The sequence below is a fragment of the Achromobacter sp. genome, assembly GCF_032113835.1.
GTDB lineage: Bacteria > Pseudomonadota > Gammaproteobacteria > Burkholderiales > Burkholderiaceae_B > Achromobacter.
The window spans coordinates 48731-91047 of sequence record NZ_DAMCTG010000012.1; the positions used below are offsets into that span (position 1 = coordinate 48731).

A 42317-nucleotide genomic window follows, 5' to 3' on the forward strand; every position below is an offset into this window, starting at 1 on the left:
TTGTGGCTGGCCAGCGACATCACCAGCACCACCACGGCGACGCTGGAGTGCGCCGCCCAGGTGAACGCCGCGGACAGCAGCACCGCGGCGACGGGCTGGGTCGCCAGCGCGTCCAGGATCATGCCCAGCATGGGCGCGGTCTGGAATGGGGCGAAGAGCTCGACGAGCTGATGCAACGACAGCAGCAACAGGCCCAGCCCGATGAAGACCCGGCCCAGGTCGCGCGTGCGGCCCGGCGGGTAGCGCCGGAACATCCAGACGCCGGCGAGGATAAGGATGGGCGCCAGCTCGGTCAGGTCGAAGGACAGCAGCTGGACGATCAGCGTCGTGCCGACGTTGGCGCCCAGCATGGCCGCCAACGCGGGCACCAGACCGACGACGCCGCCCGCGGCAAAGCCGGTGATCATCAGGCCGGTGGCGGTGCTGCTCTGCAACGCGGCCGTGATGCCCAGCCCGGCAAAGAAGGCCCGCAGCCGCGTGCCGAGGGCGCGTCCCAGTGCCGCGCCCAGTGCCGCGCCGAACGCGCGTTGCACGCCCGTCTGCACCATATGCACGCCCCAGAGGAGCAGCGCCACGTAGCCGGCGAAGTCAAGCAGGGTAATGAGTCCAGACATCCAGGCGTTTTTCCGTTCTTTTTATGACAAGTAATAATTCTGTAATGATCGCATGCCCCGGCGGGCTTTGACACCCGGCGCGAAGATACAGGATACGCCCGGCGGGGCTTTGCTGCGTGCGCCCGGGGCTACGCGTATCATTGCCTGATCATTTGTGGATGTCTTGGAGTTTGGCGTGGCCGTTTCCGTTTTCGATCTGTTCAAGGTGGGTATCGGCCCGTCAAGTTCCCACACCGTGGGTCCGATGCGGGCGGCGCTGCTGTTCGCCCAGGGCCTGGAGCGCGACGGCCTGATTCCGCGCGTCGCCAGCGTGCGGGCCGAGCTGTACGGATCGCTGGGCGCCACCGGCAAGGGTCACGGCACCGACAAGGGCGTGCTGCTGGGGCTGATGGGCGAGGCGCCCGACACGGTCGATCCGGCCGCCATCGCCGGCATGGTCGCGTCCGTGCGCGCCAGCCGCCAGTTGCCGCTCCTGGGCAAATACCCGCTGCCCTTCGTGGAAAAGGAACATCTGATGTTCTACCGCCGCGAAGCCATGGCCGAGCACCCCAACGGCATGAAGTTCCACGCTTTCGACGCCGACGGCCAGAGCCTGCGCGAGGCGCGCTACCTGTCGGTGGGCGGCGGCTTCGTCGTCACCGCGGGTGCGTCCAACAGCCAGGTCATCGCCGCGCACAACCAGTTGCCGTATCCGTTCCGCATGGGGCGCGAGCTCTTGGCCATGTGCCAGGAAAACGGATTGACCGTCGCGCAGATCATGATGCAGAACGAGCTGACCTGGCGCGAAGCCTCGGAAGTCAACGCCGGCCTGGACCGGATCTGGCAGGTGATGCAGGACTGCGTGGCGCGCGGCTGCGGCATCAACTATCCCGAGGCGGACGGCGAACTGCCCGGTCCGTTGCGCGTGCGCCGCCGCGCCCCGGAGCTGTATCGCAATCTCACGCAGCGCGCCGAGCGCACGCTGTCCGACCCGCTGTCCGTCATGGATTGGGTGAATCTGTACGCGATGGCCGTCAACGAAGAGAACGCCGCGGGCGGGCGCGTGGTCACGGCGCCCACCAACGGCGCAGCGGGCATCATCCCGGCGGTGCTGCACTATTACGATCGCTTCGTGCCGGGCGCCAACCGCGAGGGCGTGCGCGATTTCCTGCTGACCGCCGCGGCGATCGGGCTGCTGTACAAGTACAACGCGTCGCTGTCCGGCGCGGAAGTGGGCTGCCAGGGCGAGGTCGGCGTGGCCTGTTCCATGGCGGCCGGCGGACTGGCGGCGGCGCTGGGCGGGTCGGTCGAGCAGGTGGAAAACGCGGCCGAAATCGGCATGGAGCACAACCTCGGCCTGACCTGTGATCCGGTCGGCGGTCTGGTGCAGATTCCCTGTATCGAGCGCAACGCCATGGCGTCGGTCAAGGCCGTCAACGCCGCCCGCATGGCGCTGCGCGGCGACGGCCAGCACTACGTGTCGCTGGACTCGGTCATCAAGACCATGCGCGAAACCGGCGCCGACATGAAGACGAAGTACAAGGAAACGGCGCGGGGTGGCTTGGCGGTGAATATCGTCGAGTGCTGAGCATGTGATGCCGTGACAAGGTGTCTGACACCCTGGGGAGATGATCTCGGGCTTGTCGCAACGTCTCAGAGGGTGTCAGACACCCAACCAGTTGCACACGTCAGATGCGGGCAAGGTGTCTGACACCCTGGGCGGGCAAGGTGTCTGACACCCTGGGGAGACGATCTCGGGCTTGTCGCAACATTTCAGAGGGTGTCAGACACCCATCCACGCACATGCGCCAGATCCGCACGCAAAAAAGCCCGCCGAAGCGGGCTTTTTTGCGGCTGGTGACCGATCAGATCACGCGAGCATTCTGCAGCGCGGCGATGCGGGCCGGGATCGGCGGGTGCGAGGCGAACATGGCTGCCAGGCCGCCCTTGCCGGTGATGCCGGACGCTTCGAAGGACTTGGGCAGTTCGCCCGGTTCCAGGCCACCCAAGCGGGCCAGCGCACGGATCATCGGTTCGCGGGCGCCCATCAGGTGGGCCGAACCGGCGTCGGCGCGGTATTCGCGCTGGCGCGAGAACCAGGCCACGATGATCGAAGCCAGGACGCCGAAGATGATTTCACAGACCAGCACCGTGACGAAGTAGCCCGGGCCGATGCCGCGTTCGTTCTTGAACACGACGCGGTCGATGAAGTAGCCGACCACGCGCGCCAGGAAGATGACGAAGGTGTTCACCACGCCCTGGATCAGGGTAAGCGTGACCATGTCGCCGTTGGCGATGTGCGCGACTTCGTGCGCCAGCACGGCCGCGACTTCCTCTTCGGACATGCTTTCCAGGAGGCCCGTCGACACGGCAACCAGCGAGTCGTTCTTGAATGCGCCGGTGGCGAACGCGTTGGGGGCGCCTTCGTAGATGGCGACTTCGGGGCGGCCGATGCCGGCGCGGTCGGCCAGTTGGTGGACCGTGTCGACCAGCCAGGCTTCGCGCTGGTTGCGGGGCGCGTTGGGATCCAGCACCTGCGCGCCGGTGCTCCATTTGGCCATCGGCTTGCTCATGAGGAGCGAGATGATGGCGCCGGTGAAGCCGACCACGACCGAGAAGATCAGGAGGGCGTTGAAGTTGATCCCGTTGGCCGTGATGACACGGTCCACGCCCAGGATGCGCAGCGTGGCCGACAGCACGAGCATGACGGCCAGGTTGGTAATGACGAACAGAACAATGCGTTTCATGTTTTTTTATTCCTCTGCGAGCGGCAAATACCCGGATTTCGACATCGCGGGGCCTCGCCAGTTCCCCGACTCGCCGGCTCCGCTCCGAGTGACGGAGAGTATAGTATCGCTTTCCCTTATTCCTTCCCCCCTTTTCCCTTAGCGTAGACCCGCATGCAGGCACTTTGGATGTTGGTGGCGTCCGCCATGTTCGCCATCATGGGGTCGTTCGTGAAGCTCGGCACCGAACACGGCGCGTCGCTACCGCAGGTCGTGCTCTTTCGCGGCCTGCCGTCGGTGATCCTGTTGCTGATCTGGGCGCGCGCCGGCCGCCAATCCATCATTCCCACGAGTTGGAAGCTGCACATCTGGCGCAATCTGTCCGGCGTCACATCGATGTGGCTGGGCTTTTTCGCCATTTCCCATCTGCCTTTGGCCACGGCCACCAGCCTGAACTACACGGCGCCGCTGTTCATCGCCTGTTGGATGCTGGGGTGGGGCGGCGCGCAGCGCGACCCGGTGCGGATCCTGGCTGTGGCGCTGGGGTTCATGGGCGTCATTGCCGTGCTGCGGCCCAGCATCAACGATGACCAGTGGCTTGCCGCCCTGCTAGGCATGGGGGCGGGCGCCATGTCCGCCATCGCGATGATGCAGATCCGCCAACTGGGCCGCATCGGCGAACCCGAGTGGCGCACCGTCCTGTTCTTCTCGGTCGCCGTGTGTGCGTCCAGCGGCGCCGGACTGGCTTTCGAGGGCTGGGGCTATGCGGACTGGACCGGTTACCTTTCGCTGCTGGGCGTGGGCGTGGCGGGGCTTTTTGGCCAGTTGGCCATGACCCGGGCGTTCGGCATGGGGTCGGCGCTGCTGACCGCCGCCTTGCAGTACAGCACCATCATCTTCGCGGCGCTGATCGGCATGGGCTTCTGGGGCGACCATCTGGACGCCGTGGCCTGGGCCGGCATGGGCCTCATCATCTTCGCGGGCCTGCTGTCGGTGTGGCGCACCATGCGCGATCCGAAGCCGGCCTGAACTTCGCATCCGCCGAATTCCACAGGAGCCCCCTCGCATGACGACGACCCTGATCTCTGCCGCCGATCTGGCCGCGCGTTTGGATACGCCCGACGTGCGCGTGTTCGACGTGCGCCATGACCTGACCAACCATGCTGCTGGCCGCCAGGCCTACGACGCCGGCCACATTCCCGGCGCCCGCTACCTGGATCACGAAACCGAGCTGGCCGCCGCGAAGACGGGCAAGAACGGCCGCCATCCGCTGCCGGACCGCGCCCAGTTCGGCGCCCTGATGGCCGCGCACGGCGTGACCCCCAGCACGCTGGTAGTGGCGTACGACGCCAGCGGCGGCATGTACGCGGCGCATCTGTGGTGGATGCTGCGGTGGCTGGGCCATGACCAGGTTGCCGTGCTGGACGGCGGGTGGCAGGCCTGGACAGCCGCTGGCCTGCCCGTCAGCCATGACGCGGCGCCCGCCGTGCAGCCCGGTAAGCCGGTCGAGCCGGGTGCGCCGCTGACCGGCACGGTGGACGCCCAGACGGTGCTGGCCAACATCGCTAAGCCGGCCTTCACCGTGATCGACGCACGCGCCGCCAACCGCTACCGCGGCGAGGTCGAGCCCATGGACCCGGTGGCCGGCCATATCCCCGGCGCGCTGAACCGGCCCAACGGCGAAAACCTGCAGCCGGACGGCCGCTTCAAGTCAGCCGACGCGTTGCGCGCGGAATTCGGCTCCCTCCTGGCGGGGCGCGATCCGGCGTCCATCGTCCACCAGTGCGGCTCGGGCATCACCGCCTGCCACAACCTGCTGTCGATGGAAATCGCCGGCCTGTCCGGATCGCGGTTGTATTCGGGATCCTGGAGCGAATGGTGCAGCGATCCTGCCCGGCCGGTGGCCAAGGGCGAATGAACGAAAAAAGCCAGGGCATTCACCCTGGCTTTTTTCATGGACGCGGGCAGACAGTTACCAGACCGCGGCCAGCTTGACGCGTCCCGACACGCTTTCGGCGATTTCCAGGAAGTGGTCGAGCGGCGGCGTCGCCAGTCCCGGCACCTTGGCCATGTCGTCCCAGCGCCGCAGGCGAATGGCGTCGGGCGCGCCGGGCATGCTGGCAAAGTCCACCGCCTGGCCGGCGTCGAAACTGCCGCCCTGGAGCGCCAGGCTGCGGCGGGAATCCTCGGACAGCCTCGCTTCGTACTGCGGCTCGACATAGCAGAGGTAACGCTTGGCCTCGACGTGCAGGCGGATGGGATCCAGCACGGCGGCGCTGAACAGCCCGCGCAGGAAGGGCAGCACGAAATACTGGTGCTTGTCGTCGATGCCGCGCAGCGTCGGCGTGCCGGGACGGTCGGCGATCAGATGGCCCAGGTCATGCAGCAGGCACGCCGTGATGAGATGGGCGTTGGCGCCGTTCTGTTCGGCCAGCGTCGCCGTCTGCAGCGCGTGCCGCAGGTGGCTGACGGATTCGCCATGATAGGAGCGGTGCCCGCGTTCCAGGAAAAGCTGTTCGATATCCTGCAGGGTCAAGGCCATGGTTGTCTCCTGAGTGGCCGCAAGGGGAAGAGGCGGGCAGTGACCGCAACGGTCAGCCGGCTGCCGGCGCCATCTCCAGAAAGCGCGCGATAAGCTGCACCGGTTGGCGCTCGCGCAGGCAGTACAGGTACTCATTCATCACGATGCCGGCGTCTTCGATGTCGAGGGCGGCCAGATCGGGGTGGGACGGAATTTCGCGCGACGGGATCAGGCTGATGCCCAGCTCGCACAGAATGGCTTGGCGGATCGATTCGCGGCTGCCGATTTCCAGCGTGCGGCGCACGGTGACGCCGGCGGCCTGCAGCGCATCTTCGGTCAGTTGGCGCGTCATGGAACCCGGCTCGCGCAGGAGCAATGCATATTCCGCCAGATCGGCCAGCCGCACCTGGCCGCGCCGGGCCAGCGGGTGGGTCCGGTGCACCACCACGCGGATCGGGTCCGCGGCGATCTTGCGTCGGTACAGATGCTTGTCATCCATCAGAAAGGAAGACGTGGCAATCTCGATGCGGTAATCCTGCAGCGCCCGGAGCATCGACTGCGAATTGCCGATCGTGACGGTCAGGTCGATGCCGGGATAGCGCTGGTTGTAGCGCCGCACGGTATCCATGATGTAGTACGGGCCGGTTGCGCCGATACGCAGGTTGCCTTCGCGCAGGTCGCTCGCGTCGCGCAGCCGGAAGTCGATCTCGGTTTCCTGTTGCACCAGCTTTTCGACCATCGGCATCAGGTTCTGCCCGGCGTCGGACAGCCGCATGCCGCGACCCTGCCGGTGAAACAGTTCGATGCCGTAGCGCGATTCGAGCTGGCGCAGCTGTCCCGTCACCGTGGGCTGGCTCACGCCCAGTTGGGCGGCGGCCTTGGTGACGGTTCCGCAGCGGGCCACGGCATAGAAGGATTTGAGTTCGGCGACGAGCACGGTCGGGGGGCGAAGGTTGGACGCAATGCGCAAGACCGCCAGTACACCAAAATAATTTGATGTTTTTATTACTGCATTTGCGCGAAGTGTCATAAACGCTCAATACGCCGATTCCATACTGCCTTCGTTCCCAGACCGGAGGCCCCATGCCCCAACGCGATACCGCCTTTCTCTCCGTGCAGAATCTCGTCAAGCGATTCGGCACCCACACGGCCTTGGCCGATGTGTCGCTGGATATCCGCGCCGGAGAATTGGTGTGTCTGCTGGGGCCGTCGGGTTGCGGCAAGACGACGCTGCTGCGCGCCATCGCCGGCCTGGAGCGCCAGGACAGCGGGACCATCGTGCTGTCCGGCCGGGATATTTCCCACGCCGAGCCGCAGGCGCGTGACTACGGCATCCTGTTCCAGTCCTATGCGCTGTTCCCGAATCTGACCGTGGCCCAGAACGTGGCCTACGGTTTGAGTGGCAAGCGCGCGCACCGCAATCACGTCGCCAACCGCGTCGAGGAAATGCTGACGCTGGTCGGCCTGGCCGGCGCGGCGCAGAAATATCCGGGTCAGATATCCGGCGGCCAGCAGCAGCGCGTGGCGCTGGCGCGCGCCCTGGCGCCGTCGCCGTCCCTGCTGCTGCTGGACGAACCCATGTCCGCGCTGGATGCGCGGGTGCGCGAACACCTGCGCATCGAACTGCGCGCGCTGCAAAAGCGCCTGTCGATCACCACGCTCATGGTGACGCATGACCAGGAGGAGGCCATGGTGATGGCCGACCGCATCGCCGTGATGAACGGCGGCGTGATCGAACAGTACGGCACGCCGCGCGAACTGTATCGCCAGCCGGGATCGGCCTTCATCGCCGATTTCGTGGGCGAGGCCAACTGGCTGCCGTTCGAACGCATCGACGCCCATCGCGCCCGCGTGGGCCGCCAGGAGCTGGCCGTGGAAACGGCCCTGGACGCCGGGTCGGGCAAGCTTTTCGTGCGGCCGGAAGCCGTGCGCGTCAGCATGGCCAAGCCGGAAGAACCGAACGCCATGCTGGCCGACGTGCTGGACGGCGTGTTCCTGGGACGCAGCTATCGCCTTTCGCTGCGTCTGGAAGGCGTGCCCGGCGCCACGGTCCATTCCATCGTGTCCCCTGAAACCGGAGACGCCCTGCTGGGCCCTCACGCTGCCGGCCGCTGCTGGGTGGAGCTGCCGCGCCATGCGATACGCGCCTACGCTTGATCCGGCCGTGAACAATACCCGCGCCATCGGCCAGTCCGCCGCGGTTTCCGCGGCGCCCGCGATCCCCTCGTCCGCGGCCGCGCCGCTGCCGGCCTTGGGACGCCGCCCGCTGCCCGCCTGGATCGGCGCGCTGGGCCTGGCGCTGGGGCAGGGTGGCCTGGCGCTCGGCCTCCTGATATTCCTGGCGTTGCCGCTGGCGGCGATTCTCCTGAAATCGGTCACGGACGCCGACGGCGGCTGGGCGGGCCTGTCGGTCATCGCCGGCATCATCGGCGCCGACGGCTTCCTGGACATGGTCGGGCGCAGCCTTGCGGTGGGCGTCGTGACCACCTTGCTGGTCGTGCCGTGCGCCTATGGCTTTGCCTATGGCCTGACGCGCACCCGCCTGCCGGGCAAGGGCCTCTTGCGCACGATCGCGTTGCTGCCGCTGCTGGCGCCGTCGCTGCTGCCCGGCATTGCGCTGGTCTACCTGCTGGGCAATCAGGGCCTGCTCAAGGGCCTGACCGGCGGCGCCACCATCTATGGCTTCTGGGGCATCGTTGTCGGAGAGGCGTTCTACACGTTTCCGCATGCGCTCATGATCCTGCTGACCGGCCTGGCGCTGGCGGACGGGCGCCTGTATGACGCCGCCCGCGCCATGGGCGCGGGGACGTGGCGCACCTTCATGACGGTCACGCTGCCCGGCACGCGCTATGCGGTGTTCTCGGCCTGCTGCGTGGTGTTCACGCTGACCGTGACGGACTTCGGCGTGCCCAAGGTGGTGGGCGGCGACTACAACGTGCTCGCCATGGAGGCCTACAAGGCCGTGGTGGGGCAGCAGAATTTCCCCAAGGGCGCGGCGATTGGCATCCTGCTGTTGCTGCCTGCGCTGCTGACCTTCGTACTGGACCGGCGGCTGCGCGCCCGCCAGGGCGCCCAGATGAGCGGCCGTGCGCAGCCTTATGCGGCCGGCATGAACGGCCGGCGCGACGCGGTGTTCCTGATGCTGGCTGGCGTCATGGCAGCCTTCCTGCTCGTGATCATCGGCGTGGCGGTCTGGGCCTCGTTCGTGAAGATGTGGCCGTACAACCTGTCGATGTCGCTGCGTTCGTACGACTTCGACAACATGGACGGCGGCGGCTGGCTCGCCTGGCGCAACAGCCTGCAACTGGCGTTCTGCACTGCGCTCGTGGGAACCCTGGTGGTGTTCGCCGGCGCGTGGATGATGGAGAAGGTGCCTGCCCGCAGCACGATGGCGCGCGGCCTGCGCGGCATGGCCGGCATGCTGGCGCTGATGCCGATGGCCGTGCCGGGACTGGTGCTGGGCCTGGGCTACATCTTCTTCTTCAACAGCCTGTCGAACCCGCTCAACATGCTGTACGGCACGATGCCGCTGCTCGTGTTGTGTACGGTCGTTCACTTCTACACCAGTGCGCACCTGACGGCCGCCACTGCGCTCAATGCGCTGGACCCGGAATTCGAGGCGGCCTCCGCCTCGCTGAAGGTGCCGCGCCTGACGACTTTCCTGCGTGTGACGTTGCCGATGTGCCTGCCCGCGGCGCTGGACGTGGCCCGCTACCTGTTCGTGTCCGCCATGACGACCGTGTCGGCGGTGGTGTTTCTGTACAGCCCGTCCACGGTGCTGGCCGCGGTCGCCGTCCTGAACATGGACGACGCAGGCTTCATCGGACCGGCTGCCGCCATGTGCACGGTCATCATGGCCAGTTCCGCCGTTGCCGCGCTGGTCCTGCACCTGGCGAGCCGCGCCCTGGTGGCGCGCACCCAGGCCTGGCGGCGCCCGGCGTCCCGCTGACCGATCATTTTTTCCTGGATGACTTTCATGACTGTTCAACCTTTGCCCGTCCGCCTCGAAGCGGTGATATTCGACTGGGCCGGCACGCTGGTCGACTTCGGTTCCTTTGCCCCCACCAAGGTATTCGTGGATGCGTTCGCGCAGTTCGGCATGGACGTGTCGCTGAAGGAGGCGCGCGGCCCGATGGGAATGGGCAAGTGGGACCACATCCGCGCACTGTGCGACCAGCCAGCCATTGCCAACCAGTACCAGGCCCGCTTCGGCCGCCTGCCCAGCGACGACGACGTCACCGCCATCTACGAGCGATTCCTGCCGATGCAGCTGGAAAAAGTGGCTCAGTATTCGGCCGCCATTCCGGGCGCAGCCGACGTGATGCGCGCCTTGCGCGAACGAGGCCTGAAGATCGGCTCGTGCTCCGGCTATCCCGCCAGCGTGATGGGCCGCGTCGTTGAACGCGCCGCCACCGAGGACCTGACGCCCGATTGCATCGTCGCCAGCGACGAGGTGCCGCGCGCGCGTCCGGCGCCCGCCATGGCCTTGAAGAATGTGGTGGAGCTTGGCCTGTCCGATGTGGCCGGCTGCATCAAGGTCGACGACACCGCCCCCGGCATCGAAGAAGGCCGCCGGGCGGGCATGTGGACCGTCGGTCTGCTGCTGTCCGGCAACGCCGCAGGCCTGACGCTGGACGAGTACAAGCGCCTTTCCGAACCCGCCCGCGACGCGGCGCGCGATGCCGCCCGCGCGGAGCTGGATCCGGCCGGCCCGCACTACCTGATCGACACGGTGGCCGACCTGCCGGCCGTGGTCGACGACATCGAAGCCCGACTGGCGCGAGGCGACCGCCCCTGAACTAGACGCTTGCCGCCCGGCGTCCCGGGCCATCCATAGACCTTTGACTCACCACGATCCGCAGCCGGCAGCCGCCGGCCGTGGGGACCTCGTTCACCCCGCTTTTCCGCTCACTCACGGAGTTGTTCATGAATCGCTACAAGCTGCTTGCACTGGCCGCCGCCCTGACGGGCGTGATGGGCGCCGCCTCGGCCGAGACCACGCTGACCGTCTACACGGCGCTGGAAGCCGACCAGATCAAGGCCTATCAGGCCGCCTTCGAAAAGGCCAATCCCGACATCAAGATCCAGTGGGTGCGCGACTCCACCGGCATCATCGCCGCCAAGCTGCTGGCCGAAAAGAACAACCCCAAGGCCGACGTGATCTGGGGGCTGGCCGGCACTGCGCTGGGGCTGATGGACAAGGAAGGCATGCTGCAGCCCTACGCGCCCAAGGGTCTGGACCAGATCGCCGCCAACATGCGCGACGCCAAGGCCGAGCCGGCCTGGGTCGGCATGGACGGCTACGCCGCCGCCATCTGCTTCAACACGATCGAAGCCGAAAAGCAGAAGCTGCCCAAGCCCACGTCGTGGCAGGACCTGACCAAGCCGGTGTACGCCGGCAAGATCGTCATGCCGAACCCGGCCTCGTCCGGCACGGGATTCCTGGACGTCAGCGCCTGGCTGCAGATCTTCGGTGAAGAAAAGGGCTGGGCCTACATGGACGCCCTGCACAAGAACATCGGTTCGTACACGCACTCGGGCTCCAAGCCCTGCAACATGGCCGCCGCCGGCGAATTCCCGATCGGCATCTCGTTCGACTACCGCGCCGCCAAGCTGAAGGCCGACGGCGCGCCGGTCGAAGCCGTGTTCCCGTCGGAAGGCCTGGGCTGGGAAGTGGAAGCCACCGCCATCATGAAGGGCACCAAGAACCTCGATGCCGCCCGCAAGCTGGCCGACTTCTCGGCAAGCCGCGAAGCCAACGAGCTGTACAAGGCCAACTTCGCGGTGCTGGCGATCCCCTCGATCGCAACTGCCAATCCGAACCTGCCGGCCGATCTGACCTCGCGCATGATCAAGAACGACTTCACGTGGGCCGCGACGAACCGCGACCGCATCATTGCCGAGTGGACGAAACGCTACGACGGCAAGTCCGAGCCGAAGAAGAAGTAATTCCTGACCCACCGCGGCGGCAGCGCGCCGCCGCGCATCGGGAGGCCCGCGGGGGCCTCCCCGACATCCCTCTCGCAGTAGTTCAAAAATGAAGACTTACGACGTAATCGTGGTGGGCGCGGGCATGCTCGGCATCGCGCATGCCTGGGCGGCCGCCAAGCGCGGCCTGTCCGTGGCCGTGATCGAGCGCAGCCGCCAGGCGCACGGCGCGACCATCCGCAACTTCGGCCAGGTCATCGTGACGGGCCAGGCGCCCGGCATGATGCTGTCGCACGCGCAGCAGTCGCGCGAGCTGTGGCTCGACCTGGCGGACAAGGCGGGTTTTCATGTGCGCGCCAATGGCGCGCTGGTGCTGGCGCGTAATGCCGACGAGGCCGACGTGTTGCGGGAGTTCGCGGACATGCGGCTGCGGCAGGAAGGGTACCGTGCCGACCTGCTGTCGGCGCGCGAGGTGGCGGGCCTGTACAACGGCCAGCTGGCCCACCACTGCACGGCGCTGCGCGGCCACGACGACCTGCAGATCTATTCGCGCGAGGCGCTGCCGGCCATCACGCGCTATCTGCAGTCCTCGCTGGGCGTCGACTTCATCACCGGCACCCTGGCGCGTGCCGTGGAGCATGGCGAAGTCAGCACCTCGGCGGGCGACTTCAAAGCGTCGCATGTGTTCGTGTGTCCTGGCCACGACTACCTGACCCTGCTGCCCGAACAGTTCGCGCCGCTGAACCTCGAAGTCACGCGCCTGCAGATGCTGCGTGCGGTGTTCGACGGCCCGGCCATCGCGCTGGACCGGCCGCTGCTCACCGGCCTGTCCTGCGTGCATTACGGCGCATTCTCGGACCTGCCGACGGCGCAGACGCTGCGCGGCGTGATCCAGGCGCGTACGCCGATGCTGCTGGAAAACGGCATCCATCTGTTGATCAGCCCCACGCCGCATGGCGAACTGATCATCGGCGACTCGCACCAGTACGGGCAGGACGCGTTGCCGTTCAACGACGAAGCCGTCGACAACGCCATGCTGGACCTCGCCTCGCAAGCGCTGGGCGCGCGGCTGCGCGTGGTCGAGCGGTGGCAGGGCGTCTACGGCGCGCACGGTCCGGCGCCGTTCTCGGTGATCCCGGTGGACGCGGCGACCACGGTGGCGGTCATGCACTCCGGCGTCGGCATGACGGTGGGACTGGCGATCGGCGAACGGACTGTGGCGGGTGTCACGGGACGCTGAACGCGTACTGCCGCTGGACGAAAAAAGGGCCTTGCGGATCCGAAAGGGATGTCGCAAGGCCCTTTGTCATGCGGGCTGAAGCGGGTGGGGACTACACCGACTGCATGATGCGGCGGTACCACTCGTGAAAGTGCTGCATGCCGTCTTCCATGGGCGACTGGTAAGGACCGGTCTCGTTTACGCCGCGCAGCATCAATGCCTTGCGGCCGGCATCCATGCGTTCTGCGATCTCGTCGTCCTCGATGGCCGTTTCCATGTAGGCCGCGCGCTGCGCCTCGACGAACTCGCGCTCGAAGGCGGCGATTTCCTCGGGGTAGTAGAACTCGACCACATTGACCGTTTCCTGCGGGCCCTTCGGGTACAGCGTGGACAGCACCAGCACGTGCGGATAGAGCTCGATCATGTGGGTCGGGAAGTACGTGACCCACACGGCGCCGAAGTCGGGGGCGTCGCCTTCGCGGAACGACAGCAGGCGGTCGTGCCACTGCTTGTACACATCCGAACCCGGCTGCGCCAGCGCGTTGTGCACGCCGACCTTCTGCAGGCTGTACCAGTCGTTGAACTCCCAGGTCAGGTCGTCGCAGGTGACGAAACGCCCCAGTCCGGGATGGAACGGGCCGACGTGGTAGTCCTCGAGGTAGACCTCGATGAAGGTCTTCCAGTTGTAGTTGCACTGATGCACTTCAACGTGGTCCAGCACATAGTCGCCGAAGTCGAACTCGGGCCGCCCGAACAACGGCGCCATGTCGGCGGCCGGGTCGCGCGGGCCTTCGAAGAGCAGCCCGTGGCAATCGCGCAGGCGGAACTTCTGCAGGTTCATGCAGGGCGTGGTCTCGAACTGCGGCGCGCCCAACAACTCGCCCTGGTTGTTGTACGTCCAGCGGTGCAACGGGCAGACGATGTTGCCGCCGGTTGCCTTCAGGTTGCCATGCGTGTTGCAGTTGCCGGCCACGTTGCCGGCTTCGCCACCAAGCATCAATGCCTGACGGTGACGGCAGACATTTGAGATGAGTTCGACGCCATGCTGGTTGCGAACCAGCGAGCGCCCTCCGTTTTCCTGGACCAACGTACGCCAATCCCCGATTTCGGGCACCAATTTCTGGTGGCCGACGTACAGCGAGGATTGCTTGAAAATGAGTTCTTGCTCGCGGGCAAAGAGGGCTTCGTCAAAATAAGCGCTGACGGGTAGCTGGGTGCGAGCTGGCACGACATGTGCCATCCGACCGATGTCGGTCATGATTCCCTCCGCTCGGATAAAAAAGCCAGGACGGTTTGAGCCTTGCCAGGCGCTTTTGTTCAAGTACAGGTCCCTCGCGGTGTGTGCCGGGGGCCTTGTTCATGAATTCGAGCCTGGTTGAATCCGTACTGGCGCGAAGAAAAATCGGTGTCTGGCCGATCAAATAAGCCGTGAATTGTACCCCAAGGGCTTGTGCGACGCCCGCCGCAAAAGGCCGGGCCATTCGCGTGAATCCCGGGGTGGGTTTGCCCGCGCGCAAACCGCGAACAACGCCTTGTGCCGTAGGGCTTTCAGACGAGGCGGCGCGTGGCCGGATGACGCCGCAGCAACCAGCTGCTGGCGGCCGACAATGCAAACACCATCATCGTCAGGAGCGGCACCACCCACGCGTCGCGGTCCTGGCCGGAAAAGGCCCCGATGCGGCGCGCGACATCCAGGTAGACCGGATGGATGAGGTATACGCCAAACGTCAGCGGGGCCAACGCCGCCAGCCGCGGCAAGCGGGGCGAGGACACGATCCATTGGAACGCGGCCAGCGACATGAATGGCACCGTCAGGCTGAAGTAGTCGTAGAAGTAGGTGTCCAGCACGTGGCCGTTGGACATGATGGTCACGCCCAACGCGGTCGCGGCCACGGTGGCGGCCAGCATCAGGCCCGGCCGCGGAACGCGCATCTCGCCATCGAAGATCAATCGGCCCGCAACGAAGTAGCCCAGGTAAGGCAGGAACCACGTCAGGAAAAAACCATGCGGCGCGCCGAGCGCGCGGCGGTACAGGGCATCAAGAATCGCCACGCCCAGGATGCCGACGACCCACAGCGCGCGCGCCTTCGGCGTGCTGCGCACATACAGCACGCGGACCAGCGGCGCGAACAGGTACAGGCCCACGATCATGTACAGGTACCAGAGGTGGTAGTAAGGCTCGCCCTGCGCGACCTTGCGCGGCCAGAACGAAAAATCGACGCGGCCGTCGTCCCACCAGTCCAGCCCCGTGCGCCACGCCAGGTAGAAGAGCGTCCAGAACAGCAGCGGAGCCAGGATGCGCGCAAGACGCCGGCTGTAGAAGCGCCGCGCGTCCTGGGGCTTGTCGGGATCGAGCAGCAGTGCGCCGCTCACCATCACGAAGACGGGCACGCACCAGCGCGCGGCGGAGTCGTACAGATTGGCGGCCAGCCATGCGCCGCGGCCGTGGGTGGCGGGATCGCTGACGATGAGTGCGGCGCTGTGTAGCAGAACGACGGCCAGCGCAGCCAGCCAGCGGGCTGAGTCCAGGCGGGCGTATCGGTCTTCGGTTTGAGGCATCGGGCTCCCGGAATGGTTCGGCGACTGCGCCTTACCTTAGCAGCGACGTGGCGCCGATTTCTGTATCCAGGGGTTAGACCGCGCGTAAAAAACCGACAGGGCCGTGACGGCGCTGTCGGGGGGAAAGGCATGCTCGCGGCAGGGCCGCGAGCACACCGATCGCGGGCCGGCACTCCGCGAACGTTTTGTCACGAAACCGGCATGTGGGCTGGCTTATTGCAGGACGATGTTGGCCTGCTTGATGAGCTGCGACACGATGGGCTGCTCGGTCTTGATCTGCTTGTCCAGCTCGGCCGCCGTGCCCGAACGCGGGTCGATGCCCATGTCCAAGAGGCGCTTCTTGACCGCTTCGTCCTTCAGCGTTTCGGTCAGCGCGGCCTGCAGACGTTCCACGACGGGCGCCGGCGTGCCCTTGGGGGCCACGAAGCTGAACCACGCGGTCATGTCGAACGCGGGATAGCCTTGTTCGGCCAGCGTGCTCACGTTGGGCTCGGTCGCCAGGCGCGTGGGGCTCGTGATCGCGAAGACCTTGACCTTGCCGGCGTCAGCCTGCGGCATGCCGGTCGCCACCATGTCGAAGAACAGGTCGACGTCGCCGCTGATCAGGGCGGGCAGGGCCTGCGTGGCGCCTTTGAAGGGAACGTGCAGGATGTCGATGCCGGCGCGTTCCTTGAACAGCTCGCCGGCCAAATGGGACGAGGTGCCCGGACCGAAGGTCGCGAACGTCAGCTTGCCCGGATTCTGCTTGGCGTACGCAACCACGTCCTGCGTGCTGTTGAACGGCCGCTTGGGCGAGGACAGCAGGACCAGCGGGCCGACGCCGACCATGCCGATCTTGGCGAAGCTGTCGGGGTCGTAGGGCAGTTCTTTATAGAGATAGCGGTTGGTCACCAGCGTCGAGTTGGTGGCCATGAGGATGGTGTAGCCGTCCGGCGCTTCGCGCGAGACATAGGCCGCGCCGATCGACGTGCCCGCGCCGGCCTTGTTCTCCACGATCATGGACTGGCCCAGGTTCTTGGCCATCCGCTCGGCCAGGACGCGCGTCAGCACGTCGGTGGCGCCGCCGGCCGGGAAGGGCGAGATCACCTTGATCGGGCGCGACGGATACGTATCGGCCTGGGCGCCCAGTGCGGCGGCGCTGAGCATCAGGGTGGCGAGCAGTTTGAAGCTGTTGCGAATCATGTTTTCCCCTTGAAATCGCATGGTCAGAGTGGATCGCCGGGCCTGGCTTGGCTTGCGCGCCTGTCGATCATGGCGCTGCTTGCCAGGTCTCCTTGGATGTTTTAAATTCCGGAATATGGAATTTAATTCTGTCTTCCGAAATAAACTATAAAAACGAAGCGTATATAAATGCAACCGTTTTCTGGCGCCAAGCGCATTGCCCATCCGCCGTCCAAGCCGGACCAGAAGCTTGAACTGAGCCTGCCCGCGCGCCGCAAACGGGCAGCCGGCGCGGGTGAGGGCGCCAATTCCCCCGACTTCATCACGGCGCTGGCGCGCGGTCTGGACGTGCTGCGTTGTTTTCGCCACGGCGTGTCCGCGCTGGGCAACCTGGATCTGGCGCGCCTGACCGGCCTGCCCAAGCCCACCATCAGCCGCATCACGTACACGCTGACGGAACTGGGCTACCTGCGTTACCACCCCGACACCGGCAAGTATTCGCCCGGCTACGGCGTGCTGGCGCTGGGCTTTGGCCTGCTCGCCGGGCTTGAGGTGCGCGAACTGGCCAAGGCCTCCATGGCCGATCTGGCGCGCGAAACCGGCGGCGCGGTGGCGCTGGGCGCTTTCGACGGCGACGCCATGACCTACGTCGAAGCGATTCACGGCTCGTCCGCGCTGTACCTGCGTCTGCCTGTCGGCTACCGCGCCACGCTGGACAGCGCGATGGGACGCGCCTACCTGGCCAGCCTGCCCGAGGACGAGTGCGACGCCGTCATGGCGCGCCTGGACCAATCGGCGCCCGCGCCCGAGGCCATTGCGCGGGCGCGCGCCGAACTGGCGCAGGCCGGCTGCTGCTGCGCCATCGGCGAATGGCAGTCCGGCATCAATGCCGTGGCCGTGCCGTTCACGTCCATCACGGGCGAGGGCGTCTTCGTCATGAGCTGCGGCGGGCCGGCCGGCTTGCTGGAGGCCTCGCATCTTCGGGATCACGTCGCCCCGGCGCTCCTGGCGGCGGTGGCGGGCCTGGCGGGTACGCCGGCCTAGGGCGCCGGCCGCATCCGGGCCGTGCCTGGCTATCTCGTACAATTCACGGATTAATCCACCCCCAAGTGCCCCGGAGGCCCGTTTGGCCAAACCCACTCAAGCTGATCCGCAGAACGACGATCGTCCCTTGCCCCAGGATTTCGAAACGGCGCTGGCCGAACTGGAATCGCTGGTCGCGGCCATGGAAGACGGATCGCTGCCGCTCGAGCAATCGCTGGCTGCCTACCGGCGCGGCGTGGCGCTCACGCGGGTGTGCCAGGATCGCCTGGCGCAGGCCGAGCAGCAGGTCAAGGTCCTCGAGGGCGGCCTGCTGCGGCCGCTGGATCCCGCGGCCCTGGACGACGAATAAGACACCGATGAAGCAAACTCAACTCGCATTTTCCGAGTGGTTGCAAGGCCGTGCGCGCCACGTCGAAGACGTGCTCGACGATCTGCTGCCCCCGGCGGATCAGGCGCCTGACCGCTTGCATGAAGCCATGCGCTACGCGGTGCTCGGCGGCGGCAAGCGCGTGCGCGCCGCCCTGGTCTATGCCGCCGGACAGGCCTGCCCCGTCAGCGGCAGCGTCCTCGCCATCGAGGCTTCGCTGGACCGCGCGGCCGCCGCCGTCGAACTGATCCATGCCTACTCGCTGATCCATGACGATCTGCCCTGCATGGACGACGACACGCTGCGTCGCGGCCGGCCTACCACGCACGTGCAGTTCGACGAAGCTACCGCCATGCTGGCGGGTGATGCGTTGCAACCGCTGGCGTTCGAATTGGTCGCGTCCATGCCGATCGCCCCGGCGCTGATCGTCCAGGCCACGCAGTCGCTGGCACGTGCCGCCGGCAGCCAGGGCATGGCGGGCGGGCAGGCGATCGACCTGTTCAGCGTCGGCCGCTCGCTGTCGCGAGATGAACTGCAAATGATGCACGGCATGAAGACCGGCGCCATGCTGGCGTGCAGCGTGGCGTTGGGCGGCATCGTGGCGGGCGCCAGCTCGGCATCGCGCCAGGCGCTGGACGCCTACGCGCAGGCCATGGGCCTGGCGTTCCAGGTGGTCGACGACATTCTCGACGTCACCGCGGACAGCGCCAGCCTGGGCAAGACGCCGGGCAAGGACGCCGCCGAAAACAAGCCTACGTACGTTTCCCTGCTGGGCCTGGACGAGGCCCGGGCCTTCGCCGAGGAACTGCGCGTGGCGGCGCTGGGTGCTCTCGCGCCGCTGGGCGACGCGGGTGCGCGTCTGGCCCAGCTTGCCGACTTCATCGTTCTTCGAGACCGCTGATCCGAGATCAGCCCGGCCTTCTTGGTAGGCCGGGCCAACGAACCCCATAAAAGCATGACGACAGATTTACTGGACCGCATTCAATCGCCGGCTGACCTCAAGCGCCTGGATCGTCGCGAACTGAAAAAGCTTGCAGACGAACTGCGCGGCTTCGTGCTGGAGTCGGTATCAAAAACGGGCGGACACCTGTCGTCCAACCTGGGCACCGTCGAACTCACGCTGGCGCTGCACCAGGTGTTCGACACGCCGCACGACCGCATCGTGTGGGACGTGGGCCATCAGTCCTATCCGCACAAGATCCTGACGGGACGCCGCGCCGGCATGGCCAAGCTGCGTCAGCAGGGCGGCATTTCGGGCTTTCCGAAACGCAGCGAGTCCGAGTACGACGCCTTCGGCACCGCGCACTCGTCCACGTCGATCTCCGCAGCCCTGGGCATGGCGGTGGCCTCGCGCAATGCGGGCGAACAGCGTCAGCACATCGCCGTGATCGGCGACGGCGCCATGTCCGCGGGCATGGCGTTCGAAGCCATGAACAACGCGGGCGTCACGCCCAACATCAACCTGCTGGTGATCCTGAACGACAACGACATGTCGATCTCGCCGCCGGTGGGGGCGCTGAACCGCTATCTGGCGCGTCTGATGTCCGGCCGCTTCTACGCCGCGGCCAAGAACGTGGGACGGGCGGTGCTGCAGCATGTGCCCCCGGTGCTTGAACTGGCGCGCCGCTTCGAGGAACACGCCAAGGGCATGGTCACCCCCGCCACGCTGTTCGAAGAGCTTGGCTTCAACTACGTCGGTCCCATCGACGGCCATGACCTGGACGCGCTGGTTCCCACGCTGCAGAACCTGAAGGCCCTCGAAGGCCTGCAGTTCCTGCACGTCGTCACGCGCAAGGGCCAGGGCTACAAGCTGGCCGAAGCTGATCCCGTGCTTTATCACGGTCCCGGCAAATTCGATCCGGCCGTCGGCATCCAGCAATCGAAGGCGCCGGGCAAGCGCACCTTCACGCAGGTGTTCGGCACGTGGCTGTGCGACACGGCGCAAGAGGATTCGCGCCTGGTTGCCGTTACGCCCGCCATGCGCGAAGGCAGCGGCCTGGTCGAATTCGAACAGCGCTTTCCGCAGCGGTATTTCGACGTGGGCATCGCCGAACAGCACGCCGTCACGTTCGCCGCTGGCGTGGCCTGCGAAGGCCAGAAGCCGGTCGTCGCCATCTATTCCACGTTCATGCAACGCGGCTACGACCAGTTCATCCATGACGTCGCCCTGCAGAACCTGGACGTCACGTTTGCGCTGGACCGCGCCGGCATCGTGGGTGCGGACGGCGCCACGCACGCCGGCAATTACGACATCGCCTTCCTGCGCTGCGTGCCGAACATGGTGGTGGCCACGCCTTCCGACGAAAACGAAACCCGGCTGCTCCTGTCGACCTGTTATCAGCACCCGGGTCCGGCATCGGTGCGTTACCCGCGCGGCGCGGGCTGCGGCGCGGCGGAAGGCGGGGGCCTCGATACCGTTGAACTGGGCAAGGGCGTCGTCCGCCGCGAAGGCAAGAAGATCGCCATCGTGGGTTTTGGCACGCTGGTGCAGGCCGCGCTGGCCGCCGCCGGCAAGCTGGACGCCACCGTGGCCGACATGCGGTTCGTCAAACCGATCGACCGCGACCTGATCCTGGATCTGGCCAGCCGCCACGACGCGCTCGTCACGCTGGAAGACGCCTGCATCATGGGCGGCGCGGGCAGCGCGGTGCTTGAAGTGCTGAGCGCCGCCGGCGTGTTGATCCCGGTGCTGCAACTTGGTTTGCCGGACGAATTCATCGACCACGGCGAGCAATCGGCCCTTTTGGCCGGCCTGGGTCTGGATGCCGCGGGCATCGAGCAGTCGATCCGCACGCGATACGCCGACCTGTTGAAGTGATCGGGCAGGTCTGATCCGGCTGATCCTTGCGGCCGAGGGCGTGCGCCTTCGGACGCAAGGATGAAACACACTGTTCCAGCCCCGCCCGCATGGAAGCCGCAGGGTTACCCCTTCTCATCGCGCGCGGCTGGGCGATAATTAGCCCCTTCTCAAGACAACTGGGCCAGCACGTTGCTCCACGGCAGACCGGCCCGGACAGGTAAGCCGACATGAATTCTCCGATCGATCCCGCCATCGTGATGCCCGACATCCAGAGCGCCACGGACACGCGGCATATCCCGATCCAGCGCGTCGGCATCCGCGGCGTGCGTCATCCCATGCTGGTCCAGAGCGGCGACGGCTCGGCGCAAGGCACGGTGGCCAACTGGACGTTGACCGTGGCCCTGCCGCCCGAAGAAAAGGGCACGCACATGTCCCGCTTTGTGGCCCTGCTCGAAAAATACCGCACCACGGCCATGACGCCGGCCCTGTTCCGCACCATGGCGGCCGACATGCTGCCGCTGCTGCATGCCGAACGCGGCGACATCACCGCATCGTTCCCGTACTTCATCAACAAGTCCGCGCCGATCTCCGGCGTGCAAAGCCTGCTGGACTACGAAGTTCAATGGATTGCGCGTGCGCAGGCCGACCGCGTCGAATTCGAACTCGTGGTCCAGGTGCCGGTCACCAGCCTGTGCCCCTGTTCGAAGGCCATCTCCGAATACGGCGCGCACAACCAGCGTTCGCACGTCACGGTGTCGGCCATCCTGAACGAAGACATCTCGATGGACGGCGTGATCCGCCTGATCGAAGACGAAGGCTCGTGCGAACTGTGGGGTCTGCTCAAGCGACCCGACGAAAAGTTCGTCACCGAACGCGCCTACGACAATCCCAAGTTCGTCGAGGACCTGGTGCGCGACGTCGCCGCCCGCCTGAATGCGCATCCCGGCATCGCGCGCTACCGCGTCGAAGCCGAGAACTTCGAGTCCATCCACAACCACTCGGCCTACGCCGTCGTTGAAGGCTAAGCCCGTGCGCCATCCGGCGGCCAGCGACTGGCCGCTCATCGCCGATCTGCAGCAATGGGAAGCGCGGCTGGCCAGCAGCCTGGCAAGCCGCGGCCGCCTTGGCGTGGCGCTTTACGAGTTCTTCCGTTTCGGTGTGAAGCAGGCCTGGGCGTGCCTTTTCGGCGGCCTGATGTGCGCGCTGTTGCTGGGCACGCACTGGTGGTATCCCAAGGACGCGGCGCTGGCGCGCTACGACTTCCTGACGCTCGCCGCGCTGGGCATCCAGGCTGCGCTGCTCGCGCTGCGCATGGAAACCTGGAGCGAGGCGCGCGTGATCCTGATGTTCCATGTGGTCGGCACCTGCATGGAGATCTTCAAGACCGCCGCCGGTTCGTGGATCTATCCCGAGCCCAGTGTGCTGCGCATCGGCGGCGTGCCGCTTTTCACCGGCTTCATGTATGCGGCGGTGGGCAGCTACCTGGCCCGCGTGTGGCGGCTCTTTGACTTCCGCTTCCGCGCGCATCCGCCGCTGGCGGCCACGGCGGCGCTCTCGGTGCTGATCTACCTGAACTTCTTCACGCACCACTATGTGTTGGACTTCCGGTGGGCGCTGTTCGCGATGACCGCCATCCTGTTCGCGCGCACCTGGGTGTATTTCCGGATCTGGCAGGTCTACCGGCGCATGCCGCTGCTGCTGGGCTTCGTGCTGGTGGCGCTCTTCATCTGGTTTGCCGAAAACATCGGCACCTTCGCCAATGCGTGGCGTTATCCCAACCAGTCGCAGGTCTGGCAGGTCGTATCCATCGCCAAGCTGGGGTCGTGGTTTCTGCTCATGATCATCAGCTACGTCATGGTCAGCGCCGTCAACCGGCCACGGCCGATCAGCGCGGCCGACCTGCCTCCCGCTGCCGGGCAGCCCCCCGCGCGCGACGCGTCCCTGATTTCCTGAGTCGGCCCTGCTTGCAAGCGGCCGCCCAATCGGTGATAATCGAGGGCTTTCTTGCTCGACCGCCCATGGTTTTTGGGTAGCGGGCTGCCCCTTGCGGCGAAACGTCGATGAAGTTGTTCCACCCATGATGGAAAGCGCGGGTGCAAGACGTTCAGCCAGCAAGACATCCTCAAGGAGTTTTACCCATGCGTCACTACGAAGTAGTGTTTATCGTTCACCCCGACCAAAGCGAGCAAGTGCCCGCCATGGTCGAGCGTTACCAAGCGCTGGTCACGGGCCAAGGCGGCTCGATCCATCGCCTGGAAGACTGGGGCCGCCGTCAACTGGCCTACCCGATCCAGAAGCTCGTCAAGGCTCACTACGTCTGCCTGAACATCGAGTGCGGCCAAGCCACGCTGGATGAGCTGGAACACTCGTTCCGCTACAACGACGCCGTGCTGCGCCACCTGGTCATCAAGACCAAGAAGGCCCAGACCACCCCGTCGATCATGATGAAGTCGGTCGAGCGCGAAGAAGCCCGCAAGGCTTCGGCTGAAGCTGCCCCGGCTCAGGCCGAGTAAGCAGGTTCACGCAGAGCTCATTGCATCAAGTCCCCTCGGTGCCAGGCAGGATGAACAAGCTGGAACTCAGCGCCCGCGTTCTCGAATGCGAGCCTTTGCGCCACACACCCGCCGGTTTGCCAGCGCTGGAAATGCTGCTGGCGCACGAGTCGGAGGTCATCGAAGCCGGCCACCCGCGCCGTGTTGAACTGACGATCGCCGCCGTGGCACTGGGAGATCTGGCGCTGCTCTTGAGAAACACCGCTTTAGGGTCCGAATTGCTGGTGCAGGGGTTTTTGGCCCCCGCGCGCAAGGACTCGGTGAAGATCAAGCTGCATCTGCAGCAGGCGCGCAAGATCAGCGGAAGCGCTGGACGCGATCCGCAGGTGGCCTGAAGGCAATGAGACCCAGGGTGCGAGAGCACCTTCTGAATACGGATAGGTTATGGGGAAGTGGGCATTGACCCAGTCCCCTCAAACATAAAGGCACATATCATGGCTTTCTTCGGAAAACGCAAAGAAAAACGCAAATTCACGCAGCAGAACCCGCTCTTCAAGCGTCGTAAGTTCTGCCGCTTTACCGCAGCCGGCGTCGAAGAGATCGACTACAAGGATCTGGACACCCTGCGCGACTTCGTGCAAGAAAACGGCAAGATCATCCCGGCTCGCCTGACCGGCACCAAGGCAATCTACCAGCGCCAGCTGGACACCGCCATCAAGCGCGCGCGCTTCCTGGCTCTGTTGCCTTACACCGACAACCACAACTAATCCGGGGCACTGAAATGCAAGTTATTCTGCTCGAAAAAGTCGTCAACCTGGGCAACCTGGGTGAAGTCGTGCGCGTGCGTGATGGCTACGCCCGCAACTTCCTGATTCCCCAGAAGAAGGCCCGTCGCGCAACCGACGCCGCCCTGAAGGAATTCGAAGCCCGCCGCGCCGAGCTGGAAAAGGTCCAGGCTGAAAAGCTGGCCGCTTCCCAAGCCCTGGGCGAGCGCATGAACGGCTACCAGCTCAAGATCGTTCAGAAGGCCGGCGTTGACGGTCGTCTGTTCGGTTCGGTCACCAACGCCGACATCGCCGAAGGTCTGAAGAAGGCTTCGTTCGAAGCCGTCGAAAAGGCCCAAGTGCGTCTGCCCAATGGCCAACTGAAGGCCATCGGCGAGTACCCGGTCCAGGTCGCCCTGCACGCCGACGTCGTGGTCGACATCACGGTTCTGGTCGAAGGCGAACTGTCCTGATCCGGCAGTCGCGGTAAAAAGAAGCCGGCCCGCGTGCCGGCTTTTTTTCTTTTCGCGGCCCGCCACCCCCATTGTGTTGATGGGTGCGCGCCCCGCACCGTCGTTTCACGCTGCCATGCCAGAGGATCTCTTGAGTCATCCGCCCGTCCATCACAACGCGCCGCCCGGCCTGCGAGCCTGGCTCGACAGCGTGGATGCGTCGCTTGAACCTTCCGTGCGGGACGTGAAGATCGATGGCGTGCGCTGCATCATCAAGCGCCGCCGCCCCGGGTTTCTGCAGGGCGTGAGCTACGTGCTGCGCTACGTGCGTGCGTTGTTCCTCGCCATCGGCTGCAAGGTGTTCCTGGGCGAGTTTCCGCGTCCCAGCGTGCTGTTGCGCAACGGGCTGGCCCACGAAGCGCAGCGCCTTTCGCAATTGCTGGAAGCCGGCTGCCGCGTTCCCGAGGTGTGGTGGCAAGAGCCGAATCTTCTCGTGCTGGAATTCGTCGGGCAGGACCTGGCGTATCTGATCCGCAAGGAAGACTCCACCTCACGCCTGTGGCTCGCGCGCGCGGCGGCCGTGGACACGGCCGCCTTCCATGCCCGCGGTTTGTGGCATGGCGGCGCGCAGATCCGCAACCTGACGCTGCGCGACGGTGAAATCTGGCGCATCGATTTTGAAGAAAACATTGGCGCGACGCTGTCGCGTCCGCTCGCGCAGGCGTACGACCTGTTCCAGATGCTGGCCTCGCTGGTGTCGTTGCGCACGGTGGGCGACAGCGACGCGAGAACCCTCGGCAAACTGGCGCTCGACGTGTACCTTGAGAGCAACCCCGACCCCGAGGTCAAGGCCCGCCTGAAGCGCCTGGCGCGCGTCCTGTGCGCCGTCGCCATGCCGCTGCGCCCCGTGCTGAGCCGATTCCCCTCGCGCGACATCCAAGGGTTTTTCCGCGTCGCGGATATCCTGCAGCCGTTACTATTGAAGCCATGAACACACCCGCCGATTCCCAGCTCGAGTACCTGCGCGTCCCCCCCCATTCCATCGAGGCCGAGCAGTCGGTCCTGGGCGGACTGATGCTGGACAACGCCGCCTGGGACCGCATCGCGGACGTGCTTCTCGAAGAAGACTTCTACCGCCACGACCACCGGCTGATCTGGCACCACATTGCGCGCCTGATCGGTCTGGCGCGCCCGGCCGACGTCATCACCGTGCACGAGTCCCTCGTCAGCGCGGGCAAGGCCGAAGAGTCCGGCGGCCTGGCTTACCTGAACGCGCTGGCGCACAACACGCCGTCGGCCGCCAACATCCGCCGATACGGCGAGATCGTGCGCGAGCGCGCGATGCTGCGCAAGCTGGTGTCGATCGCGGACGAAATCTCGTCGGCCGCCATGAACCCGCAGGGCAAGGAAGCGCGCCAACTGTTGGACGAAGCCGAATCCAAGGTGTTCAAGATCGCCCAAGAAGGCGCGCGCGGCGCGGCCGGCTTCCAGGAGATCCAGCCGCTTCTGACCCAGGTGGTCGAGCGCATCGACGAGCTCTACCACCGCGAGAGCACGTCTGACGTGACGGGCGTGCCCACGGGCTTCACCGACCTGGACAAGATGACGTCCGGCATGCAGGGCGGCGACCTCATCATCGTGGCGGGCCGCCCCTCCATGGGCAAGACGTCGTTCTCCATGAACATCGGCGAGCACGTGGCCATCGAAGAGGGCCTGCCTGTGGCGGTGTTCTCCATGGAAATGGGCGCGGTGCAGCTGGCCATGCGTATGTTGGGTTCGGTGGGTCTGCTGGACCAGCACCGCATGCGTACCGGCAAGCTGATCGCCGAAGACTGGCCGCGCGTCACGCACGCCGTGCAGCTCATGCAGGACGCGCAGGTCTACATCGATGAATCGCCGGCGCTCAGTCCCATGGAAGTACGGGCCCGCGCGCGCCGCCTGGCGCGCCAGTGCGGCCAGCTTGGCCTCATCATCATCGACTACCTGCAGCTCATGTCGGGCAACGGTTCGGGCGAAAACCGGGCCACTGAAGTCTCGGAAATCAGCCGCTCGCTCAAGGGTCTGGCCAAGGAATTGAACTGCCCGCTGATCGCGCTGTCGCAGCTGAACCGAAGCCTGGAACAGCGCCCCAACAAGCGCCCCGTGATGAGCGATCTGCGCGAATCTGGCGCAATCGAACAGGATGCGGACGTGATCCTGTTCATCTACCGCGACGAGGTCTACAACCCCGATTCGCCGGACAAGGGAACGGCCGAGATCATTATCGGCAAGCAGCGTAACGGTCCGATCGGCACGGTGCGCCTGACGTTCCAGGGCTCCAGCACGCGCTTCCTGAACTTCTCCGGCGCGCAGCCGCGGGACATGTACTGATCCCGGCAACGAACGGCCACGCCCAATAAAAAACCGCGCTGCAGCGCGGTTTTTATTCGTCTTTGGGGGCCGATCAGTGCGTGGCGTCGGGCCGCTTGCCGTAACGAGCCGCCAGCACGCCGCAGACCATGAGCTGGATCTGGTGGAACAGCATCAGCGGCAGCACCACCGCGCCCACGGCGTGGCCGGCGAAGAGCACCTGGGCCATCGGAATGCCGCTGGCCAGGCTTTTCTTCGAGCCGCAGAAGAGCAGCGTGATGCGGTCTTCGATGCTGAATCCGAACATCCGGCCGGCCAGGGCGGACAGGCCCAGCGCCAGCGCCAGGATCACGCAGCAGCTCACGACCAGGCCAACCAGCGCGGGGATCGGGGTGCTGCTCCACAGGCCTTCATTGATCGCCTCGGAGAACGCCGTGTACACCACCAGCAGGATCGAGCCCTGGTCCACGAACTTCAGCATTGCCTTGCGCTTGTGCACCCAGGCGCCGATCCAGCGCCGCGCGAACTGGCCCAGCACGAAGGGCAGGAGCAGTTGCAGCATGATCTTGCCGACCGCATCGAACGAGATCGGCGCGCTGCCGGCGTTGGCCACGACCGTGCCGACCAGCAGGGGCGTGAGGAAGATGCCCAGCAGACTGGAAGCCGAGGCGCTGCACACAGCAGCGGGGACGTTGCCGCGCGCCATCGAGGTGAAGGCGATGGCCGACTGCACGGTGGCCGGCAGGCAGCACAGGAACAGGATGCCCAGGTAAAGCTCGGGGGTGACCAGCGGCTCCAGCACCGGCTGAAGCGCCAGCCCCAGCAGCGGGAACATCAGGAACGTGGCCGAGAAGATGGTCAGGTGCAGCTTCCAGTGCGTGAGGCCGGCGATGATGGCCTCGCGCGAAAGGCGCGCCCCGTGCAGGAAGAACAGCAGGCCGACGGCCACGTTGGTGATCCAGCCGAACACCACCACGCCTTGCCCGTGGGCGGGCAGGAAGCTGGCGATGATGACGGTGCAGATCAGGTAGAGGGTGAAGCGGTCGGGCAGAAGTCGAACGAGGCGGGACATGGGATGGGAGGAAGAACGGGAAAGCGGCGGCGCGGGGCGCCGGAAACGGGGCGTATTGTAGACCCGCACCGGCGCAGGCTCTTCGCCCGCGGGCCGCAAGCGTCTGCGTGCTGAGGCAGTCTGCGGGTCTTTCGGGTGCTCCTCGCCGCTCAGTCAGGCGTTCAGCCAGGCGCTCAGGGCGTCATCGCCAGCGCCAGATCGAACGCCGTCACCAGCGATGCGTGGTCGGCCACGCCCTGGCCGGCGATGTCGAATGCGGTGCCGTGGTCCACGCTGGTGCGCACGAACGGCAGGCCGACGGTGACGTTCACGCCGTGGTCCACGCCCAGATACTTCACCGGGATGAGGCCCTGGTCATGGTATTGCGCCACCACGATGTCGAATTCGCCGCGGCGGGCGCGCATGAAGATGGTGTCGCCCGGCCAGGGGCCGCTGGCATCGATGCCTTCCGCGCGGGCGGCGGCGATGGCCGGTTCGATGATGTCCATGTCTTCGCGGCCGAACTTGCCGCCTTCGCCCGCATGCGGATTCAGTCCGGCGACGGCGACGCGCGGCGTCGCGATGCCCATCTGGCGGCAGGCGCGGTCCGCTAGCCGCATCGCGGTCAACTCGGCTTGTGGCGTGATGCGCGCCATGACGTCGGCCAGCGCGACGTGGATGGTCACCAGCAGCACGCGCAGTTCGTCGTTGGCCAGCATCATCGCGAAGTCCTGCGTCCCGGAGCGGTCCGCGAGGATTTCGGTATGGCCCGGATATTCAATGCCGGCCTCGTGCATGGACTTCTTGTTCAACGGGGCGGTCACGATGGCGCGGATGTGTCCGGCAAGCGCATCGTCGATGGCGGCGCACACGTAATCGTAGGCAGCGCGGCCCGCCAGGGCGCTGACCTTTCCCAGCGGCAGATCGGCGGGCAGGGCAGGGCTGCAGGCCACGACCTGGATCCCGGGCGCATCCGGCCGGGCCCGGCTGATGTCCGCGATCTCGGTGATATCCAGGCGGGCGCCCAATTGCATTGCCGCGCGGCGCAGCGCGCCAGCATCGCCATACACCACACAGGGCGCGCTCAGTCCCTGCGCACAGGCCTTGACGACGATTTCGGGACCGATGCCGGCGGCATCGCCCATGGTGATGCCCACGGGCAGGAGAGTGTTCACGATGGTGGCCGTCGGCGCTTACTGCGCGGTGTTCTTGGGGGGATCGATGGGCGCGCATTCGAACGTGACGGTAGCGCGCTTGGAACCCAGGCCGGTGGCGCGGTTGGAGGTCACGCTGGGCTTGACCAGCTTGCGGCCAAGCGACTGGCAGTGCTGGTCGGCGCGCTGCAAGGCCTGGTTCTTGATCTCGACCCAGCTCAGCAACTGCGTGCCGGAGCTGTAGGTGACGCTGTATTGGTCCTTATTGACGGACGTGACCTCGCTCATGCTGGAACACGCGGTCAACAGGACGAGGAGGGCGGCGGCAGGGGCAAGGCGAGCAAGCATGAAAAATCCAGGATTCGCGACAGGCCCCATTACACCACCATGTTGCGCCCACCGGAAAGACAGGCCCGGGAGCAGGCGTGGATCAGGGCGCGGCGACCGCGCTGCGCCGGTCCACCTTGCGGCTGAGCACGATCGAGGTCTGCGTCTGCTTGACGCCGTCGATGAGGCCGATGCGGTCGAGCAGCGCGTCCAGCTGTTCGTGGGTCTCGCAGCGCAGGAAGATCAGGTAGTCGTAGGGCCCGCTGACCGAAGACACTTCCTCGACCTCCGGCATCCTCTCCAGTTCGCGGATGACGGCGGCCGGCGTCTTGGGCAGCACGCTGATGAAGCAATATGCGCGCACCGCCGCCTCTTCCAGCAACCGGCCCAGGCGCACGCCGTAGCCGGACACGATGCTCTCGCGCTCCAGCCGCGCGATGCGCGCCACGACCGTCGTGCGTGCAAGCCCCAGCTTGCGCGCCAGGATGGCGGCGGGTTCGCGCGCATTGGCCTGCAAGAGGCTCAGCAGTTGCCGGTCGATGGCGTCGAGTCGTTCGTTCATGCGGTAGGCGAAGGCGTTGAGCAGGAAGGCGAAGTGGCGACGGTACAGGCGCCAGCCTGCCCCCGTCAATGCGTTGCCGCTAGCCGTCGGACTCGGGCGGAATGCCCCCGTGATAGATGCGGCCGTCGAACTCGAAGCGCGTGATGGTCTTGTGCGCGGCATCGAAGATGCGGTCCCGGCTTGCGGCGTCCAGGCCGTCGTGGTCCGCAAAACTGAAGCGGCACAGATCGATGTCGCTGTCATAGAAGGCGCTGTGCACGAAGCGGCTGACGTCCGATTCGTGCGCAAAATGCGCAAACTCGCGCAGCTGCTCCATCTCGTGGAATGAGCCATTGCGGCTGACCAGCAGCATGCCGAATTTGCGCTCTTCGTCCGCCATCGGTTCGGGCGGCGGGGGCGCGCCATCGCCGTGCGGATCCTGGCAGTCGAAGTGCGCGCCGGCTTCGCGCATGGCGGCCAGCACGCGCTGCCATTCCGGCTCTTCCAGCGTCAGGCGGGCCATCATGTAGAACAGCCGCTGCCGGCCGAGCGTGCGAGGTTCGGGACCGCCCACATAACTGGGCCACGGTGTCGAGGCGTCCAGCCCCGCCAGCTCGGCCATCCTGCTGTCGGGATAGCCCAGCCTGTCCTGTAGCCGTTGCAGCGACTGGGGGCTTGGCGGGACGTAACTCTGGATCGTTTTCATGTGCGCGCTCCGGTTGTGCCGGGCGCCCGGAGACCGCGCCGGCGGCGTGCGCCGCGGGGCCTCTTGCGGCTACGCTTCATGCTAGCGCCGAGCCCGGCGCTTGCCTAGCCGTGGCGGGGCAGGCGCGCCGCTTGCTGCCAGGCCGGCCGCGCCTAGGCCGGCCACGCCTATGCCGGCCGCACCTCAGCCGGCCGCGCCGAATCGCCATGCTAGGATTCGCGCCAGATTTCATTGCCAGGAGGCTTACATCATGGACATCCAGGAACAGATCGCCGTTGTCGTGCACACCATCTCGCACCAGGGCGGCCGCATCGACGCGCTCAATACCGCGCTGCTCTCGATGCTGCATCTGGCGAAGAATTCGCCGGGCCTGCGCGAGGCCATCGAGGCGCAACTGGAGCAGAACTACTCCGGCCTGCTGGCGCGTTCCGAGAATCCGCAATACGTCGCGGGATTCGAAAGCGTGCGGGACATGGTTCTGACCGCCCTGAAGTGATGCGGCTGGCGGCAGTTACCCACAGGTTCTGTGGACAAGCCTTGGGATAGTGCGGGCATAGATCCACAAACTCCTTCAAATACAACGGCTTGCGCGAGGCGGTCAAAAGGGGCTCCATTGCGCTGAAGCGACGCGCAACCGGCCCGCCGCCGCGCCAGGCCAAGCCCGGGTAATATGCGGCCCCATGCGGAATCAGTATTCATTGGAAGGCCGGACCCACGCCCTCGCGGCGCGCGTTTCGGAAGCGGCAAAGCTGGCGGCATTTGACCCCGGCAAACTTTCCCCCGAGGCGAGGGAGAGCTGGGAGCGCATGGGCCACGGCTTCAAGGCCTGGCACGACTTCGATCAGCGTCACCCGATCCTGCGCCGCCTTGCAAAGCTGCCGATCATCGGCACCCTGTACCGCAATGCGCGCCGCCGCCATGTGCAGCGCGCAAACGGCAAACTGGTGTTCTGAACGCGCCCGCCGCTATTTGCGCCGGCGCGCGTAGACCTGATAGGCCAGCCACACCAGCACGCCGAGCGCTACCGCAACGGCCAGCTTGGTCTCCACGCCGTGCAGGCGTCCCAGCAGTGCCTCGATCGTCCGGCCGAACACAAATCCCAGCACACTGAAGCAGACCGCCCAGATCATGGCGGCGATGGCGTTCAGCACGAAATAGCGCGTGGCCGGCACCGTGGACACGCCCAGCGCAACAGGCCCAACGGTCCGCAAACCATACAGAAAGCGCAGGGCCAGGATGAATCCGTTGGGATATCGGTCGATGGCCGCCAGCGCCTTGCCGAACGCGGGCTTTGCGCGGATGCGCTGCACGTAGCGATGTTCGCGGTAGCGGCGGCCCAGCAGGAACAGCAGCTGATCCGCCATGAACGAACCGGCGAACGCGCAGAGCATGACGTAGGGCAGGTGGAACAACCCCTGATGCGCCAAAAATCCCGCAAACACCACCACGCTTTCGCCTTCCAGGAAGGTCCCGCCCAGCACGGCCCACAGGCCATAGTCCGCGATGAATTGATGCAGTTCCGCGTTCATCCTGTTTTTTCTTCCACGATGCGTGCGAGCGTCACCAGTGCGTGCGAGATCTCCGGCGTGATGCGTTGTCCGCAGCTGATGCGCAGGAAGTGGTTATAGCGGGCGCCATTCGAGAACATCGCGCCGGGCGCCACGCGTATCCCTTGCCGCAGTCCCGCCTCGAAGACGTCCATGCCCGACACGCCCTCGGGCATTTCCATCCAGAGCAGCATGCCGCCTTGCGGCACGCTCAGCCGCGTGCCCCGTGGAAAATGCGCGGCGATGGCCTCGGCGGTCAGGTCTCGCTGCGTCTTCAGTTCTCGCCGCAGCCGGGCCAGATGGCGATCGTAGGCGCGCGAGCCCATGTACTCCGCCACTGCGATCTGCGCCAGCGGTTCGTTGGGCCGGCTTTGTGCGAACTTCAGCATCGCAATCCGGGCTTTCCACCGGCCGCCAAGCAACCAGCCCAGCCGCATGCCGGGGGCCAGCGTCTTGTGCATCGACGAGCAATAGATGACGTTGCCTGTCGCGTCCCAGGACTTCGCCGCGGCCAGCGGCGTGTCGTCGTCGGTCAGCGCACCGTACGTGTCGTCTTCGATGAGCGGCACCTGCTGGCGCTCGCACAGCGCCACGAGCCGCGCCTTGTGCGCATCAGGCATGACGCAACCGAGCGGATTCTGGAAATTCGGCACGACGACCACGGCGCGGATGTTGCCGTGGGTCTGGAAGGCCAGGTCCAGGGCTTCGATCGACAGTCCGTGTTGCGGGCTGGTGGGGATCTCGAGGGCGCGCATGCCCAGGCTTTCCAGGATCTGCAGCAGACCGAAGTAGGCGGGCGATTCCACGGCAATGGTGTCGCCAGGCCGGGCCACGGCGCGTAGCGCCAGATTCAGGGCCTCGATGCAGCCGTGCGTGACGATGACGTCGTCCGGCGTGGCGTTGATGCCATTGGCCAGCGCGCGGCGCGCCAGCACCCCGCGCAGTTCGGGATGTCCTTGCGGCGGCACCGGGCTGACCAGCACTTCGGGCGACTGCCGCAGCGCGCGCGTCATCGCCTGCTTCAGCGCCTCCATCGGATAGGCCTCCGGTACGGCCGCGGCCAGGGCGAAGTTGGCGCTGACCCGGTGCGCCTCGCATTTGGCGATGAAGTCCGAAACCCGGTCGTGGATGCCGACATACTGCGCCGCGCCGAGGGTCTGGCGAATGTCGGGCTCGCCCACGGGCGGAATGCTGTTGCGCCGGGGCTTCAGGACGAAATAGCCGGAACGGGGGCGGGCCTCGATCAGGCCATCGTCCTCAAGCTGGCGGCAGGCCTGCAGCGCTGTCGACAGGCTGACGTGATGGGTGCGCACCAGCGTGCGAACCGAGGGCATGCGCTGGGCCGGAGCCAGCACGCCCGTCTGAATGGCGCGCCGGTAGTGATTGGCCAGGCGTAGGTACAGCGGTTGAGGTTCCATGCGCCGATCTTGCTCCCCGGGGTTGGACGGTGGGTAGGCACAGATGGAGGCAAAGTACACCATAACAGCCGCAAAATCGACCCTCTGCATCGGTACAGAAAGCCGTTTTGTGTGGCTGTTGCGCAAAGCAGGGCGCGCGTAGCCTGTGATGGTCCTTCTGGAGACCATCATGACCCCGCATTCCGACCCCGCCTCGCCAGGCCTGCGCCTGGATCTTCCCGCCGGCGCCAGCCGGATATTCGTTCTACGCGCAGGCGCCGCCCTCGTCTGCGTGGAAGGCAGCGTGCGCGTCGAAGAGGCCGCAAACGGCCTGGAAGCCGCAGGCGGCTTGCATCGCGTCGTACCGGCCCGCCTCAACGCGGGCGAGGTCCACGGCGTGTCGTACGGCGGACCGGTGCGCGTCACCGCACTGGGCGGTGCGCAGCTGATATGCCTGGATTCCGCCACTCGAATGGACACAATCCTGCGCGGCGCAGCCCGTTTTTTTCATCGATTTCTGTCGAAAAACGGAAACATTCGCGTGGGTGCGCTGCACAAGATTTCAAAATGATGTATGATTCACACATCAGACGCGGGGTGGAGCAGTCTGGCAGCTCGTCGGGCTCATAACCCGAAGGTCGTAGGTTCAAATCCTGCCCCCGCAACCAGTTTCAAGCAGTACCCGGTCTTACCAGCGGCGCGTTTCAAATGCACCCGGCAAGACCGCAGAAAAAAAGGCCGCGACACTGTCGCGGCTTTTTTTCGTCTGGCGATTGCGCTGGGTCATGCCCGGGTCGCGTCCGGAGTTTCCCGGGTATCCGCGGCCGCACACGGCCGCAACCCTGCGCTACCATGGGCCACGCGCGCTACATTGCCGCACAGAAGGAGTGTCCATGGGAACCGCAAAATACGATCATCCCGGCTACGTTGCTGATACGGGCGCTGAGGGCAAATACCACGTGGGCATCTGGTGCCCGCACGGGTATCCCGCCCACATCCATATCGGCCGTCCTGCCGATCGCGACGATCCCTCCGCCTTGCTGAGGCTGCGCATCCCCGACGGCGTGTTCCAGTCGCTGCCGGACGATCCCGAAACCCTCTGCCGCCGCGCGCTTGGACAGGCGCTCGATGCCGGCCTGCTGCGCACCGTTGCGGTCGACGGCGAATACCAGGAACTGCGTTTCCAGCTCGATGCCGAGCCATGGTCCGGCCCCATGCAGGCGGCCGACCGCGCCTGACATCATCCCTCAGTACGTGGCAGTTACCCACAGGGATTGTGGAAAACCCTTGGGATAGCTGCTGCGTATATCGAATTTCCCCAGCAAAAACATAGGCTTGTCGCCTGCGGTCAAGAAATGGCCGGCGCGGGCCTTTCGCTGCCGTCTCGACGCGCGTTCGTGCCGGAGTGCCGTGCGGCCGTGAGACAATCTGCGTCCCGTGGCCCGCCGCCCGTTCGTCCTTTCTCCTCCCGCATGCGTTCCGCTTTTTCCCTCCCGCGTCTTGTCATGAAGGCGACGGCGCCATGAGCCTGTCCGCCAAACGCGTTGCCGTCATTGGGGGCGGCCCCGCCGGTCTCATGGCGGCGGAACGGTTGAGCGAAGCCGGGGCGCAGGTGGACGTATTCGATGCCATGCCTTCGGTGGGTCGCAAGTTCCTGATGGCGGGGCGGGGCGGGCTGAATCTGACGCACAGCGAACCCGCCGAGCCTTTCCTTGCCCGTTTTGGCGACCGCGCTCCGTTCGTTCAGCCGTGGCTGCAGACAATGGACGGCGCCGGTTTGCGCGATTGGGCCCATGCGTTGGGCATTCAGACGTTCGTGGGCTCGTCGGGCCGCGTGTTCCCGCAGGAGATGAAGGCGGCGCCCCTGCTGCGGGCATGGCTTGCACGATTGCGCGGACAGGGCGTCCGTTTTCACATGAGGCACCGCTGGCTCGGCTGGCGAGGCGACAAGCTTGACGTAGCTTTGCCCGGCGTGGATTCGCCCCGCGTGGATTCGCCCGGTTTGGGTTCGACAGGCCTGCACTCGCTGCGCTTTGCGACGCCCGACGGTGAAGCGCACCATGCCGCCGATGCCATCGTGCTGGCGCTGGGCGGCGGCAGTTGGGCCAAGCTGGGATCCGATGGCGCCTGGGTTCCCGAGCTGCAGGCGCACGGTGTGCCGATAGCTCCATTGCGGCCCGCCAATTGCGGGTTCGACGTGGATTGGTCCGATCACTTCCGCAGCCGCCATGCTGGCCAGCCGGTCAAGTCCGTGTCCATGGCCTGCGGTGGACCCGCCCGCCAGGGCGAATTCGTCATTTCCGAGACCGGCATCGAAGGCAGCCTTGTTTATGCCTTGTCCGCGATCCTGCGCGATCGGATCGAGGCCGACGGCTGCGTGGTGGCCATGCTGGATCTTGCGCCGGATTGGCCGCACGAGAAGGTGATGGCAGCGGTAACGCATCCGCGTGGCGCCCGCTCCATGTCGAGCCACCTGCAGAGCCGGCTGGGACTGACAGGCGTGAAAGCGGGCTTGCTGCGGGAATGCGCCAGCGCCGAAGATTTCAAAGACCTGGAGCGCCTGGGACAGCGGATCAAAGCATTGCCGCTGACGCTGCGGCGAGCACGCCCGATCGACGAAGCGATCAGCACGGCGGGCGGCGTGGCCTTCGAAGGGCTGACTGTCGGGCTTATGCTCAAGGCCATGCCTGGCGTTTTCTGTGTGGGAGAAATGCTGGACTGGGAGGCGCCGACGGGCGGCTACCTGCTGACGGCCTGCATGGCCAGCGGCGCATCCGGCGCGGCTGGCGTGATTGATTTCCTGAAGGGGCAGACCTGAACGGTCCGGCCGGAATTTACAGCCCTGCAGGGATGGCGTTGATCCGGCAGCCCCCGCATCCGCGGCGCTGAACGAACCGCGTGAACTGCGGGCACATGGAAGATCAGGAACCCGTCGTGTGCGGCGCCAGGCTCATCGGTGCGCGGGGCGCCAGATCGCTGACGACGTGACCGACCACGGGCGGTTCGCCTTCGGGCTGCGAGATGATGCCGATCACCCGAGTGATGGCGCTGGCGGGAATGGTGGTTCCGAGGGCGGGGTCCTGCACCAGTTGCCAGATCGTTGCGTTCGCCATGCCTGTGTCGCCCTCGGTCAGGTCGAGGTTGTCCAGGCAGTTGCGCGCGAAGGAAGACCAATCCGACGCGTTGCACGGCAGGCCGTGTGAGGTTGCCAGGCGGGCCAGGGCCAGCGGCGCGTCGGCCTGGCTTGCGGCGTGTTGGGCAGCGGTGCCCAGCGTAACGTCCAGGGACAGCAGGCGGAGAAACTCAACAACGTTGTCCGTGCTCATCTTGTAGTCTCCTTCCTTTGGGGGCTGTACTCTTCGATCGCCAGCCGGGCTGCTTGCCGGGTTGTCATCCCGGACCTTGTCCCAGCATCGACACCAGCGACTGCTTCAGGCGCGGCGAAAAAATCGGCACCGTATGCGCTACGCCGCTGCGGTCGATGCCTTCTTTGAGTTCGACTGACTGCCCCAGAAATATATCCGGTGCGGCAGAAATCTCGTTGTACCGCGCCAGCAATTCATTGACCTGCGCCTGCGCGTCCGCCAGCGTGCTGCTGTCAGCCAGCTTGCCCGCGGCATGAGCCTGCAGAATGCGGTGCAGGTCGTCGATGAACAACGCCAGCGCAGCCTGTCCGCGGCACTGCGGCTTTTCCCAGCCCCAGCCTTGCGGGCCGGCGCCAGCGGTTTGTGATGCTTGTTTCTTCGTCATGTGCGCATCCTAATCCATTGGCGGCAAATACGCGACAGGCGAGAATGCGTCGCAAATGTCACCGGCGCGTAAGGGTGGTGACGGTTTCTTTTCGGCGTTGTTACACGTGACCCGCTTGTGCTGCCAAAGCCGATCCCGGGTTCTCCGCAATCCCTCTTAAGTAGTGCGTGCGGTGCGGGCGCGACGCCGGTCTGCCCGCTCTCGCGCAAATTGGGGCCTTTAAGGTATGCTGGATTCGGTTTTTCCCATGCCCAGACAGGAGATGTTTATGAAGAACAAAGTCTTTCTCGTCATGATGCTTTCGATTGCTGCGCTGACGGCGGGCTGCAACACCGTCGCCGGGGCCGGTAAAGATATCCAGCGGGGCGGGGAAAAGATCGAAGGGGCCGCTGAGAAGCGGTAGGGCGACAGGCCCTTTGCCGTCATGACGGCGCAAGGCCACGCGGGAATGTCGAAATAGACATTTCCCGCGTGGCCTTTTTGCAGCCGCTGGCATAATCGCGGAAGTCCGAATAGCAATGGCGGGAAGAATCATGCGCAAGTCTGTATGGGTAGCTGTCACGTTGGCGGCCACGTTGGCCGGATGCGCCAGCACCGGGGTCTACGAGTCGGAAACCGCAAAGAAGGAAACTTTCAGCGTCGACGCCAACTATCAGGCGGCGTTTCGCCGGGCCGGCGAATACGTGCGCACGTGCCACACGCAGGTCAAACATCCTTATGGCGTGTCCTATGCCTGGCGTCATACCCTTGGCGAGAAAGGCGCGCCGGACGAAATCAAGCTCTACAAGGTCGGGCAGCCCGCGGCCGTCCTTGAGCTGATTTCCGCGGAGGCCGACGGTCCCGCCACCTCCAAGGTAACCGTGACGGTTCTGGGCGAAGGACGCTGGGACGAGGCCGAGCTCGCGGCGGCACGCAAGTCGATACAGAGCGCGACGCCCATCTGCCGCAGCGCCACCGGCGACTGATCCATGGACCCCCGCGCCCAGCAGATCCGCGCAAACGGCACGTCGTTCGCGCTGCTGGCCGGCGCGTTCCGATTTCTGGGGTGGTTGAACGGCGGCGCGGCCCTGATCCTGGTCGGATTCACCCTGGGCATCCTGGGGCCCGACATTGCCGCGCCGGATCTGCAGATCCCCCTGCTGTTTTTCCTGGCCGGCCTGGTGATGGCGGGTCTGGGCGTGGCGTTTGCATACCTGGCTCAGGTCAGCCTGTTGCGGCAAGGCTACAACGGTCATCTGACGCGCGGCCATTGGCCCGCACAATTGCTTGCGCTTATTTGCTACCTGGCCAGCATGCTGGCCTTCTGCGCAGCGTGCTGGTTCGCGGCCGGGCAGGCCGACACCTTGACGCCGCAGGCGGCGGCCTACGCGCAGCGATAAAATTGCGGGTAAACCCGTATGCGCAAAAATATTGGACTTGAGTGAATGGTCGGAATAATATGCGCACTGCGTATATAAATCCTCTTTTTGGGGCCCGTCATGAGCATCTCCCAGCAAGCCTTTCTGCGCGACGCCATGCGCCGCCTCAACCTCACCCGCGACGTATTCGCCACACGCATCGGCGTCAAACGCCGCGCACTTGACACCTGGCTCCTGCCGGAAGGGTCGCAGGAATTCCGCGCGATGCCTGAAGTGGTGCAGCGCTTCGTCAGCGAAATCGTGCAAAACGGTGTCTTGCTCGAAAAATATACGCAAAGCGTACAAGACGGCCCGCTGCGTGATCGCATCGCCCTTGAAGGCAAGAACCAGCTTCTGTCGGTGGATCAGTTCACGCGCGACTCCGTCGAAGACCTGTTCCGCGTGGCCGACATGATGCAGCCCATCGCGCGCCGTCAGAAGGTGTCGCGCGTGCTGGAAGGCGCCGTGCTGGGCAACCTGTTCTTTGAAGCCAGCACCCGCACCCGCGTCAGCTTCGGTTCCGCCTTCTGCCGCCTGGGCGGCTCAGTGTGCGACACGACCGGCTTCACGTTCTCGTCGATGGCCAAGGGCGAATCCATCTATGACACCAGCCGCGTCATGAGCGGCTATGTCGACGCGATGGTCATCCGCCATCCCGATCAAGGCTCGGTCGCGGAATTTGCCCGCGCGACGAACATCCCTGTGGTCAACGGCGGCGACGGCCCGGGCGAACACCCCAGCCAGGCGCTGCTGGACCTGTACACCATCCTGACCGAGTTCTCGCGCCTGGGTAAGTTGCTGGACGGCGCGCACATCGCGATGGTCGGCGACCTGAAATACGGCCGCACCGTGCATTCGCTCATCAAGCTGATGGCTCTGTACAAGAACGTGAAGTTCTCGCTGATCTCGCCCAAGGGCCTGGAGATGCCGACCTACATCGTCGAGCAGGCCAGCCGCAACGGCAACATCATCGAACAGAAGTCCTCGCTGGCCGAAGGCCTGGCGGGCGCCGATGTCATCTACGCGACGCGCGTGCAGAAGGAGCGCTTCGCCAACGAAGAGAACGAAGGCTACACGCCGGACTTCCAGGTCAACCGCGCCATCATCGACGCCTACTGCAGCCCCGAGACCATCGTGATGCACCCGCTGCCGCGCGACAGCCGTCCGGGCGCCAACGATCTCAGCGTGGACCTCAACCACGATCCGCGTTTGGCCATCTTCCGTCAGACCGACAATGGCATCCCCATCCGCATGGCGATCTTCGCGGTGCTGCTGGGCGTGGAAGGCCTGGTGCAGCATTCGCTGCGCGATGTGACGTGGCAGCATCCGTCGCATGTCGGTCCCGACGATTCGGTCTTCCACGGCCTCGATTGACCGCATCGCTGCGTGGCGGGCCCGCGAAAGCGGCCCCGCCACGGAGAATTCAAGCATAATCCGCGCTGGTTTTTCGGGCGCGTGCCGCAGCCAGGCGCGCGCGCCGTTCTTGGGCGGATGAGCTTATGTCTTCGAGCAGTACCGGTGTTCCCCCTGCGGCCACCGCATTGGCGGCCACCGCAAACGCGGCCGCCCCCAATGCGGTCAGCGGCCACGATTGCTACCTGAGCGCATCCAATGCGCAGGCCTGGGAAGCGGTCTATCAATCAGTGGACGCCGATACGCGCGGCCAGGTTGCGGCGGTGGTGTCCGACCACGCCACGCAGCTGGTCGATGCCTTCTATTCCACGTTGCTCGCCGATGCCGAAGCGGGCCCGCGGCTATCGCACGAAATCGTGTCGACCCGCCTGCACCGCGGCATGATGCACTGGTTGAAGGACCTGCTCTGCGTGCGCGAGCAGGGTGACATCGACGTGCTGCTGGCCACGCAGAAAAAGGTGGGCGAGGTGCATGCGCGCGTCCACATTCCGATCCATCTGGTGATGGCCGGCGCCCGCATCCTGAAGAACGAAATCGCGCAGCGGCTGCGCGCAAGCGGCCTGGATGGCATGGCGGCGTCGGTGGCCACGCAATACGTGTGCAATCTGTTCGATCTGGCGATCGAGCAGATGAGCCGCGCGTTCATGCGCGACGTCAATCGGGGCGCGCGCAACGACGAGGCCTATCGCCTGTTCGCGTTGGGGCAGAACATCTCGACCGAGCGCGAGCGCCAACGCGCCGCGTTGCTGGAGTGGAGTCAGGCCGTGCTGATCGGCCTGCACTACCGGACGCCGGAGCAGGCGCTGCCGCGGCTGGCGGCCTCGGAGTTTGGCCTGTGGCTGCAGCACAAGGGCGCGGTGCTCTTTGAAAGCGCGCCGGCGCTGCGCCAGATCACGGAGGCGGTGGCGCGTCTGGATGACACGGTGCTGCCGCAAATGATGCAAAGCGCCAATCAGGCGCCCGAATCGCTGCCCAACCAGGTACGTGAACTGCAGGAGCTGGCGGCGCGCATCAAGCACCTGCTCAACGGCCTTTTCGATATGGTGGCCGAGATCGAAAGCGGCAGCGATCCGCTCACCAACGTGCTGAACCGGCGTTTCCTGCCGTCCGTCATCGGACGCGAGATATCGCTGGCGCAGCGCCAACGGTCGAGCTTTTCGGTGCTGCTGTTGGACATCGATCACTTCAAGGCCATCAACGATGCGCATGGCCACGCGGGCGGCGACCAGATCCTGCGCCAGTTCGCCGAGGTCGTCCACCAGACCTGTCGTTCCAGCGACTTCGTGTTCCGCTATGGCGGCGAGGAGTTTCTGGTCGTGCTGGTGGACACGGGGCCCGGCGCCGCGCTGGCCGCAGCCGAAAAACTCAACGCCGAGATCCGCCGGCACCGCTTCATGATTGCCGAGGCCGGCGAACTGCAGGTGACGGCCAGCATCGGCGTGGCGACCTTCGACGGCCATCCCGACTACGCGTACCTGATCGATCGCGCCGACAAGGCCCTGTACAGGGCCAAGCAGGCCGGCCGCGACCGCAGCGTCGCGGCATGAAAAAGGGCCGCTCCAAAAGAGCGGCCCTTGCCGTGGGCGGGGGTAAGAAGGCTTAGATCTTCTTTTCGCCGCCCAGCGCCTCGACCAGCTCGGCCATCATCTTGGCCAGTTCGCCGGTCATCAGCATCATGTCGGAATCGAACTTCTCGTCGTCGTTCGCGGCGACGCCTTCGTTGCCTTCCTTCAGCACGTCCAGGGGCGCCACGCGCTTGACGTCCAGGCCTTCGGTCAGGACGAACGACACGCGGTCGGCCCAGGTCATGGCCAGCCGGGTGCACTGCTTGCCGGACTGGATGTGGCGGCGCACGTCGTCGGCGTCGATGGAGTGCTTCACGTAGCGGATGGCCGCGCCGCTTTCGCCGGACGAGCGCAGCTCGGTGTCCTGGTCGATGGTGAAGTTGCTGGGCGCCTCGTCCTCGGCCAGCCAGCCGGTCATGGCGGAGGCGGGCGACTGGGCGACGTACAGGTTTTCCAGCGGGAAGGGATCGACGCACTTGGCCAGCAGGCCGATG

General features: G+C 65.7%; 47 protein-coding genes and 1 tRNA gene. 31 read left to right on the forward strand and 17 right to left on the reverse strand.

The genetic code is table 11. From position 1 onward, the window contains the following. On the reverse strand, positions 1 to 614 hold a 614-nt coding region (locus RT697_RS07180), incomplete at its 3' end, for a Na/Pi symporter (RefSeq protein ID WP_313697745.1). Positions 615 to 789: 175 nt separating this feature from the next. Here RT697_RS07180 and RT697_RS07185 point away from each other — a divergent pair. Next, entirely contained in the window at positions 790 to 2181 is a 1392-nt protein-coding gene (locus RT697_RS07185; RefSeq protein ID WP_313697746.1) for an L-serine ammonia-lyase, read from the forward strand. A 277-nt stretch (positions 2182 to 2458) separates the two neighbouring features. Here RT697_RS07185 and htpX read toward each other — a convergent pair whose 3' ends face one another. Next, positions 2459 to 3340 carry a protease HtpX gene (gene htpX, locus RT697_RS07190; protein WP_056567464.1) on the reverse strand — a complete coding sequence of 294 codons (882 nt, stop codon included), beginning with the start codon at positions 3338 to 3340 and terminating at the stop codon, positions 2459 to 2461. Positions 3341 to 3493: 153 nt separating this feature from the next. Here htpX and RT697_RS07195 point away from each other — a divergent pair, with 153 nt between their 5' ends. Continuing rightward, the gene (locus RT697_RS07195) at positions 3494 to 4348 is read left to right on the forward strand and encodes a DMT family transporter (protein ID WP_313697748.1); all 855 of its coding nucleotides are present in this window, start codon (positions 3494 to 3496) and stop codon (positions 4346 to 4348) included. A 37-nt stretch (positions 4349 to 4385) separates the two neighbouring features. Continuing rightward, entirely contained in the window at positions 4386 to 5237 is an 852-nt protein-coding gene (locus tag RT697_RS07200) for a sulfurtransferase (protein WP_313697750.1), read from the forward strand. Between the two features lie 54 nt (positions 5238 to 5291). Here RT697_RS07200 and RT697_RS07205 read toward each other — a convergent pair whose 3' ends face one another. Together RT697_RS07205 and RT697_RS07210 are read right to left on the reverse strand one after the other, a co-directional pair. After that, positions 5292 to 5861, reverse strand: coding sequence for a phosphonate degradation HD-domain oxygenase (locus tag RT697_RS07205; protein WP_175124676.1), 570 nt, complete (start codon positions 5859 to 5861; stop codon positions 5292 to 5294). 52 nt (positions 5862 to 5913) lie between these two features. Next, positions 5914 to 6777: a LysR family transcriptional regulator gene (locus tag RT697_RS07210; protein WP_313697803.1), complete on the reverse strand. Its 864-nt coding sequence runs from the start codon at positions 6775 to 6777 to the stop codon at positions 5914 to 5916. A gap of 146 nt (positions 6778 to 6923) precedes the next feature. On the opposite strand from RT697_RS07210, the gene RT697_RS07215 reads away from it, so the two are divergent. From RT697_RS07215 to RT697_RS07235, 5 genes are all read left to right on the forward strand, one after another. Beyond that, complete coding sequence (locus RT697_RS07215) at positions 6924 to 7997, forward strand: putative 2-aminoethylphosphonate ABC transporter ATP-binding protein (protein WP_313697752.1); 1074 nt, start codon at positions 6924 to 6926, stop codon at positions 7995 to 7997. Continuing rightward, positions 7975 to 9789: a putative 2-aminoethylphosphonate ABC transporter permease subunit gene (locus RT697_RS07220; protein ID WP_313697753.1), complete on the forward strand. Its 1815-nt coding sequence runs from the start codon at positions 7975 to 7977 to the stop codon at positions 9787 to 9789. The genes RT697_RS07215 and RT697_RS07220 overlap by 23 nt, the downstream gene beginning before the upstream one ends. Before the next feature lie 18 nt (positions 9790 to 9807). Further along, entirely contained in the window at positions 9808 to 10638 is an 831-nt protein-coding gene (phnX, locus tag RT697_RS07225) for a phosphonoacetaldehyde hydrolase (protein WP_313697754.1), read from the forward strand. Positions 10639 to 10766: 128 nt separating this feature from the next. Next, the gene (locus RT697_RS07230; protein ID WP_191576595.1) at positions 10767 to 11789 is read left to right on the forward strand and encodes a putative 2-aminoethylphosphonate ABC transporter substrate-binding protein; all 1023 of its coding nucleotides are present in this window, start codon (positions 10767 to 10769) and stop codon (positions 11787 to 11789) included. 88 nt (positions 11790 to 11877) lie between these two features. Beyond that, positions 11878 to 13008 carry a TIGR03364 family FAD-dependent oxidoreductase gene (locus RT697_RS07235; protein ID WP_313697756.1) on the forward strand — a complete coding sequence of 377 codons (1131 nt, stop codon included), beginning with the start codon at positions 11878 to 11880 and terminating at the stop codon, positions 13006 to 13008. Between the two features lie 91 nt (positions 13009 to 13099). Here RT697_RS07235 and RT697_RS07240 read toward each other — a convergent pair whose 3' ends face one another. The 3 genes from RT697_RS07240 to RT697_RS07250 all read right to left on the reverse strand — a co-directional run bounded on the left by RT697_RS07240 (position 13100) and on the right by RT697_RS07250 (position 16728). Continuing rightward, positions 13100 to 14245, reverse strand: coding sequence for an aromatic ring-hydroxylating dioxygenase subunit alpha (locus RT697_RS07240; protein ID WP_175124670.1), 1146 nt, complete (start codon positions 14243 to 14245; stop codon positions 13100 to 13102). Positions 14246 to 14535: 290 nt separating this feature from the next. After that, positions 14536 to 15546 (reverse strand): acyltransferase family protein, encoded by a 1011-nt coding sequence (locus tag RT697_RS07245; protein ID WP_313697757.1) that lies wholly within the window; start codon positions 15544 to 15546, stop codon positions 14536 to 14538. Between the two features lie 213 nt (positions 15547 to 15759). Then, entirely contained in the window at positions 15760 to 16728 is a 969-nt protein-coding gene (locus RT697_RS07250; protein WP_312429599.1) for a tripartite tricarboxylate transporter substrate binding protein, read from the reverse strand. 168 nt (positions 16729 to 16896) lie between these two features. Between RT697_RS07250 and RT697_RS07255 the strand changes: the two genes are divergently transcribed. From RT697_RS07255 to RT697_RS07310, 12 genes are all read left to right on the forward strand, one after another. After that, positions 16897 to 17751, forward strand: a complete 855-nt coding sequence (locus RT697_RS07255; protein WP_313697759.1) for an IclR family transcriptional regulator — start codon at positions 16897 to 16899, stop codon at positions 17749 to 17751. Between the two features lie 82 nt (positions 17752 to 17833). Continuing rightward, positions 17834 to 18100 (forward strand): exodeoxyribonuclease VII small subunit, encoded by a 267-nt coding sequence (locus tag RT697_RS07260; protein ID WP_056567431.1) that lies wholly within the window; start codon positions 17834 to 17836, stop codon positions 18098 to 18100. A 7-nt stretch (positions 18101 to 18107) separates the two neighbouring features. After that, positions 18108 to 19019, forward strand: a complete 912-nt coding sequence (locus tag RT697_RS07265; protein WP_313697760.1) for a farnesyl diphosphate synthase — start codon at positions 18108 to 18110, stop codon at positions 19017 to 19019. Positions 19020 to 19073: 54 nt separating this feature from the next. Beyond that, entirely contained in the window at positions 19074 to 20936 is a 1863-nt protein-coding gene (dxs, locus tag RT697_RS07270) for a 1-deoxy-D-xylulose-5-phosphate synthase (RefSeq protein WP_313697762.1), read from the forward strand. Between the two features lie 209 nt (positions 20937 to 21145). Beyond that, positions 21146 to 21943, forward strand: coding sequence for a GTP cyclohydrolase FolE2 (gene folE2 / locus RT697_RS07275; RefSeq protein ID WP_313697764.1), 798 nt, complete (start codon positions 21146 to 21148; stop codon positions 21941 to 21943). A 4-nt stretch (positions 21944 to 21947) separates the two neighbouring features. Beyond that, positions 21948 to 22871, forward strand: a complete 924-nt coding sequence (locus RT697_RS07280) for a DUF817 domain-containing protein (RefSeq protein WP_313697765.1) — start codon at positions 21948 to 21950, stop codon at positions 22869 to 22871. A 185-nt stretch (positions 22872 to 23056) separates the two neighbouring features. Next, complete coding sequence (rpsF, locus tag RT697_RS07285; RefSeq protein ID WP_056322467.1) at positions 23057 to 23431, forward strand: 30S ribosomal protein S6; 375 nt, start codon at positions 23057 to 23059, stop codon at positions 23429 to 23431. A gap of 50 nt (positions 23432 to 23481) precedes the next feature. Beyond that, complete coding sequence (gene priB, locus RT697_RS07290; protein WP_056567416.1) at positions 23482 to 23805, forward strand: primosomal replication protein N; 324 nt, start codon at positions 23482 to 23484, stop codon at positions 23803 to 23805. 99 nt (positions 23806 to 23904) lie between these two features. Beyond that, positions 23905 to 24177 carry a 30S ribosomal protein S18 gene (gene rpsR, locus RT697_RS07295; RefSeq protein ID WP_006218308.1) on the forward strand — a complete coding sequence of 91 codons (273 nt, stop codon included), beginning with the start codon at positions 23905 to 23907 and terminating at the stop codon, positions 24175 to 24177. 14 nt (positions 24178 to 24191) lie between these two features. Then, positions 24192 to 24647, forward strand: coding sequence for a 50S ribosomal protein L9 (gene rplI / locus RT697_RS07300; RefSeq protein WP_313697769.1), 456 nt, complete (start codon positions 24192 to 24194; stop codon positions 24645 to 24647). A gap of 130 nt (positions 24648 to 24777) precedes the next feature. Next, entirely contained in the window at positions 24778 to 25617 is an 840-nt protein-coding gene (locus tag RT697_RS07305; protein ID WP_313697771.1) for an RIO1 family regulatory kinase/ATPase, read from the forward strand. Then, positions 25614 to 26996, forward strand: a complete 1383-nt coding sequence (locus RT697_RS07310; RefSeq protein WP_175138791.1) for a replicative DNA helicase — start codon at positions 25614 to 25616, stop codon at positions 26994 to 26996. Before RT697_RS07305 ends, RT697_RS07310 begins: the two co-directional genes overlap by 4 nt. Before the next feature lie 73 nt (positions 26997 to 27069). Here the strand turns inward: RT697_RS07310 and RT697_RS07315 are convergent, their stop codons facing one another. The 5 genes from RT697_RS07315 to RT697_RS07335 all read right to left on the reverse strand — a co-directional run bounded on the left by RT697_RS07315 (position 27070) and on the right by RT697_RS07335 (position 30754). After that, positions 27070 to 28047 carry a bile acid:sodium symporter family protein gene (locus RT697_RS07315; RefSeq protein ID WP_313697772.1) on the reverse strand — a complete coding sequence of 326 codons (978 nt, stop codon included), beginning with the start codon at positions 28045 to 28047 and terminating at the stop codon, positions 27070 to 27072. A gap of 173 nt (positions 28048 to 28220) precedes the next feature. Further along, positions 28221 to 29201, reverse strand: a complete 981-nt coding sequence (gene pdxA, locus RT697_RS07320; RefSeq protein ID WP_313697773.1) for a 4-hydroxythreonine-4-phosphate dehydrogenase PdxA — start codon at positions 29199 to 29201, stop codon at positions 28221 to 28223. 18 nt (positions 29202 to 29219) lie between these two features. After that, positions 29220 to 29528 carry a hypothetical protein gene (locus tag RT697_RS07325; protein ID WP_313697774.1) on the reverse strand — a complete coding sequence of 103 codons (309 nt, stop codon included), beginning with the start codon at positions 29526 to 29528 and terminating at the stop codon, positions 29220 to 29222. Positions 29529 to 29610: 82 nt separating this feature from the next. Then, complete coding sequence (locus tag RT697_RS07330; protein ID WP_175124655.1) at positions 29611 to 30069, reverse strand: Lrp/AsnC family transcriptional regulator; 459 nt, start codon at positions 30067 to 30069, stop codon at positions 29611 to 29613. Between the two features lie 79 nt (positions 30070 to 30148). Beyond that, the gene (locus RT697_RS07335; RefSeq protein WP_313697776.1) at positions 30149 to 30754 is read right to left on the reverse strand and encodes a hypothetical protein; all 606 of its coding nucleotides are present in this window, start codon (positions 30752 to 30754) and stop codon (positions 30149 to 30151) included. A gap of 250 nt (positions 30755 to 31004) precedes the next feature. Here RT697_RS07335 and RT697_RS07340 point away from each other — a divergent pair, with 250 nt between their 5' ends. Next, on the forward strand, positions 31005 to 31250 hold the full coding sequence (locus tag RT697_RS07340; protein WP_105237997.1) for a hypothetical protein: 246 nt from the start codon (positions 31005 to 31007) through the stop codon (positions 31248 to 31250). Between the two features lie 202 nt (positions 31251 to 31452). After that, positions 31453 to 31707: a hypothetical protein gene (locus tag RT697_RS07345; RefSeq protein ID WP_313697778.1), complete on the forward strand. Its 255-nt coding sequence runs from the start codon at positions 31453 to 31455 to the stop codon at positions 31705 to 31707. A gap of 12 nt (positions 31708 to 31719) precedes the next feature. Here RT697_RS07345 and RT697_RS07350 read toward each other — a convergent pair whose 3' ends face one another. Together RT697_RS07350 and RT697_RS07355 are read right to left on the reverse strand one after the other, a co-directional pair. Further along, on the reverse strand, positions 31720 to 32283 hold the full coding sequence (locus RT697_RS07350) for a DedA family protein (protein WP_313697780.1): 564 nt from the start codon (positions 32281 to 32283) through the stop codon (positions 31720 to 31722). Then, complete coding sequence (locus RT697_RS07355) at positions 32280 to 33719, reverse strand: PLP-dependent aminotransferase family protein (RefSeq protein ID WP_313697782.1); 1440 nt, start codon at positions 33717 to 33719, stop codon at positions 32280 to 32282. Before RT697_RS07355 ends, RT697_RS07350 begins: the two co-directional genes overlap by 4 nt. A gap of 169 nt (positions 33720 to 33888) precedes the next feature. On the opposite strand from RT697_RS07355, the gene RT697_RS07360 reads away from it, so the two are divergent. The 4 genes from RT697_RS07360 to RT697_RS07375 all read left to right on the forward strand — a co-directional run bounded on the left by RT697_RS07360 (position 33889) and on the right by RT697_RS07375 (position 36516). Next, entirely contained in the window at positions 33889 to 34269 is a 381-nt protein-coding gene (locus tag RT697_RS07360) for a hypothetical protein (RefSeq protein ID WP_313697784.1), read from the forward strand. Between the two features lie 20 nt (positions 34270 to 34289). Then, positions 34290 to 34366: transfer RNA gene (locus tag RT697_RS07365), tRNA-Met, on the forward strand. Between the two features lie 225 nt (positions 34367 to 34591). Then, the gene (locus tag RT697_RS07370) at positions 34592 to 34936 is read left to right on the forward strand and encodes a hypothetical protein (protein WP_313697785.1); all 345 of its coding nucleotides are present in this window, start codon (positions 34592 to 34594) and stop codon (positions 34934 to 34936) included. A 284-nt stretch (positions 34937 to 35220) separates the two neighbouring features. Further along, on the forward strand, positions 35221 to 36516 hold the full coding sequence (locus tag RT697_RS07375; RefSeq protein WP_313697787.1) for a TIGR03862 family flavoprotein: 1296 nt from the start codon (positions 35221 to 35223) through the stop codon (positions 36514 to 36516). A gap of 103 nt (positions 36517 to 36619) precedes the next feature. Here RT697_RS07375 and RT697_RS07380 read toward each other — a convergent pair whose 3' ends face one another. Both RT697_RS07380 and RT697_RS07385 read right to left on the reverse strand, forming a co-directional pair. Further along, a complete protein-coding gene (locus RT697_RS07380) occupies positions 36620 to 37024 on the reverse strand; it encodes a hypothetical protein (protein WP_313697788.1) in 405 nt (134 codons plus the stop codon). 64 nt (positions 37025 to 37088) lie between these two features. Continuing rightward, a complete protein-coding gene (locus RT697_RS07385; protein WP_313697789.1) occupies positions 37089 to 37448 on the reverse strand; it encodes a hypothetical protein in 360 nt (119 codons plus the stop codon). Between the two features lie 268 nt (positions 37449 to 37716). Between RT697_RS07385 and RT697_RS07390 the strand changes: the two genes are divergently transcribed. The 5 genes from RT697_RS07390 (at position 37717) to RT697_RS07410 (ending at position 41805) form a co-directional block, all read left to right on the forward strand. Then, positions 37717 to 37851, forward strand: a complete 135-nt coding sequence (locus RT697_RS07390) for an entericidin A/B family lipoprotein (protein ID WP_105241420.1) — start codon at positions 37717 to 37719, stop codon at positions 37849 to 37851. Positions 37852 to 37981: 130 nt separating this feature from the next. Further along, entirely contained in the window at positions 37982 to 38413 is a 432-nt protein-coding gene (locus RT697_RS07395; protein ID WP_313697790.1) for a BPTD_2524 family lipoprotein, read from the forward strand. Positions 38414 to 38416: 3 nt separating this feature from the next. After that, a complete protein-coding gene (locus RT697_RS07400) occupies positions 38417 to 38827 on the forward strand; it encodes a hypothetical protein (protein WP_313697791.1) in 411 nt (136 codons plus the stop codon). A 99-nt stretch (positions 38828 to 38926) separates the two neighbouring features. Continuing rightward, positions 38927 to 40219 carry an aspartate carbamoyltransferase gene (locus tag RT697_RS07405; protein WP_312429644.1) on the forward strand — a complete coding sequence of 431 codons (1293 nt, stop codon included), beginning with the start codon at positions 38927 to 38929 and terminating at the stop codon, positions 40217 to 40219. Between the two features lie 125 nt (positions 40220 to 40344). Then, a complete protein-coding gene (locus RT697_RS07410) occupies positions 40345 to 41805 on the forward strand; it encodes a diguanylate cyclase (RefSeq protein ID WP_313697793.1) in 1461 nt (486 codons plus the stop codon). Between the two features lie 52 nt (positions 41806 to 41857). Here the strand turns inward: RT697_RS07410 and RT697_RS07415 are convergent. After that, positions 41858 to 42317, reverse strand: a 460-nt coding sequence (locus RT697_RS07415; protein WP_313697795.1) for a recombination-associated protein RdgC, incomplete at its 5' end; no start/stop codon positions are given.

What these genes read in the sequence shown, in the direction of transcription:
- phnX (WP_313697754.1), top strand. Translation starts at nt 9,808, where the DNA reads ATGACTTTCATGACTGTTCAACCTTTGCCCGTCCGCCTCGAAGCGGTG.
- RT697_RS07230 (WP_191576595.1), top strand. Translation starts at nt 10,767, where the DNA reads ATGAATCGCTACAAGCTGCTTGCACTGGCCGCCGCCCTGACGGGCGTG.
- RT697_RS07215 (WP_313697752.1), top strand. Translation starts at nt 6,924, where the DNA reads ATGCCCCAACGCGATACCGCCTTTCTCTCCGTGCAGAATCTCGTCAAG.
- folE2 (WP_313697764.1), top strand. Translation starts at nt 21,146, where the DNA reads ATGAATTCTCCGATCGATCCCGCCATCGTGATGCCCGACATCCAGAGC.
- RT697_RS07375 (WP_313697787.1), top strand. Translation starts at nt 35,221, where the DNA reads ATGAGCCTGTCCGCCAAACGCGTTGCCGTCATTGGGGGCGGCCCCGCC.
- RT697_RS07400 (WP_313697791.1), top strand. Translation starts at nt 38,417, where the DNA reads ATGGACCCCCGCGCCCAGCAGATCCGCGCAAACGGCACGTCGTTCGCG.
- RT697_RS07395 (WP_313697790.1), top strand. Translation starts at nt 37,982, where the DNA reads ATGCGCAAGTCTGTATGGGTAGCTGTCACGTTGGCGGCCACGTTGGCC.
- RT697_RS07330 (WP_175124655.1), bottom strand. Translation starts at nt 30,069, where the DNA reads ATGAACGAACGACTCGACGCCATCGACCGGCAACTGCTGAGCCTCTTG.
- RT697_RS07220 (WP_313697753.1), top strand. Translation starts at nt 7,975, where the DNA reads ATGCGATACGCGCCTACGCTTGATCCGGCCGTGAACAATACCCGCGCC.
- priB (WP_056567416.1), top strand. Translation starts at nt 23,482, where the DNA reads ATGAACAAGCTGGAACTCAGCGCCCGCGTTCTCGAATGCGAGCCTTTG.
- RT697_RS07195 (WP_313697748.1), top strand. Translation starts at nt 3,494, where the DNA reads ATGCAGGCACTTTGGATGTTGGTGGCGTCCGCCATGTTCGCCATCATG.
- RT697_RS07265 (WP_313697760.1), top strand. Translation starts at nt 18,108, where the DNA reads ATGAAGCAAACTCAACTCGCATTTTCCGAGTGGTTGCAAGGCCGTGCG.
- RT697_RS07405 (WP_312429644.1), top strand. Translation starts at nt 38,927, where the DNA reads ATGAGCATCTCCCAGCAAGCCTTTCTGCGCGACGCCATGCGCCGCCTC.
- RT697_RS07255 (WP_313697759.1), top strand. Translation starts at nt 16,897, where the DNA reads ATGCAACCGTTTTCTGGCGCCAAGCGCATTGCCCATCCGCCGTCCAAG.
- RT697_RS07205 (WP_175124676.1), bottom strand. Translation starts at nt 5,861, where the DNA reads ATGGCCTTGACCCTGCAGGATATCGAACAGCTTTTCCTGGAACGCGGG.
- RT697_RS07340 (WP_105237997.1), top strand. Translation starts at nt 31,005, where the DNA reads ATGGACATCCAGGAACAGATCGCCGTTGTCGTGCACACCATCTCGCAC.
- RT697_RS07370 (WP_313697785.1), top strand. Translation starts at nt 34,592, where the DNA reads ATGGGAACCGCAAAATACGATCATCCCGGCTACGTTGCTGATACGGGC.
- RT697_RS07315 (WP_313697772.1), bottom strand. Translation starts at nt 28,047, where the DNA reads ATGTCCCGCCTCGTTCGACTTCTGCCCGACCGCTTCACCCTCTACCTG.
- RT697_RS07350 (WP_313697780.1), bottom strand. Translation starts at nt 32,283, where the DNA reads ATGAACGCGGAACTGCATCAATTCATCGCGGACTATGGCCTGTGGGCC.
- RT697_RS07380 (WP_313697788.1), bottom strand. Translation starts at nt 37,024, where the DNA reads ATGAGCACGGACAACGTTGTTGAGTTTCTCCGCCTGCTGTCCCTGGAC.
- RT697_RS07385 (WP_313697789.1), bottom strand. Translation starts at nt 37,448, where the DNA reads ATGACGAAGAAACAAGCATCACAAACCGCTGGCGCCGGCCCGCAAGGC.
- RT697_RS07360 (WP_313697784.1), top strand. Translation starts at nt 33,889, where the DNA reads ATGACCCCGCATTCCGACCCCGCCTCGCCAGGCCTGCGCCTGGATCTT.
- RT697_RS07240 (WP_175124670.1), bottom strand. Translation starts at nt 14,245, where the DNA reads ATGACCGACATCGGTCGGATGGCACATGTCGTGCCAGCTCGCACCCAG.
- RT697_RS07310 (WP_175138791.1), top strand. Translation starts at nt 25,614, where the DNA reads ATGAACACACCCGCCGATTCCCAGCTCGAGTACCTGCGCGTCCCCCCC.
- rplI (WP_313697769.1), top strand. Translation starts at nt 24,192, where the DNA reads ATGCAAGTTATTCTGCTCGAAAAAGTCGTCAACCTGGGCAACCTGGGT.
- htpX (WP_056567464.1), bottom strand. Translation starts at nt 3,340, where the DNA reads ATGAAACGCATTGTTCTGTTCGTCATTACCAACCTGGCCGTCATGCTC.
- RT697_RS07250 (WP_312429599.1), bottom strand. Translation starts at nt 16,728, where the DNA reads ATGATTCGCAACAGCTTCAAACTGCTCGCCACCCTGATGCTCAGCGCC.
- RT697_RS07245 (WP_313697757.1), bottom strand. Translation starts at nt 15,546, where the DNA reads ATGCCTCAAACCGAAGACCGATACGCCCGCCTGGACTCAGCCCGCTGG.
- RT697_RS07200 (WP_313697750.1), top strand. Translation starts at nt 4,386, where the DNA reads ATGACGACGACCCTGATCTCTGCCGCCGATCTGGCCGCGCGTTTGGAT.
- RT697_RS07235 (WP_313697756.1), top strand. Translation starts at nt 11,878, where the DNA reads ATGAAGACTTACGACGTAATCGTGGTGGGCGCGGGCATGCTCGGCATC.
- rpsR (WP_006218308.1), top strand. Translation starts at nt 23,905, where the DNA reads ATGGCTTTCTTCGGAAAACGCAAAGAAAAACGCAAATTCACGCAGCAG.
- RT697_RS07410 (WP_313697793.1), top strand. Translation starts at nt 40,345, where the DNA reads ATGTCTTCGAGCAGTACCGGTGTTCCCCCTGCGGCCACCGCATTGGCG.
- rpsF (WP_056322467.1), top strand. Translation starts at nt 23,057, where the DNA reads ATGCGTCACTACGAAGTAGTGTTTATCGTTCACCCCGACCAAAGCGAG.
- RT697_RS07325 (WP_313697774.1), bottom strand. Translation starts at nt 29,528, where the DNA reads ATGCTTGCTCGCCTTGCCCCTGCCGCCGCCCTCCTCGTCCTGTTGACC.
- RT697_RS07335 (WP_313697776.1), bottom strand. Translation starts at nt 30,754, where the DNA reads ATGAAAACGATCCAGAGTTACGTCCCGCCAAGCCCCCAGTCGCTGCAA.
- RT697_RS07355 (WP_313697782.1), bottom strand. Translation starts at nt 33,719, where the DNA reads ATGGAACCTCAACCGCTGTACCTACGCCTGGCCAATCACTACCGGCGC.
- dxs (WP_313697762.1), top strand. Translation starts at nt 19,074, where the DNA reads ATGACGACAGATTTACTGGACCGCATTCAATCGCCGGCTGACCTCAAG.
- RT697_RS07390 (WP_105241420.1), top strand. Translation starts at nt 37,717, where the DNA reads ATGAAGAACAAAGTCTTTCTCGTCATGATGCTTTCGATTGCTGCGCTG.